Consider the following 55853-nt stretch of genomic DNA (forward strand, 5'->3'; position numbering starts at 1 on the left):
CCAGCAGGTTGGTGAAGTCGGCCGACGACAGCGACAGGCCTTCGCCGGAGAGCTGGTACTTGCCGTCCTTGTAGAACTCGGATGCCGCGCAGTCCAGGCCCAGCGCGATCTGCGTGCCCGGCTCGTAGCCGGCCTGCTCGATGGCTTGCAGGATCAGCTTGATCGCTTCTTCATGGTTGGCCACGGACGGGGCGAAGCCGCCTTCGTCGCCAACGGCGGTGGTCAGGCCCTTGTCGTGCAGGATCTTCTTGAGGGTGTGGAACACTTCGGCGCCGTAGCGGATCGCTTCGCGGAAGGACGGAGCGCCCACCGGGATGATCATGAATTCCTGCAGGTCGAGGTTGTTGTCGGCATGCGCGCCGCCATTGATGACGTTCATCATCGGCACCGGCATCTGCATGGCGCCGGAGCCGCCGAAATAGCGGTACAGCGGCAGGCCGGATTCTTCGGCGGCGGCCTTGGCGACGGCCATGGACACGGCCAGGGTGGCGTTGGCGCCGAGGCGGGACTTGTTCTCGGTGCCGTCGAGATCGATCAGGATGCGGTCGATTTCGGCCTGCTTGTTTGCGTCCATGTCGACGATGGCTTCGGCGATTTCGGTGTTGACGTTTTGGCAGGCGTTCAGCACGCCTTTGCCCATGTAGCGGCTTCTGTCGCCATCGCGCAGTTCGATGGCTTCACGCGAGCCGGTGGAGGCGCCGGAGGGGACGGCGGCACGGCCCATTGCGCCGGATTCCAGCAGCACGTCGCATTCGACGGTGGGGTTGCCGCGGGAATCGATTACTTCACGGGCGATGATGTCTACGATGGCGGTCATGGTGTTGTCCTGTTGGTCGATTGGTTAATTGATTCGTGCAGGCGGGCGATGCGGTCAATCTATTCTTTTACTACTCCCCGTCATTCCCGCCTGCGCGGGAATGACGGGGTGGGGATGGCAGCGAATCGGACGCCAGTGCCCGCACATGAGCGCCGTTTTCAACTCAAACTCGCCCGATCCTTCCCGATCTGCACAATCTTCATCGAATTCGTTCCCCCGACCTGACCCATGGGCTCACCCCAGGTCAGCACAATCAGATCGCCTTTCTTCACCACGCCCTTGTCGACAAGCAGGTTCTCTGCATCACGCAATACCGCCTCGCGGTCACCCTTCTGTGCCAGCTCGAAGGACGTCACGTTGCGGTACAACGAGGCCTTGCGGCGCGTGCCCTCCCTCGGCGTTAGCGCATAGATCGGAATATCGATGTTGTGCCGGCTCATCCATAGCGCGGTCGATCCGGAGTCGGTCAGGGCGACGATGGCTTTTACGCGCAGGTGGTAGGCGGTAAAGAGCGCGCCATAAGCAATGGACTGGTCAATGCGCGTGAAGTGCACGTTCAGGAAGTCGGTGTCCAGCTTCACGACATCGGCCTTTTCCGCTTCCACGCAGATTGCCGCCATGGCTTCGACCGTCTCCACCGGGTATTTGCCGGCGGCCGTCTCCGCCGAGGTCATCACCGCATCGGTGCCATCCAGCACCGCATTGGCGACGTCGCTGACTTCGGCGCGCGTCGGCACCGCATTGACGATCATCGACTCCATCATCTGCGTGGCCGTAATGGCCAGCTTGTTCGATGCGCGCGCCATCTTGATCATGCGCTTCTGCAGCGCCGGCACGGCGGGATTGCCCACTTCCACCGCCAGGTCGCCACGCGCCACCATGATGCCATCGGAGGCGTCGAGAATTTCCTGCAGCAACGGGATCGCCTCGGCGCGCTCAATTTTGGCAATCATCAGCGGTTTGCGGCCGTGCGGTTCGCCGGCAATGCTGGCGAGCTGGCGCGCCATGATCATGTCGGACGCATTCTTCGGAAAGGACACGGCGATGTAATCGGCGCCGAGTCCGACTGCGGTCTTGATGTCTTCCATGTCCTTGGCCGTCAGCGCAGGCGCGGAAAGGCCGCCGCCCTGGCGGTTGATGCCCTTGTTGTTGGACAGGTCGCCGCCGATCTTGACCGTCGTATGGATCTCGTTGCCCCGGACCGCATCCACCTTCAGCACGATGAGACCGTCATTCAGCAGCAGCACATCGCCGGCTTTCAGGTCGCGCGGCAGGTCCTTGTAGTCGAGGCCGACGCGTTCCTCGTTGCCGAGTTCGCAGTCGGCATCGAGGATGAATTTCGCCCCGGCCTCGAGAAACACCTTGCCGTGCTCAAACTTGCCGACCCGGATTTTCGGGCCTTGCAGATCGGCCATGATCGCCACCTCGGTCCCGCACATCGCCGCCGCTTCCCGAACGAGGTAGGCGCGGTCGATATGGTCCTGCGCCTTCCCGTGCGAGAAATTCAGCCGTACCACGTTCACGCCGGCACGCACCATGCGCGTCAGGGTGTCCAGGTCGCTCGAAGCGGGGCCGATGGTGGATACGATTTTTGTGGAGCGCGGCATGGAGGTCTCTTTCTCTGTTATTTGGCGTTCATGAGGGCGACGGTGGTATCGAGCATGCGGCTGGAGAAGCCCCATTCGTTGTCGTACCAGGAGGACACCTTTACCAGGCGGCCGGATACCTTGGTCAGCGTCGCATCGAAGTTGCTCGAGGCTTCGTTATGATTGAAATCCATGGAAACCAGCGGCTCGGTGTTGCAGGTGAGGATGCCTTTCATCGGGCCATTGGCGGCGTCCTTCATGATCTGGTTCACTTCGTCGACGGTGGTATCGCGTGCGGCAACGAAGGACAGGTCGACAATCGACACGTTGATGGTCGGAACACGGATCGCGTAGCCGTCGAGCTTGCCGTTCAGTTCCGGCAGCACAAGGCCTACTGCTGCCGCGGCGCCGGTCTTGGTCGGGATCATGGATTGGGTGGCGGAACGTGCGCGGCGCAGGTCTTCATGCATGACGTCCGTCAACACCTGGTCGTTGGTGTACGAATGCACCGTCGTCATCAGGCCGTTCACCACGCCGATCTTTTCATGCAGCGGCTTGACCAGCGGCGCCAGGCAATTGGTGGTGCAGGATGCATTGGAGATGACGGTGTGGGATGCCTTGAGGACGTTCTCGTTCACGCCGAACACGACGGTGGCATCGACATCCTTGCCGCCCGGCGCGGAGATGATGACTTTTTTCGCGCCGCCTTTCAGGTGCGCCGAAGCCTTTTCCTTGGTCGTGAAGTAGCCCGTGCACTCCAGCACCACATCGACATCGAGATCCTTCCACGGAATCTGCGCCGGATCGCGCTGCGCGAAGACCTTGATCTTGTCGCCGTTGACGATCATGGAATCGTTGTCCACCTCGACAGTGCCGGGGAACTTGCCGTGCACGGTGTCATAGCGGGTGAGGTGGGCGTTCGAATTGGCATTGCCGAGGTCGTTGATGGCAACGATCTGGATGTCGTTCTTCTTTCCGCCCTCGTAATGGGCACGAAGGATGTTGCGGCCGATGCGGCCATAGCCGTTGATTGCGACGCGAATAGTCATGTCTGCTCTCTCTGGTGAATGTGAATGGGAAATGGTTCTTATCCGCTGTTGCGCAGTCCGGCGGCGATCCCGTTGATCGAGAGATGGATGCCCAGCCGGATGCGTTCTTCCTGCTGCCCCTCGCGGAAATGACGCAGCAGTTCGACCTGCACATGGTTCAGCGGGTCGAGATAGGGGAAACGGTTGCGTATCGACCGCTTGAGCAGCGGATTGTTCTCCTGGAGTTCCTTCTGGCCGGTAATGGCCATCAGTGCGTCGATCGTGTCCCGGTGCTCGGCCTTGATGCGCGGGAAGATGGCGTCGCGCAATGCTGCATCGGCTACAAGCGTGGCGTAGCGGCTGGCAATCGCGATGTCGCTCTTGGCCAGCACCATGTCCATGTTGGAGAGCAGGGTGCTGAAGAAGGGCCACTCCTTGTGCATGCGCTGCAGCAAGGCAAGCCCGTTGGAATTCATCCTCAGCCAAGCGTTCACGGCGGAGCCGAACCCGAACCAGCCCGGCAGCATCAGGCGGCACTGCGCCCAGCTGAATACCCAGGGGATCGCGCGCAGGTCTTCGATGGCGCGCGTCTTCTTGCGCGAAGCGGGACGGCTGCCGATGTTCAGGCCGGCGATTTCGGCGATGACGGTGGATTCCCAGAAATAGGTTTCAAAGCCGTCGGTTTCATAGACCAGGTTGCGGTAGGCGCGAAAGGCTTCCGCCGACAGGCTTTCCATGGCATCGAGGAAGGCGGGATCCGGCGCGGGTTCGCGCTGGGCGAGGAAGCTGGCTTCCACCGTGGCGGCCGCCAGGACTTCGAGATTGCGGCGGCCTACTTCCGGGTTGGCATACTTCGCGGTAATCACTTCGCCCTGCTCGGTCAGGCGCAACTGCCCCTGCACCGCGCCGGCCGGTTGCGCCAGGATGGCTTCGTAGCTCGGACCGCCGCCGCGTCCCACCGACCCACCGCGCCCGTGAAACAGGCGCAGGCGGATACCGTGCTTGCGGTATACCGCGATCAGGTCGATTTCCGCTTTGTACAGTTCCCAGCCGGATGTCAGGAAGCCGCCGTCCTTGTTGCTGTCGGAATAGCCGAGCATCACTTCCTGCGTGTCGTCGCGCGATTGCAGCAGTTGCTTGTAGGCGGGCAGGGCGAGCAGGCTGTCCATGATGGCCGCGCTGTTGCGCAAATCGGCGATGGTTTCGAAGAGCGGGACGATGTTGACGTCCATGCGGCCTTCAAGCGGGCGCAGCATGCCGGCTTCTTTCAGCAGCAGCGCGACTTCAAGGATGTCCGACACGCTGTTGGCCTTGGAAATGATGCAGTTCTGGATGGCCCCGGTGCCGTATTGCTGCTGCGCCTCGCGCGCGGCCGTGAAGATGGCCAGTTCCGAGCGCGTCTCGTCGGAATAGGCAAGGTGAGGCGACGCCAGCGGACGCGGCGAGCCGATTTCCTGCAGCAGCAGCCTGGCGCGCGACTCTTCATCCAGTGCAAGGTAATCGGTGCCGGGGCAGGCGGTCTGCAGGAGTTCGGCGACAACGCGCTCATGCACGTCGGAATTCTGGCGCAGGTCGATCGGGGCGAGACTGAAGCCGAACACACTCACGGCCCGGCGCAGGCCGCGCAGCCTTCCGCGCGTCAGTGGCGCGGAGCCGTTCGCTTCAAGCGAGCGATGGATGATAGTGAGGTCGCCCAGCAATTCGTCGGCGCTGCCGTAGGGCTTTACCTGCGGATCGGCGCGCCCTGGTGCACCGGTCATCACGCGCAGGCTGGCGCCGACCCGGGCGTGGATGCCGGAGATCGCGCGGCGGTAGGGCTCGTCGGCCCGATGCGGAGAATCGTCACGGGACGCTTCGGCAAGGCCATGCAATTCCTGCGAACACGAGACAAGGCGGCTGGCGAGCGACAGTTGCGATTCGAGGGTGTGCAGTTCGGCAAGATAGTAGGACAGCGCGCGCTGGCACTGCATGCGCAGCGCCGCCTGGAGCACGTCGGCCGTGACGAAGGGATTGCCGTCGCGGTCTCCGCCAATCCAGCTGCCGATCTTCATGAAGCCCGGGAGTTCGACAGGCGCTCCACCTCGCGCCGCAAGCAGGTCTTCCAGTCCCGCATACAGGTGCGGTAGTTCGCGCAGCATTGTGTAGTCGAAATAGGAGAGTCCGTTTTCCACCTCGTCCAGCACCGACAGCTTGGAACTGCGCAACATCCGCGTCTGCCACAAGGTCAGGATGGCCCGGCGCAAGGCCTCGTCGTTCTCTCGCGCTTCCTCGGCGGTCAGTTGCATGCGGGTGCGCTCGTCAAGCAGGCGGGCGATGACCATCTGGCAGTTCAGCACGCTCTTGCGCTGGACTTCGGTCGGGTGTGCGGTGAGCACCGGGCTGACCACGGCATGACGGAAGAATTCCGCCAGGTCCGCAGCCGACACGCCGGCGTCGAACACGCTGTCGATGGCATGCGCCAGGCTTCCCTTGCGCGGCGGGGAGCCGGCAATCAAGTGGGCGCGGGTGCGACGGATGTGATGCTGATCTTCGGCAATATTGGCCAGAAGGGAGAAATAGCTGAAGGCGCGGATGACCTGGGTGGTGCGTTCCGGGGACAGGGAAGAGAGCGTGGCCTCCAGTTCATTCCGCGCCACCGTGTCCTGGTTGCGGCAGAATCGGATCGAACACTGGCGGATGTCTTCCTGAAGGAAAACATCCTTGTCTTGATCGGAAAGTTGCATGGCGTTGATTGGCAGGAGGCGTGCAGGTCTGGACTTAAAATGTAGTAAATTTACAGGTAATCGCGATTAAATCATGCGATAAGACCAATTTCAAGCTGTAGAAGTAGCTTATTTACATATCCGGGGCGATATACCGAGCGTTGACCTTGGACTAATATGAGGGGAAAACGTGCGCCTCGCGGCTCGGTGATCTGGGTCGCGGACAGTTCTCAGGGACCCGACATGAACAACAAGAAACGCCTCCTGCTCGTTGCGACCCATGTTGCGGCGGCGCTTGCCGGCTTTGCCGGCGGCATCTATGTCCTGCCCATCCTGACGGCGCCAACGGCTCCGGGCGCTGCGGAGGTGGGGGCGGCAGCCGAGGGCGCGGAATACAAGGGACAATTCCGCCGCGACCTGAAGGACAGTGATGCCTTGCATTGGGGCGAGGGGACCGTGTTCCTCGGACGAAGCCGGATCACGCTGCAAGGGCGCGTCGCGCCCGGGCCGGATTACAAGCTGTATCTTTCGCCGGAATTCATCGAGACGGAGGAGGATTTCCAGCGCCTGAAACCGAAGATGGTGCGAGTAGGAGACGTAAAGACCTTCGACAACTTCATTGTCCAGGTGCCGGCCCATGTTGATCCCGGGCAGTACACGGCAGTCATTGTGTGGTGTGAGTCCTTCAGCCAGTTCATTACCGCCGCCAGATACCGCTGAGGCGGGCGGCGTCCGTGCCCGAACTTCGGTAAGATTGTGGCATCCCAGCATTCATGCCGCTAATCCATGAGCGCCCAGCCGCCAAAACCGCCTATTCTTGTTGTCGAAGACGACGACCACATTTCCCAGATCCTCAAGTTCATGCTCGAACGCCAGGGTTGGCGCGCCTTGCTCGCCGCCGACGGCATGGCCGCCCGCAAGCTGGTGGAGGAAGGGCAGGAAAGGCCTGCGCTGATCCTCCTCGACGTGATGCTGCCCTATATCGATGGATTCGAACTGGTCCGCATCGTACGCGCGACACCCGGTTGGGAAAGTATTCCCATCGTCATGCTGACGGCGAAGAACATGGAGCGGGACATCGTGCGCGCGCTCGACGCCGGCGCTAACGATTACATCGTCAAGCCTTTCCAGCCGAACGAACTGCTCGCGCGGGTGCGGCGTTTCCTGAAGGACAAGGCATGAGGATCGTCATTGCCGGCATCGTCATTGCCGCTGCCGCCACGGCAAATGCGCAATCGACCGTCGGCCTGACACTGGGAACGGAGCATCTCAGCAACAGCACGCCCGACTGGCGCGAGGCAAGCGTCCAGTTGCAGCATCAATACGCGGCACGCCATGGCTCGGGCCTGGCCTTTGCCCGCACCGAACGCTTCGGCCTGCAGGACAGGCAGTTGTCCGCGAACTATGCGCGGCCCTTTGGCGAGAAACTGGTGGTAAGTGTCGACGCCAATGCCAGTTCCACCCATCGTGTCCTGGCGCGGCATGGCATCGGCGCGGCGCTGCAGTTCGAGTTCGCGCCCGCCTGGCTGGTGCATGCCGGCGCAAGGACGACGAAGTACGCGGACGAGCGGGTCAATCAGGGGCTGCTGATGCTGGAGCATTATTTTTCCTCGTTCAGTGCGTCCATCGGATGGCGGCCGGCCCGTGCATTCGACAGCACCGCGCACAGCGGCGAGCTGCGAGGGGCGTATTACTATGGCGACAGGAATTCCGTCGGCCTGATCCTCGCCGGCGGCAAGGAAGCCGCCAGCATCGCCGGAGCAGTCACCCTGACCAGCCTGCGTTCGGCGGCCGTGGTCGGACGGCATTGGCTGAATCGCGATTGGGCGGTCAACTACAGCGCGGGGCACACCCGCCAGGGGGATTTCTACAGCCGCAACGGAATCAGTCTTGGTCTTCAGTACGCTTTCTGATCCCTTCCTGCTCGCCGCCTTCCTGACAGGCCTGGGGGCGCTCGGCCTGACCCTGCTGCTTGGCGCGCAGATCGTCATCCTGCGCATGTCGTTGCGGCGCCGCGAGCGGCTGGAAAGGGCGGTCATCGCCAAATGGCGCCCCCTGCTCATGGCGGCGCTGGCCGACGCGCCGCCGGAGTCGCTACCGGCATTGCCTGGCAGGGAGCGGCTTCCCTTCCTTCGGCTCTGGCTGCACTTGCACCTGTCGGTACGCGGCGAGGCCAGCGAGGCGTTGAACGAGGTCGGTTACCGGCTCGGCTGCGACAGGATCGCGCGGGACCTGCTGAACAACGGAAACCGGGCGGAGCGCCTGCTCGGCGTGCTGGTGACTGGACACTTGCGGGACAAGTCCGCCTGGCATGACATCCTCCAGCTGGCGTCCGCACCGGACAGCGCGACCTCCCTGCAGGCGCTGTGGGCACTGGTGCAGGCGGATGCGGACAAGGCGATGCGGGAAATGATGCCGGTGCTGCTGCGCCGCGAGGACTGGGCCCTTCCGCAGGTGGCCAACATCCTGCAGGACGCGCAGGACATCTGTGCCCGCTACCTCTCCGACGCCCTCCTGCAGCTGGAAGCGAGGCACCTGGTGCGCGCGCTCCATCTTGCAGAAGCCCTGCGTGTCACCATTCCCGCCGCCCAACTGGCGACGCTGCTCCATGGCGACAACACCGAGCTGGTGATTGCCGCCTTGCGGCTGGCGCAGGATCCCGTCCTGCTCGACGATGTACGTGCGCGTCTTGCCCACCCCGAGTGGCGTGTCCGGGTCCACGCGTCGAAGGCGCTCGGCCGCATTGGCGACCACTCCGACATCCCGCGGCTGCAGGGCATGCTCGGCGACCGCCAGTGGTGGGTGCGTTACCGCGCCGCGCAGGCGCTGGTCGGCCTGCCGTTCATGCGGGCAGGCGAAGCCGAGGCGCTGGTTGCCGCTTCGGGCGACCGCTTTGCCGCCGACATGCTCAGGCATGTGCTGTCAGAAAGGGAGGCGGGATGAACCTGCACCAGGCTATCGTCGAGTTCACCACATGGTTCATCCTGGGGTATTTCATCCTGCTGAACGGCGGCTATCTCCTGCTCAACCTGCTGTCGATCGCCAGCCTGCGCCGCCGGGAGCAGGAACGCATTCTCGATGACTTGCCGCAGGCGTACTCCGGACTGGAGCCACCCATCAGCCTGCTCGTTCCCGCCTACAACGAAGAAGCCACGATTGCCGCGTCCGTGCGGTCCATGCTTCAGCTCGCGTACTCGGAACTGGAGATCATCGTCATCAACGACGGATCAAAGGACAGCACGCTGCAGGTGCTCCAGGAAGAATTCGACCTGCAACCCTTTCCCGAGGCCTACCGCATCCAGCTTGAAACGAAACCAGTCAACGGCATTTACCGCTCGACGCGCTACCCGAACCTGCGCGTCATCGACAAGGTGAACGGCGGCAAGGCCGACTCGCTCAATGCCGGCATCAATGCCTCGCGCTATCCGCTGTTCTGCGGCGTCGATGCCGACTCCATCCTGCAGCGCGACAGCCTGCAGCGCGTGGTCAAGCCCTTCCTTAACGATGCAACGGTGGTTGCCACCGGCGGCACGGTGCGCGTGGCGAACGGCTGCGAGGTGAGCGGCGGCTTCCTGACGCGGGTCGGGCTGCCGAACAATATCTGGGCGCTGTTCCAGGTGGTCGAATACCTGCGCGCCTTCCTCTTCGGCCGGCTGGGATGGTCGACGGTGAACGGCATGCTGATCATCTCCGGCGCCTTCGGCCTGTTCCGCAAGGAAGTCGTGATCGAAGCGGGCGGCTACCGGCCGAAGACCATCGGCGAGGACATGGAGCTCGTCGTCCGCATGCATCGCCTGCTGCGCGCGCGTCGCCAGCCGTACCGGATCGAATTCGTGCCCGACCCGGTGTGCTGGACCGAGGCACCGGAAGACGTGGCGACCTTGCGCAACCAGCGCATCCGCTGGCAGCGCGGCCTGTCGGAAAGCCTGTCGGCCAACTGGGGACTCATGTTCAGCCGCAACGGCGGCGCACCCGGCTGGGCCGCCTTTCCGTTCATGCTGCTGTTCGAATGGATGGGGCCGATGGTGGAGCTGGGCGGCTACATTTTCATGGTGGTCGCATTCGCCTTCGGATGGATTTCGTGGCAGGCCTTTGCGGTGTTCCTGTTTGTCGCCATCGGTCTCGGCATCCTGCTGTCTGCCTCCGGCCTGCTGCTGGAGGAAATGTCCTTCCATATCTACCCGGAGCCGCGCCATCTCGGCATGCTGGCCCTGATCGTCCTGCTGGAAAATTTCGGCTACCGCCAGATCAACAGCTGGTGGCGCCTTGTCGGGCTGTATCGCTGGGCGACGGAGGGAGAGGCCAGCTGGGGGGCGATGACGCGCAAGGGAAACTGGCAGCGCAAGGTGTAGACCATGCGTGCCGCACTCATTGGATTCTGGTTCATGGTGACGGGCGTACAGGCGGCATCCCTTCAGTTCTGCCCCGACACACAGGGGGCCGGGGGAACCGGCGCACAGGTCGTGCGGGCGGACGGCGCGCAGATGCGTCTTGTGGTCGGCGAGGCAATGCAATCCGGCTGCCACGGCATCGTGCTGCCCTTGCCGGCCGATGTGATCGCGGCGGTACATCCTGTTGGCGCGGCGCCGTCGCCGGGCGAGCGCATCCTGCTGCAGGGGCCTGAACGGGAAGGGCGCTTCATCATCGGCAGCGTCAGCACAACCGGCGGTCAACCTGCCGTCGAGCGCCCGCAGCCGATGCCCCTGCTGGAAAACCTGCTGCCCGCCTTGACCGTGCGCGTGTTTGGCGTCGAGGAGCGCGTGCAGGCACGCATCGCGGACGGCCGCCTGCGCCTGGATTGCCGGGCGGGCTCGCGTCCGGCGGGTGTCCTCCTTTCCGGCAAGGGGTATCTCCCGATGGCGCGGTCAACGCTGCGCGTGCAGGGCAACGCCAGCGGCCGTTTCAATTTCGCCGTGGCGGATACCGCGCAGGCGGCGAAAGAAAGCGCGGTCGGCCTCGGGTCTCTCGACCCGGGCAAAGAAAGCTTGAACCTCGAATTGCCGCGCGCCGGTTTCGACCGCACCCGCTGGCATTCCTTTTCCATTGCCTGCCCGCGCGAGGCCGCCGAACTCGACCTGGCCGACCTCAGGCTTGTCCCGCAGTCCTCGTCGCCGGCGACGCGCTCGGCATGGATGTGGGATGCGCAGCAGTGGGTCGGGCGTCCCGGCGATGTCGTAGCAAGGGCGCAGGCACGGGGAGTGCGTACACTCTTCGTTTCCATTCCGGTGTCCGGACATGCCGTCCTGGAGCCGCAACGGCTTGTCACCTTCGTGCGCCTGGCAAGGGCTGCCGGGATCGCGGTCTGGAGCGTCGATGGCGATCCCCGCATGGTCCTGCCGGGGGAGCACGCAAAGACGGTCATGCGTGCGCGCGCCTATGCGGCGTACAACGCCGGCGTCGACGCGGACGCGCGCCTTGCCGGCATGCAGTTCGACATCGAACATTACCTGCTGCCGGGATACGAACTCTCCGCAAGCGCGCTGGACAAACACTACCTTTCCCTCGCCCGCGCCTTGCGATCCGCTGCGCAAGGCATGCCGCTCGAGTTTGTCGTGCCGTTCTGGTGGGCCGAGAAAACGGAGTTGATGAAAGGGCTGGCGGCAGCGGCGAGCGGGCTGAACGTCATGGATTACCGCACCGACCCCGAACAGATCCGCCGCTTCGCGGTGCCGTTCCTCGACTGGGGCGCGATGCATGGCAAATCCGTTCGCATTGCGCTAGAAGCCGGCCCCGTCGAGCCGGAGCAGCAGCGCCGTTACGTGCGCGCGACGGAAGGGGAGCTGTGGCTGGTCAATGTTGAACAGACGCCGGTGCTTGTGCTGCTGAAGGAGGCCCGTGCAAATCCGCACGGGCCTGCGTTCAGGCTGGAATCGGCGTCGGTGTTCGACGGCTCGGCGACGTCATTCCATCGTGACCCGGAACGGCTTGTTGCGCTGCTGCCGGAACTGGAAGCCTGGTTTTCCGCCTGGACTTCGTTTGGGGGAATTGCGCTGCACGAGTTGAAGTAGTGGAGCCATGTTTTTACAGAATGCGTGCGTGGGCGGGAATGACGGGGAAAGGGGACTTGAAGCATTGAATCGAAGGTGCCCGCAAGAAAATGAGGGCAGTGTTCTTGCTCCGATAAATCAAGCGAGCAAATTCGCCGCAGGCAGTTCCACCATAAACACCGCCCCCTGACCCGTTTCAGACACAAAGCTCACGCTGCCACCGTGCTGCTCCACGATGCTCTTGCAGATGCTCAGTCCTAACCCTGTACCGCCTTTCTGCCGAGAGTCAGTGGAATCCGCCTGCGCGAACTTCTGGAAGATGCGATCCCTGAACTCCGCGGGAATCCCCGGCCCGCGGTCGATGACCGATACGCGCACCTTGCCCTGATCGGCGTCCACGCGCAGCGTAACGGTCGCACCTGACGGTGAGAACTTGATCGCGTTGGACAGCAGGTTCACCAGGACCTGGATCATGCGGTCGTGGTCGGCGTTCACCACCGCCGCGCCTGCATCGCATTCCACCTCGATACGGACGCCCATCTGGCCAGCGCTGCCGCGCACGGCATCGACGGCCTCGTCGACGAGCGGCCGCAGCCGGTGCGGCCGCATATCGAACTCCATGTTGCCGGACTCGATCTTCTCGATATCCAGCACGTCGTTCACCAGCCGCACAAGACGCTCGCAACTGACATGGGCGATGCCGATCAGCTCGCGCGTGTCAGGCGGAAGCTCACCCGCGAATCCGTCGGCGAGCATGCCAAGCGAGGCGCGAATCGACGTCATCGGCGTGCGCAGCTCGTGCGAGACCGTGGAGATGAACTCATTCTTCATGCGCTCGACTTTCTTGCGCTCCGAGATGTCGTGCAGGAAGGCGCTGAAGAAATAGGTATCGCCGCTGCCGGCAAGGCCGATGGTGACTTCGACCGGGAGTTCTTCGCCCTTGCGGTTGACGACGACGCGCTCCAGCCTGCGGTCGAGCGCCCCGATGTCCCCGGTTTCATTGAATGCCCGCATCGCATTCGCAAGACTCGCGCGGAACCGCTCCGGCACCACCAGCTCGACCAGCGGCCTGCCAATGGCTTCATCGGCGTCCCAGCCGAACATGCGCGTGGCGGCGGCATTCCAGTCCGCGATGCGGCCGTTCAGGTCTACGGCGATAAACGCGTCCTGCGCGGTGTCAATGATGGTCTGGATGCGTCGTTCATTGGCCTTGCCCTGGGCGAGCGCCTGCTCGAGTTCGCGCGTGCGCTGCTCGACGCGCCGTTCCAGCGTCAGGTTCAATTCCTTCAGGTCGCTTTCCTTTTGCAGGAGGCTGGACAGCAGGGCATTGAGGGAGCCGGTCAGCGTTTGCACTTCTTCGTAGGCCGCGCGGGATACGGGGATTTCCGCCGACTCCCGGCGCTGGACGCGTTGTGCCTCGTCGGCCAGGTCCTGCAGCGGGCGGCTGATACGCCGGGCGGCGATCAGTCCGAGCACGGAGAACAGCAGCGCCAGTCCCATGCCGCTTCCCAGTACGGTTCGCTGGATGCGGCGCACAGGTTCGTAGGCATCTTCCACGTTCTGCCGCACGAGCACGGTCCAGCCCAGGCCGGGATAGGATGCGTAGCCCTTGCCCTTGCTGTATCCAACCAGGTACTTGCGGCCATCCTCCCAGTCTTCCACTGCGAAGCCGTTGCCACCCTCGCGCGCCGCGCGGACGCTCTGATAGGCGAGCCTTTTTCCTTGCATCCCGGGCGGCCCCAGCAGGACGGTGCCGTCCGTGCCGACGATCAGGGCTTCCACCTTGCGGCGGGTGGCGATGGGGTCCATGACGGATTGCTCGACTTCGCGCGCCCATTGCCACGACAGATGCACGCCCAGCACGCCCTGGATCCTGCCGCTCTTGTCGGCGTAGGGGAAGGCGACGTCAACGAAACGTTTTGGCTCGTTCGCCGGGTTGGGCAGCAGCTTGGCCAGCAGCACGGCTTCGTGCACATCGCCGACATTGATGCCATTCAGCGCATTGCGGAACCAGGGCCGCTGCGACACGTCCGCGCCTTCCAGCATCCTGCGCGTGGCGACCATGACCTTGCCGTCCGGATCGACCAGCCCGATCCAGGCGTAATAGTGGTAGGTCTCCTGGCGTGCGTCGAGCACCATGCGCTTGTCATCGAGGCTGGCGCCAGAGGACGTCAGGTCCTGGCGCTGCGCCATCAGCTGCACTTCGCGATAGCGCTCGTACATGCCGCGGTCCAGCTTGTCGGACGTCTGCAGGGCGAGCTCGGCCAGCCCGCCTCCGATGTTGGATTTGACCTGGGTGGTCGCGGTCAGTCCGATCACTTCGACGAGGATCACCGTGAGCAGGATCGATAGCGCCGAAAAGGCGACGGCGAGGTAGCTGCCGATGCCGCGGCTGGGAAAGTAGGCCTTGATGTTCATTCGCATGAAGAGATTGCAGCGGAACGGATTTCCCTGTTCGGGGGTTGCCCGAGGGTAGCACACCTCGCCGTCCGGTACCGCGCGCGAAATTGTCTTGCGGCAATATCCTGTTCCGGCCGTTCCCGCAAGCAGGAATAACCGGCTTCCCGTTCTCAGGAATAGAGCAGGCAGCGCCCCCGCAATCCCGCGTCAAATCGATATTTTCTGTATGGCACGTAAGTTGCTGTCCTACGGAAAGAAACGTTGACATGGGTCAATTCTGATGAAGAAGACAACGAATGCCAAACGTCCGCCGCCGGACGAAGTGCTCGCCTTCATGCTTGGCAGCGACGAGTATGGAATCGACATGCAGCGCGTGCAGGAAATCCGCGGTTTCACCGCATTCGCCCAGGAAGCGCATGAGCTTGATCTGGACGGCGGTGTCGCCAACCTGCGCGGCATCAGGGTGCCCATCGTCGATATGCGCAAGCGCTTCTCGCTTGGCAGCCCGGTGTTCGACGAATCGACCAGCGTCATTGTGCTCAACATCGACGGGCGCACCATGGGCGTCGTGGTTGACGGCATATCGGACGTCCATCGCATCGACCCGAAACGCGTCACGCCGCCGCCGCGCGCGCGGGGCGGACTGAAAAATGACTACCTGATCGGGCTCGGTACCTTCGGCCCGCATTCGGTAACACTGCTCGCGATCGACGAGGTCCTCGCCACCGCGGCATAAAGACGCAACCGGATGCCATCCATGCTCACACGCACATCAAGCGAAGTAAGAAAGGCAGTGGATGAGGCCACGGAGAGCGCACGCCTGCGCTTCGAGAAACTCGTCAACAGCATTGACGGCATCGTCTGGGAGGCGGATCCGGAAAGCTTCCGTTTTACCTTCGTCAGCGAGCAGGCAGGCCGCATCCTGGGCTACGCACTGGAAGAATGGCAGGTCGATGGCTTCTGGGAAGCGCATCTGCATCCCGAGGACCGAGCGCTGGCCATCGAGCATTGCGTGTCCTGGACGACCCATGCCGCCAACCGTTGCTTCGAATACCGGATGCTGGCGAAGGATGGTCGCGTGGTCTGGCTCAAGGACCTGATCAGCGTCGAGATGCATGACGGCCGCCCGGTCAGCCTGCAAGGCATCATGGTTGACATCAGCGAGCGCAAGCGTTTGGGCAATGCGCTGCAGACGGTCATGGATAACATCCCTTGCGGAATCTCCCTGATCGATGCCGATCTGAATATCGTGCTCGCCAATGCACTCGGACGTTCGATACTCGACGTTCCTCCGGCGTTGTTCGAGGGCGAAAAGACGCCGCTGGAAAAGATATTCCGCTTCAACGCGCAACGCGGCGAGTACGGCCCCGGCGATCCCGAAGAGCAGGTGCGCGAACGCCTGAACCTCGTCAGGCGCGGCGAGCCGCATGTCCTGCAGCGTACGCGCCCCGACGGCACGGTCATCGAGATCCGCGGCCAGCCGTTGCCGGGGGGAGGCTTCGTGACCGTTTACATGGATGTCACGAACGAGAAATCCGCGCGGACCGCGCTGGCGCGCGAATCGGCTTCCATCAAGGCGGTTCTCGAGCATCTTCCGCAAGGCATCAGCGTCTTTGATGAAACGCTGAAACTGCGCCACTGGAATGCCGGCATGGTGGATGTCCTCGGACTGCCCAAGGACATAGTGCGCGATGGCGCATTCTTCGATGACCTGGTCCGCATTCCCGCGCAGCGCGGCGAGTATGGCGAGGGCGACCCCGAAGCCCATGTTGCCCGTTTCCATGAACTGGCGATGCAATTCCGGCCGCACCAGTTCGAGCGTACGCGGCCCAACGGCAAGACGCATCTCGTTTCCGGAAAACCGATGCTGGTCAACGACGAGCTGACCGGATTCATCACCACCTACACCGACATCAGCGAACGCAAGCGCGCCGAGGATGAATTGCGCCTGTCCGCCAAGGTCTTTGAAAACAGCACCCAGGGCATCTCCATCACGGATCCCTCGGGGCGCATCCTCAAGGTCAACCGCGCTTTCAGTGCAATCACCGGCTACAGCGAGGAGGAAGTCGTCGGAAAGACACACGCTATCCTCCATTCCGGACGGCAAGACCAGCAGTTCTACCGGGCCATGTGGAAGACGCTTGCCGAAGAAGGCGCATGGAGCGGCGAGATGTGGAACCGGCGCAAGTGCGGCGAGTTGTACGTCGAACAGCTGACGATTACCCGGGTGCCCGACAGCACGGGCGTGACGACCAATTTCATCGGCATTTTCAGCGACGTCTCGCAGGCCAAGGCGGCGCAGAACGAGATCGAACGCCTGTCCATGTACGACGCGATGACCGGACTGCCCAACCGCGCCTTCCTGTACGAGCGCCTCGAACATGCGATGAGGATGGCCGAACGCGACGGCAACCGCGTTGCCTTGCTGGCCGTTGACCTCGATCGCCTCGCGCACATCAATGAAGTCCTCGGTCACCATACGGGCGACCGCCTGCTCGTCGCGGTGGCGGAACGGCTGAACGACGCGATGCGCAGCGCCGATACGGTGACACGCCACATCGGGGATGAATTCGTCATCATCATGGAAGCGCTGTCTGACCCGCAAGACGCCGCGATCCTGGCTGAGCGGGTGCTTGGCGAGCTGTCACGTCCCTTCGTGGTCGAAGGACACGAGATCAACATCAGCGCCTGCATCGGCATCGGCGTCTATCCCGAAGACGGGTCTACGACCCAGGTCCTGATCAAGCACGCCGACGTCGCTTTGCACCATGCCAAGGAAACAGGAGAAAGCAACTTCCAGTTCTTCCGCGAGGAAATGAATTCCGCGTCGGTGGAACGGCTGCTAATCGAGAGCAACCTGCGCCTGGCATTGCAACGGAACGAATTCCATCTCGTGTACCAGCCGCAGGTCGACCTGTCGACAGGCATGATCACCGGCATGGAAGTCCTGCTGCGCTGGCTGCATCCGCAGATGGGCATGGTGTCGCCGGCGCGCTTCATTCCCGTCGCCGAAGAAACCGGCCACATCATCGAAATCGGATTGTGGGTGTTGCGCGAAGCCTGCCGTCAGACGCAATGCTGGCACGAGCAGGGCTTCGCCGGACTGCAGGTTGCCGTCAATGTATCGGCGCGCCAGTTCCGCCAGGACGACTTTGCCGATCAGGTGCGCCAGGTTCTGGAAGAGACCGGACTGGCGCCGGATTGCCTGGAACTGGAACTGACCGAGAGCATGATCATGCAGCGGCCGGAACGTGTGGTCGCCGTCATGAGCGAGTTGCGCGCGCTCGGCGTGAAGTTTTCCATTGATGACTTCGGCACCGGCTATTCCAGTCTGTCCCAGCTGAAGCGCTTTCCGATCGACAAGCTCAAGATCGACCAGTCCTTCACGCGCGACATCGGCACCGATGCCAACGGCACGGCAATCACTTGCGCCATCATCGCCCTGGGCAACAGCCTGCGCCTGCGCGTGGTAGCGGAGGGTGTCGAGACGCACGACCAGCAGCGCTTCCTGGTGGACAACGGCTGTCACAGCATGCAGGGGTATCTTTTCAGCCGCCCGGTTGCCGCCAATGATTTTCACGGATTGCTGCTGCTGCAGCGCCTGCAGGCGGCCGTCTGATCCCTCTCGCACTGGAAATCAGTGCGCCCACATCCTTAATTGTCCCTGCATGTTGATGGTTCCATGGACCGACAGCCTGCCAAGGCTCTCGGTCACCGGCGCGGCCGGATCGGTTTGCACGCTCAGCGATTCGAAGCCGAAATCGGTGTACTTCACATGCGCGGGCAGGCCGACGGCGAGGTAGTCGCTGCCGTCCGGCTTCTTCTCCACGTCGAGCGAAAGACCGAAGACGTCGAGGGCGCCGCGCAGGTTGCGTACGACGATATGCGTGGTGCGGCCGTCAACATTGAAGCCCATCGAGATCCTGCTGTCGGTGGAGGGATTGGCTACCGTCTGGTCGTTGAGCGACAGGTGCATCGCGAAGTTGACACCGTCGGCGCCGCTCACGTCCGACAGCGCGTCGTCGTCTAGCACCTGCTGGGCGAGGGCCTGCCCGGAGAAGGCCAGGAACGACAGGATGACGAATAGAATTCTGCGCATATCAAGGCTTGAATCGGATGTCGAGATACTGGATCTGCATCGAACCTATCCGGCTCGAACCGAGGTCCACGTTGCCAGTCGCGTCGCTGCGGAAGGACAGGTTGTCGATCTGCAGTCCGCCAAGCGCCGCCCCGTTCGCATCCGGCCAGTCGATGCCGATCCGCATGCGGGAATTGCCGGCGTCATCGGTGACGGCATTGAAGATCCCCGGTTGCGACGTCACGTCGGCAATGCGCCAGGGCGCGTTGAGGAAATTTCCGTTGCTGTCGACCGCGCCGACGCGCAGGCCCCGAAAGTGCATCTGCTCGGTCACGCTGGCCGGCTCCGCCTGGGTGATGTCATCGCGGCCGCGCGGACGCAGCAGCAGGTTGCCGACGTCGACGCGCAGGCCGAGCCCGAAAGCAATGCCTTCGTTGATGCGCGGCGTCGTCCACTGGAGTCCGCCGCCGTAAAAGGCCACGTCCTTGAGCACGATGCTGCCTCCCTCGAAGGCAATGCCGTCGGCATTCACGCCCCAGTCATAGGCTGCCTGCCATTTTTTCGCGCCATTGGCATTGTCGGGAAAGGCGAGGGTAATGATGTCGGCCATGCCGGAGGCGCCTTTGATGATGTCGAGCCGGTATGGATCGCCGAATGGATTGGCAGGATCGTCGGAGCGCGTTGCGTGGAAGCTGCCGATCCACGCGCTTGCCGTGGACGGCGCAGGCGCGTGGTAGGTAAGTCGCGCGTCGCCGGACATCGAGAAGCCCGACAGGTCGAAGCTCACCCCATCCCGTCCCTGCACCGACGACAATGCATCGTCGGAGAGCGGCTGCAATCCCTGCGCATGTGCAGTCGTGCACGCGAGCGCCAGTGCGAAGCAGGCGAGGATGGGGGTCGTTCGCTGCATCATGTCAGCGCACCGGGGGCAGGTTGGGCGGCGGCGTGCCGGTCGTCGTCAATGCCGTCAGGCGGTCGCGCCAGTTCAACCATACGCCGGCCTGGGCCAGGTCGGGTGCTTGCGCCATTCCCGCGGGAGGCTGGAACTGGACCGCGGACTTGAGCGCGGAAATCCAGAAATCGCGGCTTGCGCCGTTGGTGTCGCCCGCGCGTACACCACCCATCTGCGCAAAATTGAGGCAGGGTGCGGTGCAGGAGCCGTCCCAGCGCTTGCCGCCGCCGGGATCGGTACGGGAGTCGAGCGTGCCGGCGGCACCGCCGTCAACCAGCATCGATCCACTCAGCGTGTTAAGGGTCAGGCCGATGTCGCCTGCAATGCTTTCAAAGCCAAAGCGCATGCCGACCACTTCACGGGTCGCCGCATTGCCGGCGTTGCGATAGACGAATTCGAAATAGGGGTTGGTGATCTGGACGAGGCGCTGCGCCTCGGTGCCGTCGCTGCGCCCGAACTGGAGCGCCGGAATATCGAGGTCGACGCCGCTGCCGTTGCGCGGCGCGTAGTTGTATTCGCCGAGGCGGATATTGCGGAAGTTGGCGTTCAGCGTGACGTCCGCGCCAAGCGCGATGCGCGTGAAATCGTAGCCGCCGTAGCTGCTGTTGTTCAGTACCAGGAAACCCTGTCCGTGGTGGCTGGACAATTCCTGCTCGGACAGTGCGCGCAACTGTGCGGACGCCATTCCGGCATGCAATGTGAGTGCAGCGCCCAGCGCCGCAAGGCAAACACGGATCATGCTTGTTCTCGAACGAAGGAACAGGAAGGAAAATCCCCCGGCATACGCCGGGGGATACCGCTAGGAAGGGAGTCCAGTAACCTGCTGGATTAGTGAGCCCACATCCAGACTTGCGTGCCGCGCAGGTCGATGTCGGTCAGCGCGATGCGGCCGAAGGATGCGGAGTTGCCACCCATGCGGATCGAATCAACCGTCACGTCGACCAGTGCTGCGGTCGGGACAGTGATGGTTGCCGGAACGGCCATCTGGACAACGTCGCCGCCGTTGTAGAAGCTGGTCGGGAAGGTCACGCCGGAGGCAGTCAGGATGCCTTCGAACGAAGCCTGGTTGATGATGTCCAGAGTGCCGGCGATCAGGCCGCGAACGCCGATGTTGTTGAAGCTGATCGAACCACCAGCGGTATCCGTATCGGTGTAGGTGAACGAACCGATGTTGATGTTCAGGCTGGCAGCGATGGACACACCGTCCTGGCCGGCAACCTGGCTCAGGCCTTCGTCAGCGATCGGGGTCATTGCGGAAGCAGCCATGGACAGGCCGGACAGAACAGCGGCGATTGCGGTCTTCTTGAACAGTTTCATATATAGTCTCCAATAGATAACGTGGTGTAAAAAAGAGTTTTTCTTCCCCTGCCGCGAACGCCGGTTCCATGTTTCTTGTGAAAACACCGCCTACTGTTCGGTGTGCGATTTCACCGCACGCCGGACGCTGGAACCGCGTCGTACAGCTCTTAATATTTCAGCAATACTAAGAGCCTTCATATTAGGTCAGCGTCCATTGACAACGGGGACCACCGCTGTGACTGGACGAGCCAAATCATTGGCCTCGAAAGCCAGCACACGGGAATGCATTGCCGGGTCGAAAGAATGTGAGGGGCGCGGAAGGAGAGTGAGGGTGTGACTTTCTTCTCGCATGCGGGCGCTACCGTTCAATTATCCAGACTCTTTTCCCCATCATTCCCGCGCAGGCGGGAATCCATAGTGAGTTCATCATTCGACCGGCCTATGGGTTCCCGCCTTCGCGCGAACGACGGGCTACTTAATGTGGCAAATCGACCGTAGCCACTCGCCTTCACACGCATATTGAATAGCCTCTGCAGAGCGAAAACCTCATTCCATGCTGCCCCGCACAACCTCCATTCGAGCACGCTTTTTAGAGTGTGCACTCTATTGTTCCGATGACAATCTTATGTAACCTCTTGATTCCCTTGGGACCATGCGGATGTCTCCAACACAGATGTGGCGCATGTCCTGAAGCTTTCACTTTTGCGGGTAACTTGATTGGCTGCTATTCCTTATCAGGTGCTGGAACGCCCGGCGGTCCTGCGTTCCCACCCCACCAAATTCCGGCCGCCTGCGACGAGCGATGCTTGCCTTGCGCGCGAGCGGGTAATGGAGCGCATCCGCCACGCTTCCGGGGCAAAGCTGGTGCTCGTGCAGGCGCCTGCGGGCTTCGGGATCACGACCCTGCTGCGGCGGATCCATGACGAGTGCCGGCAGGAGGGCGGCGCGTCCGCCTGGCTGACACTGGATGCCGGCGACAACGATCTCGAGCGCTTCATGTCTTGCCTGGCGCAGGCCTTCGCTCAAATGAACCGTGGATCGACAACGGTGCGCGGCCTCTTCGATTCGCGCCTGCGTCAGGACGGCGCCTTCGAGCTGGCGGACGCGCTGGCATCGACGCCATTGCCCTTCACCCTGATCTTCGATGAATTCGAGCATCTCCAGAACCCGGCCGTGCTTGCCGTCGTCCAGCAATTGATCGACATGCTTGGCCCGCAGCAAAGGCTGGTGATCGGTTCGCGCGCGCAGACCGCGCTGTCCGTCGGCCGCTTGCGCGCACGCCAGCACTTGCTGGAAATCGATGCCGCGCAGTTGCGCTTTAGCCTGGAGGAAACGGCACTCTTCCTGCGCGACAAACGCGGGCTGCGACTGGACGACAACGAGGTCGAGAAGCTGCATGACATCACTGCTGGCTGGGCAGCGGCCCTCTGGCTGGCCTCGCTCGCGCTCGAAGGCAGCGATGACCCGCGCCGGACCATCCAGACCTTCTCGGGATCGCACACCTCGATTGCTTCCTATCTCGCGGAGGATGTGCTGTCGAAGAAGCCGCGACACCTGCAGGACTTCATCCTGCAGACCAGCGTGCTGCAGAAATTCTGCGCCGACAGCTGCAACGCGGTCACGGGCTGCGATGACGGCAAGGCGATGCTGCAGGAAATCGAACGTTCCAACATGTTCATGACGCCGCTCGACGAGCAGCGCACCTGGTTCAGTTATCACCCGCTGTTTGCCGATTTCCTGCGCGCCCATCTCGAACGTGAGTATCCGGGTCTCGCTACCGTGCTGCACCGCCGCGCCGCCGACTGGTATATCGGGCAGAACCGGCCGACGCATGCGATCGACCATGCCATCGCTTCGGGGGATACCGCCTATGTGCTGGAACTTCTCAACCAGCATGCGCAAGCGCTTTTCCTCCAGGGACGGGTGCGGCTGCTGGCGCGCTGGTTTGACACGCTCGACCGGCGCAACCTTGCTGCCTATCCGCGCCTGATTTCCGTCTATTGCTGGTCGCTGCTGCACATCAACAGGAGCGAGGAAGCGTTGAATCTCCTGGAGACGGTGACGGCCGACGATGGATCATCGCCGATCTCCCGTTCCACGTACCACGTGCTCCGCACATTCAGCCTGATGATGCTGGACCGCGCCGAAGAGACGGCGCCGATGTGGGAAGACCCCGATATCCTGGGCACCGCCGCGCGGGAACCGCTGCTGCGCAGCATGCTGATGATCGGATGTGCCTATTATTATGCGACCACCAGCCGCTATCGCGAGGCTCGCATCCTGCTCGACCAGGCGACCCAGGAACATCCCGCCGTCGGCCCCTTGTTCAGCATCGCCGTCGCCGGTTATGTGCGTGGCATGCTGGACCTGGTCCAGGGCAACCTGCGCGCGGCCTGCGCGCGCCTGCTGGCGCTGATCGGCGACGAATCACAGCGGCAATTGCGGTGCAGCGCCTCGCGCATGGGATTGCTCCTCGGCCTCGTGTCCGACGAAATGCCGGTGCGTGACGGCGCCGACAGCGGCTTCGCCAGCCTGTACCTGGCCGAGGTGCTGTACGAAATGGATTCGCTGGTGGAAGCCAAGCGCCTGCTCAAGCTATTCCTTCCCCTTGTCAAGGATGCCGGCATCCCGGACCAGCTGATTGCAAGTCACGTCATCTATTCCCGCATCCTTCGCCTGGAGGGCTGCGGCAATGATGCGCTGCAGATCCTGCTGGAACTGGAACAGTCAGGCATGCAGCGTCGCTTGCCGCGCGTGGTGGATGCCGCGCGGCTCGAGCTCGCGCGCGCCGCCGTCCTGCAGGGCGACATCGACGAAGCGCGATCGACGTTCGCGCTGGTGGGCGGGTCACCGGCGTGGCAGCGGCGCGACATGCAGATGATCGCGACCGACATCGAAAGCCCGGTGCTGTGCGCCGCTCGTATCCAGATTCATACCGGGCAGGCCGCGGCGGTGCTGCCGGTCCTGAAGGAACACCTGCAGGAAGCCTACGCCCGCGGACGCATGCGTTATGCCCTGCGGGTAAAGGTGCTGTATGCCCTGGCTCTGTCGCATGCGGGCCAGCGCAATCCCGCGCTGCGGACATTACGCGAAACCATGCAGGACGCGATGGAAGAGGGCTTCGTGCGGGTATTCAAGGATGAGGGACCTGCCTTGCTTGCGCTCGCCAGGGAGATGCTGGACGGGATGCAGGAATCATCGGGGCAGGACACCAATGCCCTGCGCGGTTTCGCAGAACGCATCCTGCAGCGCGGGCGCATCCAACCCATACGCATGGCGGGGAACAGCGAACCCATGCCGGATTGCGTGATGAGTCCGGCAGGCACCGAACTGACAGAGCGCGAGCTGGATGTCCTGCTGCTGCTTGCCCAAGGCTACGGCAACCAGGCGATCGCCGAAAAACTGTTCGTCTCCATCACCACCATCAAGACACACCTGCGGAACATTAATATCAAGCTCGGCGCACACAATCGCACGGAAGCGATCTCCATCGCTCGCCGCATGGGCGTCATTGCCTGACATTTCCGCTGCGGCGCGCGCCGCAACCTCCTTCTCCATCCTCTCTCCTCGACGCGCCGCACCGTTCGGCATGGCGCGTTTTTGCTCGCTTGCCGGCAACACATTTGATTGTGCGCAATTGAAGATGCATTTCGGCAATACGAAAAATCTTGTCCCAGGAGCGACAAACTTGATGCTGCGCAATCAAGAATCATCCGATCGGATGACCTCTCCTCCTGCTGTTCGCTCGTACATTTAAAGCCACTCGGCAAGCTGACAAAAAAATAATTCTTCCAACGCGGCGCCGAAGGCTGAAGACCGATCGCGAGGGACATCGCGACGCTTGCACCATCCATTCGAGGAGAAGACATGAAGGGGAACGACACATGTTCGTGATCTTGCTTGGCGCAGTCGCATTCGGCATTGCGCAGGCGGGCGCGGCCGAGCGTTTTGGCGTGAAGGACCGTCCGGAAGGGCAGTTCGAACTGCCGCAGTCGATCGTCGGCGGCGCGCCGATCACCGAGCCGGTGAAGATCGAGCCGTTTTCGCAGCTCAAATTCCAGAACATCGTCCGGCAGGCCTACGACTATAGCTGCGGCTCCGCGGCACTGGTCACGCTGCTGGTCAACTACCTTGGCCTCGATGTCAACGAGCAGCAGGCGATGGAAGGCATGCTCGAACGCGGAGAAAAGGAAAAGATCATCGAGCGCCGCGGCTTTTCCCTGCTCGACATGAAGCGCTTCGTGGCATCGCTCGGGATCGAAAGCGGCGGCTTCCGCGCCGAGGTCAAAGACCTCATGTCGCTCGAGCATCCGGCCATCGTGCCGATCGATTACGCAGGCTTCAAGCATTTCGTCGTCTTTCGCGGCATCCGCGACGGTCTGGTGTACCTCGCCGATCCGTCCGCCGGAAACATCGTCCTTGCAGTCGACGAATTCGCGTCGCTGTGGGACCGCAACACCCTGTTTGTCCTTTACCCCCAGAAGAACCGGCCGGCGCTTGGAAAACTCGCGCTGTCCGACCGGGAACTCGGCGTGTTCGACATGGACCGCGTCCGGGACCAGGCAAGCCTGCAACCGCCAGGCAATACGTACCTGATCGAACGCGCGCTCAACTCGGGCGCCAGTGGCGTGTACCTGCGCAGGAACTGATCGCCGTTCAGCAACGCCGTCAACACAACTAATCAAAAGGGAGTCGTCATGAGAATTCGTCCATTGCTGGGATTCATTGCTGCTGCGCTGATGTTGCCTGCCTACGCGCAGCAGGGTGGGGCGGACAGCGCCGCCGCGCGCGACGCATTGAAAAAACAGGAGGGGGATACCGACCAGTCCACGCTGCTCAAGCAGACGCTGACCGCCGTCGACAAGCAGTATTCGCTGATCAAGCGCGGCACGATCGCCGCCAACTATGAATTGAACTATTCCTATGTCGGCCAGGAGCGCATCAACGCCGACATCAGCACCGGCCAGCTCACGCTGTTCGAGATCAACAACGACAGCGCCCACCAGATCACCAACACCATTTCGGTGGATTACGGCGTGCGCGACAACCTCACTGCCAGCGTCAGCCTGCCGCTGGTGAGCAAGTATTCCGAGAATCCCGCTTTCGACGGCTTTTCGCACTCGCTGGGTGACATCGGCATCGGCGCGCGCTTCCAGCCTGTCGAGGCCAAGCGCGGCCGTCCCAACCTGACCGTCACCAGCAACCTGCGCCTGCCGACGGGCAAGAGCCCCTTCAAGGTGGATGCGAACCAGAACCTGGCAACCGGATCGGGCGTGCCGTCGCTGACTGCCGGCGTCAACGTCAATCACATCGTCGATCCGGTCGCGCTGTTCGGCTCGCTCAACTTTACCTACAGCGGTGCAGCCAAGGACTTGTCGCAGATCCGGGGCACGCGTGTGCTGACGCGCGTCGAGCCCGGACCGAGCATCGGCTTCGGCCTCGGCTTTGCGTATGCGCTGTCCTACGGCATTTCGACGTCGATCTCGATCCAGGAGTCCATCTCGCGCGGAACCAAACTCTATTTCCGCGACGGCGGCAGCGCCAAGACCAAGACGCAAACCTCGGGCATGCTGAACCTGGGCATCGGCTACCGCGTATCGCCGAAGACCACGCTCAACATCACCGCCGGCATTGGCCTGACGAACGATTCGCCCGACTTCACTCTTGGCATCAGCATGCCGCTGTCGTTCTGATCGGGCGGACCCACGATGATGACCTGTCCGAGCAAACACCGGCGGTATCGCACGCGGCTGTTGCCGATTGCCGGCCTGCTGCTGTCGAGCGCGCTGCCGCCGGCCCACGCGGCGCTGACGGATAACCTGCTGACCAGCCCCACTGCGATGTCGCTCGGCAATGCGGTGACAGCCGATCCACCGGGGACCGATTCCATTCACTTCAATCCGGCGGGCCTGACGCGGATTACAGGCGAGGTGCATTCACAGTCGTTCGGCGCGGTGTCGCTGCGCGCGCCGGCTTCATTCAGGCAAGGCCCGGATTTCAGCATCGGCGGCTTCCGCGATGACCCGCTCAACGGAACGTCGACCGGCGAGATGAACCAGCGGGTCTACATCCCCGGTGTCGGTCTTCCCGGCTGGCGTTTGCCGGCTGTGATTCTCCCCGGACTGGGGCTCGCCTACAACAAGGAAGGATCGCCGTTCACTTTCGCCATCGGCAATTACATCAGCCAGGCAATGAGCTCGGACCGCACCAAGGATCCGGACGACCCCGGCCGCTTCTCGGGCAAGGTGATGCACCTGCAGCGCCTCGTCTTCGCGGCGCCGGCCGTCGGCTACAAGGTGTCGGACACGCTCAGTATCGGCGCTTCCGTCCCGCTGGCGCACCAGGCCTTCATCCTCAACACCGACATGCGCATGCCGAACGAATTGCTGGGCATCGTGGGCAAGGTGCAGCAGGGCTGGTGTCCGCAGAACGGCGGCAACATCGTCGATACCTTTACTTTCGGCCTGTGCGGCGGAGGCGAGGAAGGGCGGATCAATCCGTTCAAGAAAGCAGCCAGCATCGACCTGAACATGACGGCGCACGTCGACCCGACCATCAACCTCGGCCTGCTGTGGGAGCCGCTGGACTGGTTCGGGCTCGGCGTGGTGTACCAGGGCGGGTCCAAGACCAAGGTGTCGGGCCAGTACACCTTCCGCGCGGAACCTATGCTGCGCCGCTTCGTGGAAGGTATGCACTCCAGCTTGCTGGGGCCGATCGCGGCGGGCGTCCTCGGTCTGCCGCAGACCATCCCGGAGGAGCAGCGCGGCAACGTCAGCGCGACGATTCCTTTCCCGCATCGCCTGCAGCTGGGTTTCAAGTTCAAGCCGACGCCGCGCATCCAGTTCAACGTCGACGCCAACTACGCGAATTGGAAGAGCTGGGATGCGCTGACCCTGGAGTTCGACCAGAGCATCAAGCTGCTCGAAATGGCGCGCCTGTTCGGCGTGCCGGACTCGACCCGACTTGCACTGCCGCGCGGCTACAAGAACACGCTGCATTTCGGCTACGGCCTGCAGACGAAGGTGAGCGAAAAGCTGACGCTGCGCTTCGGCTATGAACCGCGCAAGAGTTCGATCCCCAAGGACAAGCTCGACCTGGTGGCGCCGCTGCCGGACACCAAGCTCTACAGCATCGGGGCGAACTACAAGATCAACAAGGAGATGGACATCAGCGTCGCCGCCAGCTACATGACCGGCGATTACTTCGTCCCGGCAAACGGCAGCTGCAACATGAACTGCGACAAGTTTTTCAACATTGTCTACAACCCGTATGCGGGACTGGACGTCACCGGCGGAATCCGGGTCCGCTACTTCGGCGTCACCATCACCAAACGCTTTTAGAACAGGAGACACACCATGATCAAATCCGCGATTGCCATCACCCTCATCGTTGCAGCCAGCGCGGCCAGCGCCGCCGGTGCGCAAAAGCCCATCTCGCCGGCGAAGCAGGAGCTGGTGCAGCGTGTGCTGCAGTTGTGGCAGGTCGACATTCTGGCGCAGTCGATGCTGCAGGAGCCGGTCACCGATGCCGTCGGCCAGGCGCGCGCCGTGATCCAGGGACGCGTGCCGACGGAGCGCCGCGATGCCACCATGCGCGAAGTCGCGACGGAAGCGAAAAAATTCCTCGATGAGAACGGCCCGGTCGTGCGCGCCAGCGCCCAGAAACTGATCCCGAGCACGGTGGCCCCGATGCTGGCCGAGAAGTTCACCGAGGACGAGCTGCGCCAGATCATTGCCATGCTCGAGTCCCCGGTCAAGAAGCGCTTCGAGGAACTGGTGCCCGAGATGCAGAAGGCACTCGGTGAAAAGGTCGCCGCCGAGTCGCGTCCTGTCATCGATCCCAAGCTCAATGATTTCCGTCAGCGCATCAGTGCACGCCTGCGCACCGCCATTACGCCCTGAGAGGCGTGCGATGCTGCACGCAGAAAAATCAGGCACGGCGTCACGCGGGGCCGTGCCGACAGAGTGAACAAGACAATAACAAGGGGAACAACATGACCTATTCGTCGGCGATCGATCTGGTACGCGGTATCAAGGCACGCCTGGCAGCGCGCGGCCTCGATGTGGATGCGTTCTTCCGGCAGGCAGGACTGGAGGAGTTGGAGTGCATGGCGGACGACGCGCTCACGCTCTCGGACAAGCTGAGCCACCTGTGGGACATGGCGACGCAAGCCTCCGGTGATCCGTTGCTCGGCGTGAAGGCCGCGCTGCCGCAGCCGCTGGACCGTTCCGGCCTGATGGGACACATCATGCGTGCTTCACCCGATGTGAAGACCGCTATCGAGAACCTGGTGCGCTATACGCCGCTGGTGTCGCCCACTGTGCACAGCACGATCGAGCAGGCGGAAGGCAGCACGCGCGTCAGCCTGCACCTGCCAGGCGGGCAGCGGCGCGTGCCGCAGCAGCATTACGACTTCGTGTGGTGCCTGGTGTTGCGGACGCTGCGCTCCGCAGCCGGCAGGGAGGACCTGAAGCCGGTGGTGGTCAACTATGCCTTTCCGCCGCCCGCCGACGTCCAGCCCTATGTCGACGCCTTCGGCTGCGCGGTCCGATTCGGGATGCCGGGCAACACCATGCAGTTTGACGATGCCGACCTGTCTGTCCCGATCAGCACGGAAAATCCGATGGCGGCCGACTGGGCGCTGCGCATGCTTGCGGATCTCGCGCAGGCACAGCGCAACTGGACGCTGCGCATGCTGGCCAAGCTGGAAAAGGCGCCGCAGGCGGACAACACGTTCAGCACGCGGGTGCAGGGCCTGCTCGCCGGCATGCTGGCGCACGGCGAGCCGCTGCGGGAAGAGGTGGCGAAGCGGCTGATGATGAGCGAACGCACGCTGCAGCGCCGCCTGGCGGAAGAGGGCACCAACTTCACGCAGCTGGTCGACGACACGCGGCGCGAAATGGCTTACCAGTACTTGAAGAAGGGCGACCTGTCACTCAAGAAGCTGAGCTTCCAGCTCGGCTTCTCCGACCCGAGCGCATTCTGCCGTGCATGCCGTCGCTGGTTCGGGCGTTCTCCGAAAGAAGTGCAGCAGCGGTCCGCCGCACCCGAGTTCGCCTTGTCCCACGCCGGTTCGCTCGCGCCGGTGATGCAATTCGGGCGGACGGAGCGCTTCGAACCCTTTGTGCAATTCAAACCGAACTGATTCATCCCAGGGGTTGGTATTTCCACCTCCGCAGTCGAACGCTGCGGGGGTGTTTTTTTTGTTGTTGAAAAATTGGTAATTTTTTGCGCGTTACCCTTGCTTACAGATATTTTTTTCTGACCGTACTAAGGTAGAAGCCGTCATGCGATCCGGCGTACGGCAATGAAATCAGCCATCCTGTTGCTCTCCCTTTTCGCGTTGCCCGCGGTCGCGGCAGCGCCAGCAATCGTCATCTTCAACGAGCGCGTTGCTCTTGCAAAGGCGGCGGAGGAAGACGAGCGTTTCCATCCCTATCCTGCGCAAATGGTCCGCGAGGCGAGCGGACATTTTGCGCGCACGATGCGCAAATGCTGGCCGCTGTCGAAGCAGGACCCGAAGCCATTCGCCCTGGTCGCGGAGATTGATGCGGAAGGCAGGGCGCGGGACGTGATGGTGCAGCCAGCCCACGCGGCGGCGCGCTGCTTCGCCGCCGGCTTCGCGTCCGTCCGCTATCTTCCGCCTCCGGTCTATCCGGAAAGAGAAAGTTTCCCCGTCACGATGCGTATCGGCAAGCACTGATCGATCGAGCCGCTTCCTGATGCGGAATCACGACAATCATTATATAAATAGATATAATAAGATTTTGTATAGTGATGGGTGGCAGCAACGATTCAATGATGCAATCAGATTCAGGAAACTTCGATATTGAAGCCATGCGACTCGCCGCTGCCAGGGCGTGCGGATTGATGAAAGTGCTCTCCAACCCGGACCGGATGCTCCTGCTTTGCCAGTTGAGCCAGGGCGAGCTGTGCGTGAGCGATCTCGAGCAGGAAACCGGTGTACGGCAACCCACGCTCTCGCAGCAATTGACCGTCTTGCGGGAAGAGCAGCTCGTGGAGACGCGGCGCGAGGGCAAGCAGATTTATTACAGCATCACAAGCAAGGAGGCGATTGCCGTGATGCGTGTGCTGCACGACTTGTATTGCATCGACGAAAAGAAGGGGAAGGGGCGGAGAAAATGACTATCGACTGGACACACTTCACGCCCTGGGCGTCGCTCCTCGGCGGGGTAATGATCGGGGCAGCGGCGGCGATGCTCATCCTGCTGAACGGCCGGATCGCGGGGATCAGCGGCATTCTCGGCGGCCTGCTCAGACCGATGCGCGGGGATGTTGGCTGGCGCGTCGCCTTCCTTGGCGGGCTGATCGTCGCGCCGCTTGCCTTCGGATTGTTCGCGGTGCTGCCCCAGGCGCGGCAGGAGGCCGGTACACTGACGCTCATTGTTGCCGGCCTGCTGGTCGGCGTCGGTACGCGCTACGGTTCGGGGTGCACTTCCGGTCACGGCGTGTGCGGATTGTCGCGCTTGTCGCCGCGCTCGCTTGCCGCGACGGCGGCGTTCATGTTCGCGGGTTTCGTGACCGTATTCGCTGTCCGGCACCTCGCCGACCGGCTATTCTGATCGGGAGGGAAGAACCATGCAGCTCATCACAGCCTTCGTCACAGGACTGGTGTTTGGCCTTGGACTGATTGTCTCGGGCATGACCGATCCCTCCAAGATTATCGGCTTTCTCGATCTCGCGGGGCGTTGGGATCCGTCGCTTGCTTTCGTCATGGCCGGCGCGATCATGGTCGGCTTTTTCGCCTTTCGCATCGCCGGGCGTTCGTCGCAGACCTTGGTCGGGACGCCGATGTGCTTGCCTGACGCGCGCCGGATCGACAAACGGCTTGTCCTGGGGGGACTGGTGTTCGGCGCTGGTTGGGGACTTGCGGGCTATTGCCCGGGACCGGCCATGGCGTCGCTGCTCTCGGGCGGAAGCAAGCCGCTGATCTTTTTTGCAGCAATGCTCGCGGGGATGGCGGTATTTGAACTGCTGGAGCGCCGCGATGAAAGCGCGCGGCGCAAACCCGCTTAGAGTGCCACGTACCAGGCGGCGAGCGCGAGGAAAACGGACGTCGGCGCGCACATGCCGATGAGGCACATCTTGCGGCGGAAGGAATCGCGCAATTCTGCTTTCACGCGGGCGGTGCGCTCGGGGAATACGGTGAAGATGCGTGTCTCGACGCGCGGAAGGACGGCCGGTTCGCTGTAGCTGGCTGCCTGGTCTGCAAGCAGCGTGTTCCCGGCATCCGCCGAACTGACATTGCGGAGCACTGCTCCATGGGTGGTCCTGAAATCCGCACTAAGGGTCATGCCTGAACTCCGTTCCTGAATAGCAACGGAGCGGAGTATAGGACCTCAGCGGCGCGTTGAAATCAAATGCCGGCAACGGCGTTGGATTTCCTTGACTCGCGTCAGAATAGTCCCTGGAAGAAACAGAATTCAGGGCTGCGCGGCGACGATCCGGTAGCGCAGCGTCAGCGTGTCCTGCACCTGCAAGGCGCCGCCAAGCACGGCGAACGGCGCGATGCCGAAGTCGCTTTGTGCAATGGTCAGCTCGCCACTGACCGTCATTTTTCCCGCTGCCTGCTCGATGTGCGCCGGCGAAGAAAATTCCTGCGTGCGGCCATGCAGGGTGATCGACACGTGCAAAGGATCCTTGTCCCTCCGGACGATGTGGACCAGTGCGAAAGGAAAACGCTCCGCCTCCAGCACCTTGTCCAGCATGTTGCGGCGTGTGCCTTCCACAGCGTCCGCCGACGGCGGCTTTCCCATGCCGGATTCTTCGCGCAGTCCGGCTTCGTCCACCGTCAATTGCGCGAGAGGGATAAACAGGTCCGCACGTCCCGTGCCAGGAAGCACATAGCCTTGCACGTTCCTGCTGGCGACGACATGGTCATGGCCCAGGCCGGCAAGTGGACCGCCACGGCGGACCTCGATGGCGACATGCGAGTGCCGCGTATCGACTTGCAAGACTTCTTGTCCGCGGGCCTGCGCATCGCGGTACACATCGAGGGGAAATTCCGGAGGTGCCTGCAAGGCGGCAGGTACGGCGGGAGCGGGAGCGCGCGCCACGCAGGCCGCCAGCATCGCACAAGGAAGGATCGCGAGGATCCGACGCACTGCCGCTGGCCGCATGGCGCGCATGGCGGGAAGGGTCAGTCCTTCTCGCGTGCGAGGGACAGGAACTCGGTGCGCAGGCCGAGGTTGGTGCGCATTTCGCCGAGCAGGGCGGAGGTGACGGTTTCTTCGCCCGGCGTGCGGATGCCACGGCTTTCCATGCACATGTGGCGGCAGCGGATGACCACGCCCACGGACAGCGGCTGCAGGTGTTCCATGAGCGAGTCGGCGATCTGCACGGTGAGGCGTTCCTGTACTTGCAGACGCTTCGAGAAGCAGTCGACCAGCCGGGTCAATTTCGACAATCCCACGATGCGGCCGTTCGGCGTATAGCCGACCGTTGCCGTGCCGAAGAAGGGCGCCAGGTGATGTTCGCAGTGGCTGTACACGGGGATGCCGCGCACCACGATCAGTTCGTTGTACTTCTCCGCGCCATCCTCGAACACCTTCAGGATCTCGGCCGGGTTCTGGTCATAGCCGGATGTCCAGTGTTTCCACGCCTTGTCCACGCGCTCGGGTGTGTCGTGCAGCCCCTGGCGGCCCGGGTCTTCGCCCAGGTGGCGAAGCAGGCGCCGCCAGTCTTCCGTTGAAAAATCCTTGTCGCTCATGTTGCATTCCTCCTGATGGTGCCGAGCACCTCCGGGCTCTCTGGCCCGGGTCGATTAATGGTGATGGTGGTGCGACCAGTTCACGCCGCCGGATGCGAGATAGGACTCGACGGCGTCTTTCTGGCCGATGGCGTGCAGCTTGACCTCGCCACAGGAGCAGATGCCCTGGTACGGCTGGATGTGCGAGCAGGCGGACACCTTCTGCAAGTAGACGGTGACCGGTTTCGTGCATTTGGCGCACTTGAAGGTCAGCGTGCGGGCGGGTTTGTTGGCCATTGTTTCCTCGTCAATTTTTCGATGCGACATTATCGCCCGAAACCGTGTCCTCCGCTGCTTCAGCCCTATGACCTGCAAGGTAATCGCGTATCGCGCATAATGGGTTTACATTGAAAAAATGCCATCAGCGGCAGCCACAAAAGGAGACAAGCAATGCCCACCGACACCACCGAAAAAACCGTCCATCGCATCTGCCCCCTGTGCGAGGCCTGCTGCGGCCTCGAACTCAAGGTTGCCGGCAACAAGGTCATCAGCATCCGCGGTCATGACGAAGACGTTTTCAGCCGCGGCTACATCTGCCCCAAGGGCGTGTCGTTGAAAGATTTGCACGAAGACCCGGACCGCTTGCGCAAGCCACTGGTCAAGCGTGAAGGCCAGTTTGTGGAAACCAGCTGGGAAGAGGCCTTCGCCGAAATCGAGCGCCGCCTTCCGCCCATCATGGCGCAATACGGTCCGGACGCACTGGGCGCGCTGGCCGGCAATCCCTCGGTGCACAAGATCGGCCTGATCATGTATTTCGCACGGCTGGCACGCGCATTGGGAACACGCAACATCTTCTCGGCATCGACGCTGGACCAGATGCCCAAACAACTATCCGTCGGCCTCCTGTTCGGACACTGGCTGTCGTTCCCGGTACCGGATATCGAACGCAGCGACTTCCTGCTGATCATCGGCGCCAATCCCATCGTGTCCAACGGCAGCCTGTGGACGGTGCCGGACTATCGCGGCAAGGCGAAAGCGATGCGCGCGCGCGGAGGACGCATCGTCGTTGTTGACCCGCGCCGCACCGAAACGGCGGAAGCCGCCGACGCGCATCACTTCATCCGTCCGGGCAGCGATGTCTACTTCCTGCTCGGCATGGTGCACACCCTTTTCGACGAGAAGCTCGTGCGACTCGGCCGCCTGGCGGAACACGTGACCGGTCTGGAGGAGGTGGAGCAGGCGGTGAAGGATTTTGCGCCGGAGAGAATGGCCGCGCGCTGCGGTATCGACGCCGGCACCATCCGCGCGCTGGCGCGGGAGCTGGCCCGCGCCGAACGCGGCGCCGCGTACGGACGCATGGGCACCACCGTGCAGGAGTACGGCACCTTGTGCAGCTGGCTGATCGACGTGCTCAACGTCCTCACCGGCCATCTCGACCGGGAGGGCGGCGCCATGTTTGCGAAGGCGCCTGCTTTCGCCGCCAACACGGCCGGCAAACCGGGTATCGGCAAGGGCGTCGGCACCGGCCGCAGGAAGAGCCGCGTTTCCGGCGCGCCGGAAGTGATGGGCGAATTTCCGATGGTCTGCCTGGCCGAGGAAATCGACACACCCGGTGAAGGACAGATACGCGCGCTGCTGACCGTTGCAGGGAATCCGGTGCTGTCGGCACCCAACGGCAGCCGACTCTCGGCCGCGCTCGACAAGCTCGACTTCATGGTCAGCGTCGACATTTACCTCAACGAGACCACGCGCCACGCCGACGTGATCCTGCCCGGATTGTCGCCGCTGGAAGACATCCACTACGACACGGCGTTCCCGCAATTCGCGTACCGCAACTATGCGCGCTTCAGCGACCCGGTCCTGTCGCGTCCGGAAGGACAGCCGCCGGAGTGGGAAATCCTGCTGCGCCTGGCTGCCATCATCCAGGGCAAGGGCGCCGGCGTGGATGTGGAAAAAATCGACGACGAGCTGTTTGCCGAAGACGTGCGCCGCGCAGTCGGCGAGCATGCCGATGCCGTCATTTCCGCGCTCGCGCATCTCAAGGGGCCGGAGCGCCAGGTCGATTTCGCCCTGCGCGTGGGCCCGTACGGAGACATGTTCGGACGCAAACCGGACGGCATCAATCTCGCCAAGGTCAAGGCGGCGACGGGCGGCATCGATCTTGGCCCATTGCAGCCGCGTATTCCCGAAATCCTGCGGACGCCTTCGGGCAAGATCGAACTGGCGCCGGCCATGCTGCTCGCCGACCTGCAGCGTCCGGCCGCCGAACTCGCGCAGCCGGTTCCCGACCTCGTCGTCATCGGCCGCCGCCATGTCCGCTCGTGCAACAGCTGGATGCACAACCTGCCGACGCTAGCCAAGGGGCCGTTCCGCTGCACGGCGCTCGTCAATCCTGCCGATGCGCAGCGCTTCGGCTTGCAGGACGGCGGCAAGGCACGCATCACCGGCAAGGGCAGGGTGATCGAAGCGCAGGTCGAAGTGAGCGAGGAAATGATGCCGGGCGTCGTCAGCCTGCCGCATGGCTGGGGCCACGACATGCCGGGAACACGCATGTCGCTTGCCGCCGAGCGTCCGGGAGCCAACCTGAACGCGGTGCTCGACGAATGCATGCGCGATCCTCTTTCCGGGAATGCGGTCCTGAACGGCATTCCAGTGGAGATGCAGCCTGCCTGATGTCTGCCCTAGAACTGGCCACGCAATCCTATGAGGCGCAGGGCTTTGCGGTCCTGCGCCAGTGGCTTGCGCCGGAAGTCATCGTGGCTCTGGCGCAGGAAGTCGACCGCATCCACGCGCAGTGGATGCACGAAAACCGTTCGCGATATGAGGAAGAGCGCCTGGTCAACATGCACTCGCTGACCGCCGGGCGCTACTTCCGCGGCGAAACGGAACGCATCCGCTTTTTCGACCTGGTTGTGTCCGATGGCGTCACCGCGCTCGTCGACGGCATGTTCGGCGCGGGCATCTACTTCCACAATACCCAGCTGTTCTTCAATCCCTGGCAGAACCGTCGCTCGCCGTACTGGCATCGGGACATGCAATACAGTCCCGTGGACGATATTGCGCAGGCCAACGAGCAGGCACGGATGCTGTGCCTGCATGTGCGCATTCCCCTGGTGCCGGAGCAAGGCATCGAAGTCATTCCGGGTACGCATCGCCGCTGGGATACCGCCGAGGAACGCGACGTACGCCTGGAACGACATGGCCGGAAGAACAGTGAGGATCTTCCCGACGGCATCCTGATTGCCCTCGAACCGGGCGACGTGATGGTGTTCGACGCGCAGATGATCCATCGCGGAAACTACGCACGGAACCCGGAAAGAAGGGCGCTCGACCTGTGCGTCGGCAGGCCGCATCCGTTTACGTTGCGCTACCTCGATGAGAGCGTGCTGCCCACTGAGGGCGAGCTCGCGAACATCCGCAACAAGGCGTGGTTTGAGCGCGCACGAGAGCTCGTCGCGTCGTCCTGATGAAAAAAGAGGCAGGGTGGACCTGCCTCTTTGCTTGCTGACGGCCGACTACTTTTTCGCAGCCTCGGCCTTTTCTTCGACCGCTTCCTTCTTGGCGTGAGCCACTTTTTTGTCAGCCTTCTTTGCTTCCTTGGCTGCTTTTTTTTCCGCCTTGGCATCGGCCTTGGCCGTTTCTTCCTTGGCTTCGGCGTTCGCCTTCGTTACCTTTTCTTCTGCCTTTGCGTCCGCCTTGGCAGCCTTGGCTTCTGCCTTCGGGGAGGCGGCGGGAGTGGTTGCGGTTTGTGCAAATGCCGAGGTGGCAAACAGTCCGGCGATCAGGGTTGCAATCAAAGTCTTCATTGATTTCCTCATTACTCGTTGTGATGGATGTTGGTACTGCAAGGATGAAAACGCAGCCTTCATCAGCGCAGTTGACGATGAAGTTGTAAGCGTTTGTTATCGATGTTGAAACAAATCAACCGTGAGCCCTCCGGTCTGATTGAGAAATCTCAACCATCGGAACGGTTTCTCAGCGCGCAAGCGTTGCAGCACTGCAAAATCACGCAACAGTTTCTAAGCGAGGAGAGACAATGCGTAAAAACACAGCAATCGTTTATCGTGCAGGCTACACACCCAACCATCTGCTCGACACCCTCATGGTGAGGCTGGAGGTAAAGAGTGATGCCGCACTTGCCCGTGCACTCTGCGTCCCGGCATCGACCATCAGCAAGGTGAGGCATCGCCAGATGGCGGTCAATTCGTCGCTGCTCCTGGCAGCGCACGACGCGACCGAAATGAGCATCCGCGAATTGCGCAACCTGCTCGGCGACACCGAAACGAAGTACTGGCTTGGCGATCTCGATTTCGGTCGTGCACAAGAACGTATCCCCGCCTTCGCCGACCGTCCGCGCGTGCTGCATACGGCCGCACCGATGCAAGCGCACGCTTGATCTGCGTGAATTAATTTCAACCGCCTACCTTCGCAGCGTTTCCCCTCTTCAATTACACTTGCTGTAATCAATGAGGAGGAAACGCTCGCATGCCTATCATCACCAACATTGAAGACTTGCGTGTCCTGGCACAGAAGCGCGTGCCGCGCATGTTCTACGATTACGCGGATTCCGGCTCCTGGACCGAGTCGACCTACCGCGCCAACAGCAGCGATTTCGAACGGATCAAGTTTCGCCAGCGCGTCGCGGTGAACATGGACAACCGCACACTGAAGACCACCATGGCGGGCCAGGAAGTCTTCATGCCGGTCGCGATTGCGCCTACCGGCCTCACGGGCATGCAGCATGCCGACGGCGAAATCCTCGCGGCGAAGGCTGCGGAAAAATTCGGCATTCCCTTCACGCTCTCCACCATGAGCATCTGCTCCATCGAGGATATCGCCGCGCATACCAGCGCTCCCTTCTGGTTCCAGCTTTATGTGATGCGCGACCGTGATTTCATTCGCCGGCTCATCGATCGTGCAAAAGCCGCGAAGTGTTCGGCGCTCGTTCTCACGCTCGACCTGCAGGTGCTGGGCCAGCGTCACAAGGACATCAAGAACGGCCTCTCGGCGCCGCCCAAGCTCACCATTGCGAACATCATCAACATGATGACCAAGCCGCGCTGGTGCCTCGGCATGCTGGGCACGTCGCGGCGCACTTTCGGCAATATCGTCGGCCACGCGAGCAGCGTGTCGGACATGTCCTCGCTTTCGTCGTGGACCGCGCAACAGTTCGACCCGACCTTGTCATGGGATGACGTCGAATGGATCAAGAAGCACTGGGGAGGCAAGCTGATCATCAAGGGCATCCTCGATGTCGAGGATGCGAAGCTGGCCGCGCAGAGCGGCGCCGACGCGCTTATCGTTTCGAACCACGGCGGCCGCCAGCTCGACGGCGCACCGTCGTCCATTGCCGCGCTGCCGGCGATTGTGGATGCGGTCGGCGACAAGATAGAAGTGCACATCGATGGCGGCATCCGTTCCGGCCAGGACGTCATCAAGTCGCTCGCGCTCGGCGCGAAGGGCGCTTACATCGGCCGCGCTTTCCTCTATGGCCTTGGTGCCATGGGCGAAGCCGGCGTGACGAAGTGCCTCGAAATCATCCACAAGGAGCTGGATCTCACGATGGCCTTCTGCGGTGTGACGGATGTGAAGAAGGTCAATAAAAGCATCCTGCTGCCGGGTACCTACTGAGGATTCGTTTGCGATTTATCAGAAGTTTCTCGAGCGGCCAAGGCCCTGATGCACCCGCGCAGTGCATCAGGGCCTTCTGTCTCCCAGGGGCAATCGTTTGGCTTCGTGGATCACTCCACGGCGCTGTTTCCCTCGTTCATGTCAATTTAATATCGTTTCACGATTCGTTGACATTAACCGTGGAAGATCATGCGCCAACACACTATCCCCCTTCTATCCGTCCTTCTGATTTCCGTGTCGGCACATGCCGGCTACAGCGAGGGTCTCGCCGCCTACAACAAAAACGATCATGCCGCGGCGCTGGCCGAGTGGCGCCCGCTTGCCGACCAGGGCGACTCGCGCGCGCAATATCACATCGGCTGGATGTATGAACGGGGCGAGGGTGTGAAGCAGGACTACGCACAGGCAGTGGCCTGGTATCGCAAGGCGGCCGAGCAGGGATTCCCGCTCGCGCAGATCAATCTTGGCAACCTGTACACGCTGGGCCATGGCGTGCCGCAGAACCACAAGCAGGCGGTGCTGTGGTACCGCAAGGCGGCGGACCAGGGTTACACCAGCGCGCCGGTCAATGCGGGCATGCGCTTCGAAAACGGCGATATCGCCGAGTCCGAATACGATTTGCCGAAGTACCGCAAGCCAGTCGAGTCGGATCGCGTCGTGGTGCAGTTCAATCTTGCCAGCATCCTCTACAACAACGGCCAGGGCGTGTCGCAGGATTATGACCAGGCGGTCGCCTGGTACCGCCGCGCTGCGGAACAGGGCCATGCGCTCGCGCAGATCAACCTCGGCAACATGTACAACAATGGCCAGGGCGTGCAGCAGAACCACAAGATGGCCATGTACTGGTACCGCCGTGCCGCCGAGCAGGGCAACTCCTATGCACTGAATAACATGGGCAATATGTACCGCAAGGGTCTTGGCGTGAAGCAGGATTATGCGCAGGCGCTGCAGTGGTACCGCAAGGCCGCTGAACTTGGCGATGCAGGTGCGCAGGTCAATCTTGGCTTGATGTACTACACGGGCGAGGGCGTGCGCCAGGATTTCAACGATGCCTTCCAGTGGTACAGCCGTGCTGCCCAGCAGGGCGATGCGGGTGCACAGTACAACCTCGGCCTCATGTTCTTCCATGGCGAGGGCGTGGCACAGGATTATCTCGAAGCCTCGGAGTGGTATCGCCGTGCCGCCGAACAGGGCCACGCGCTAGCCCAGCACAACCTCGGCAACATGTACATGAAGGGCCTCGGCGTCGAGCAGGACTTCACGATGGCCGTGCAATGGCACCGCAAGTCAGGCTTCCAGGGCGATGCGCATGCGCAAAACAAGCTGGGCGACCTGCTGTTCGCCAGCGGCCACGGCGCGCCGCAGGATTACGAGGAGGCGGCGCAGTGGTACTTGAAGGCGGCCGAGCAGGGATACGCCCCAGCGCAATTCAACATCGCCAACATGTACCGGCGTGGCATTGGCGTGAAGCAGGATTTCGCGCAGGCGGCGCAGTGGTATCGCAAGGCGGCGGAGCAGGGCGATGTCAACTCGCAGTACCTGCTGGGTATCATCTACGCCAACGGCGAAGGCGTGAAACAGGACATGACGCAGGCCATCGACTGGTATCGCCGCGCGGCGGAGCAGGGGCACGCGGGCGCGCAGTACAACCTCGGCATCATGTACGCGAAAGGCCGCGGCACACTGAGCATGCTGAGTCGCTGAGAATCCTTAACTTTTAGTCGGTCAATCTGTTCGCGCAAATGCCGTATCGCCGGTATTTGTGCGAACGCGCTCTTCCGTCGTTATTCACATCTCTGCGCAACGTCCCGAACGTCCTCCCATGAACATGGGAAGGGCTTGGGTGCCTCCTGTCCGCTTGGTCTCTTAACGCTCATTTTTTTGGTGCATGCATCTCGAGATGCAACGCGCGTAAAGCAAATCGCGTTTGTTCAGACACTTTTTCCTTTACCGAAGGAAATGTGTGTGCAAGGATATTTTCGTACATCACGTACTTCTGCCAGTCGAACGCCGTACCAGTATGCCGCCCAGCCAACGCGGTCAGAAAGGTAATCATGACGGTCAAGTCGGAAGACATTGTGCACGCCCTCGAACCTGGCGCTGCAATGAGGTTAGCTTATGGGGAGGCAGCGAAGGCTTTCCCGATCATCGGCATTCCTCCCATCCATTCGGCGCATGAACCACTTGTAGACGCCGCCTCTTTCGATGAATTGACCGGCCTGCCGAACAGGAAGTCACTCTGGCCCCTGCTTGAAGACGCAATCAATCGCATCCCCGCCGACAAACAAGTACTCGCCCTCCTTGTCGTTGACGTCGACCACTTCAGTTTCATCAACACAAGCATAGGCTACGACCGCGCCGACAAGCTGCTGCAACTGCTTGCGCAACGGCTGGACTGCAGCGTCAGGGATCATGGCGTTGTTGCGCGACACGGGGTTGATGAATTTGCCGTCGTACTGTCCGGTATCCCGCACGCGCGGGAAGTGTCTGCCGCGGCGGAGCGGATAGCCCGCGCCGTTGCAGGACCATTCACGATCGACGGTGTTAACGTGCGAATCACCTGCAGCATCGGCATTTCGCTATATCCGCAGGATGGCGGTGACACTGCCACGCTTGTGCGCAACGCCAACCTCGCACTCCACCGCGCCAAGGACATCGGCCGCAACAACCTGCAATTCTTTGCACGGGAACTGAACGAGCGTGTCGTCGAACGCGCACGACTGGACATTGCGTTGCGCTCCGCAGTCGAGAACCATGAAATGCACATGCATTACCAGCCGATTGCCGACTTGCAAACGGGGAAACTTGCAGGACTGGAGGCCCTGGCACGATGGAAAAGCCGCGAACTCGGGGACGTTTCCCCGGACCGCTTCATCGCCGTCGCCGAGGAATGCGGCCTGATCGAGCAGCTCGGGGAGTGGGCGATCCGGTGCGCCTGCCAGGATATTCGCTACTGGCTCGATCATGGGTACGGGGTCCCGCGGGTAGCGGTCAACGTATCGCCCAGGCAGTTTCGCGATCCTTCGCTTGCCACCATCGTCAGCAATGCGATGAGCGAATTCGGAATCAGTGCCGACATGCTCTGTCTTGAAGTCACGGAGAACGTCCTCATGCAGGACACGCCGGCATGCGAAGCCACGCTGGCGCGCCTGGCGGCAATCGGCATTGACCTGGTGCTGGATGATTTCGGCACTGGCTATTCATCGCTCGGTTACTTGAAACGGTATGCGTTCAGGAAGGTGAAGATCGACCGTTCGTTTATCGAAAACATTGTCACGGACAGCGACGATGCGGCGATTGCCCGGACGGTCATCTCGATGGCGCACTCGCTTGGCATACGCGTCGTGGCGGAAGGGGTGGAGACCGAGGAGCAGTGCGAATTTTTGATGAAGAACATGTGTGACGAAATCCAGGGCTTCCTGTATGCACCGCCACTGGCGCCTGATGCGTTGCGCGAATTCCTGCGGGAAGGGCGTGCCCTCCCTGGACGTCTCCTGCGCCAGGCCCGACCGTCGCGCACGCTGCTCCTGGTCGATGACGAGACAAATATCGTCGCCGCACTCAAGCGCCTGCTTCGTCCTGCCAACTGCACCATCCTGACCGCCAATAGCGGCAGGGAGGGACTGGAAATCATGTCACGTCATCCCGTCGATGTGATCGTGTCCGACCAGCGCATGCCCGAGATGACGGGTGTGGAATTCCTGCGGCGGGCAAAAGAACTGTCTCCGGATACGATCCGTATCGTGCTGTCGGGGTATACCGAGCTGCAGTCGGTTACCGACGCCGTGAACGAAGGCGCCATCTACAAATTCCTCACGAAGCCATGGGACGACTGCCAGCTGCGCGCGCACATCGACGAGGCCTTCCGCCGGAAGGAAATGGCGGACGAGAACCGCAGGCTCGACCTGGAAGTACGCACCGCGAATTTCGACCTCGCCGTCGCCAACCGCCGCCTGGAAGAAATCACGCAGCAGCAGCAACAGCAGATCCGGCGCGACGAAGTCAGCCTCCATGTCGTGCGGGAAGCACTGCATCACGTTGCCCTGCCAGTCATCGGGCTGGATGAAGACGATTACATCGCCTTCGTGAATGTTGCCGCGCAAGGGCTACTGTGCGGCAGCGGAACACTGCTGGGATGTGATGCCAGGGACGTCATGCCTGAACTGCTTGCAGCGGTGGGATCCTTGGGCCAAGGCAATTCCGGGACCCTGGACTTGAAGGGCGCGACATATTGCGTGAACTGCCATCGCATGGGCCAAGGCTCGGAAGCACGAGGCATCCTCGTGACATTAACCAGGGAACCGTCATGATCAATCGATGCAAGCAGGTGCCGTTGGACGGCGCGCAGTCAGGCATGGTGCTGGCAGAGGCCGTTCTGGACAGTCAACGCAGCGTATTGCTGCCGGAGGCGACAGTGCTGAGCGATTCCATGCTGCGTTCGCTCGAGCGTCGCGGGGTCAAGCATGTCCTTGTCGTGGACAACGAAATTCCGCGCGAGGAATGGGACGCGGCATGTCGGCGCATGGAAGACCGTCTGGCCCGCCTGTTCCGGCGGTGCACAGGAAAAGGGGCATCCGACACATTGAGGCAATACATCACGGAATACAGGACCGGGAGCGGAACATGACCCGGCTCTCGCCCGACGATATCGCAAAAGGCATCCGCCACCTGCCATCGCTCCCCATCGTGGTGCTCGACGTGCTCAAGAGCTTCGAGCAGCCGGAAGCCAGCGTCGGGGAACTGGCCGACAAGGTGGCCAGGGACCAGGCGCTCGCGGCGAAGACGCTGCGCATCGCCAATTCCTCGTTCTACGGACTGTCGCGCAAGGTGACGACCATCCAGCAGGCAATCACGATCCTTGGCTTCGACAGCGTCCGTGCGCTGATCGCCGCGGCTGCGGTGACCGACGTCTTCTCAAGCGGCAGGCAAGGCGGATTCGATTTCAAGGCTTTCTGGCGGCACGCCATCGGCACCGGGCTATGGGCAAAGATGCTGGCGCGGCAGTTGAAGCTCAACCAGGATTACGCCTTTGTCTGCGGCCTCCTGCACGACATCGGCCGGCTGGTGCTGGTGACGCGGTTTCCGGAGCAGTACGCCGCGGCGATGCGGTACCGCACGCAGAAAGATTGCTATGTCATCGAGGCCGAGCGCGCGGTGCTCGAGATGGACCACGCGGCAGTCGGCAGGGCATTGGCGGATTACTGGAAGTTCCCCGTGATCATGCAGAAGGCGATCGCGGACCACCATGAACCGCAGGGCGAAGACCTCCGCGACGTTCCTGCTGTCGTGCACATTGCTGAGGCCACGGTGCATGCGCTCGACATGGCGCAGGATGACGACGATCTCGTCCCGGTGGTTTCCGAAGACGCCTGGAAAAGCCTGGGGCTGGAAGCGTGTGAATTCCGCGGGATGTGCCGCGATGCTGAAGCCGAATTTGAAGAAGCTTGCCAGATTCTTGTCGTGTGAGGGCAACTTGCCATGAACGATCTGACTGATTCGCTAGCGGGAATGCCGGAGTGCGCCAATTGCGAGTGGCGACGGAAAGCGGACGCCTTGCCGATCTCCGAGTTCTTCGACGGCTCACCCGTGCCTGCTTTCGCCATCGACGCCAATCACGTCGTTACCCAATGGAACAAGGCGTGTGAAAAGATCACCGGCATGTCCGCGGCGTCAATGGTCGGCACCAGCAACCACTCTCTGGCATTTTACGAGCACAGTCGTCCACTGCTGGCGGACCTCATCGCGTCCGGGAAGGCGGACGACGCCGTCGAGCGTTATTACGCGGGAAAGGTCAAGCGTTCCACGCTGATCCCGGGCACGTATGAGGTCGAGGACTTCTTTCCCCAGCTTGGAGAAAGCGGACGCTGGCTGTATTTTTCGGCGGCCCCCTTGCGCGACGAAAGCGGACGCATCGCCGGCGCCATCGAGGTGCTGCAGGACGTGACCAAGCGAAAATTTGCAGAGACCGACTTGTATAACGTGCAGGCGAAACTGGAGGAACTGGTCGAGCGGCGCACGTCGCAGCTTGCGCAGGCCAACGAGCGGCTGGAAGAAGACATCCGCAGGCGGGAGTCGATCGAGGCCGAGCTTTTGCGCAGAAATACCGAGCTGACCGAACTCAATGAAAAGCTGAGCCAGGCGCAGGCGCAACTCCTCCAGTCCGAGAAGATGGCGTCCATCGGCCAGCTTGCTGCGGGCGTCGCACACGAGATCAACAACCCGATCGGTTATATCTTCTCGAATTTCGGCACGCTGGAAAGCTACATGGTCAAGGTCTTCGAGATGCTGAAGGCGTATGGCGAGGCCGAGCGCGCCATTGCATCGCCTGATGTGCTTGCGGCGGTCAAGGCCGAGCGCGACCGCATCGAACTGGACTACCTGAAGGAGGATATTCCCGCGCTGATGAACGAATCCCGGGAGGGCATCGTGCGCGTACGCAAGATCGTGCAGGACCTGAAGGATTTTTCGCGCGTCGACGTGGACCAGAGCTGGCAGTGGGCGAACATCCACCGCGGCATTGACTCGACCCTGAACATCGTCAACAACGAGGTGAAGTACAAAGCCGATGTGGTCAAGGAATACGGCGTGATTCCCGATGTGGAGTGCCTGCCCTCGCAAATCAACCAGGTCATCATGAACCTTGTCGTGAACGCCGCCCAGGCCATGACCGACAAGCGCGGCACGATCACGATCAGGACAGGAATCCTGGACGACAACGTCTGGATTGCGGTGGCTGACACCGGCTCCGGCATACCCAGCGCGATCCTGCCACGCATTTTCGACCCCTTTTACACGACCAAGCCGGTCGGGACCGGCACCGGACTTGGATTGTCACTGTCTTACGGCATCGTCCAGAAACATGGCGGCAGGATTGATGTCGAATCGGAAGTGGGGCGGGGCACGACGTTCCGGATCACGCTGCCTGTCCGTCACAGCACGACGGCGACCAGCAAGGAAGGTACACCATGACACACACGGCTGTTCTTTCCGATGCAGCATTGAACCCCGGGCCGCGCATCCTGTGCGTGGATGACGAGCCGAACATCCTGGCGTCGCTGCGCCGCCTGTTCCGTACCCAGGGCTACCAGGTGATTACCGCGGAAAGCGGGAAGGAGGGGCTCGAGAAGCTGGAGACCGAACCGGTGGACATCGTCATCTCCGACATGCGCATGCCCGAGATGGACGGCGCGCGTTTTCTGGAGCATGTGCGTGAAGCACGGCCGGATACCTTGCGGCTGCTGCTCACCGGCTACGCGGACATCCAGTCCATCCTCGACGCCATCAACCGCGGCGAGATCTATCGATACATCACCAAGCCCTGGGACGACAATGACATCCTGCTGATCGTGCGGCACGCCTTCGAGCGCAAGGCGCTGGAGCAGGAAAAGCAGCGCCTGGAAGCGCTGACCCGCCGTCAGAACCAGGAGTTGAAGGCGCTCAATGCCAGCCTTGAGGCGACCGTCCAGGAACGCACCGCCGAGCTGAAACGCGCCCACGATACGCTGCTGGCAACCAACGAAAAGCTGAAAGCCAGCTTCCTTACTTCGATCAAGGTGTTCTCGGGCATGACCGAGATGCGCAGCAAGAATCTTGCCGGCCATTCTCGTCGCGTGGCAGACACGGCGCGCCGCCTTGCCGTCAAGATGCGCCTGGAGCCGCATGAGGTGCAGGAAGTGTTCGTGGCTGGCTTGCTGCACAACATAGGCAAGATCGGATTCCCCGACGAGATGCTGTCCATGCCGGTCAGCATGATGAAAGGCGACATGCTCGGGATGTATCGCAAGCACCCGCAACTCGGCGAACAACTGCTGACTGCGCTCGAGGATTTGAGGGGCACCGCCAGGATACTGCGTGCGCAGATGGAACGCTTCGACGGTGAAGGCCTCCCCGATCACGTGGCAGGACTGGCGATTCCGATCGGCGCGCGCATCCTCGCGCTGGCCAGCGATTTCGACAATCTGCAGATCGGAACCCTGACACAGCGCCGCCTGCGGCCTGACGAAGCGGTGACCCTGATCCTGCAGAACAGCGGCAAGCGTTACGATCCGCAGGTCGTCAAGGCGTTCGCCGAGATCATTAACGGCGGCCAGGAAGACGTGGCGAAGGAAATCCAGCTTACCGCGGGCGAGCTGCAGTCGGGTATGGTGTTGTCGCGGGACCTGTTCACCAACGACGGCCTGCTTCTCCTGCCGGCCGACCACGTCCTTGATCACCGGCTCATCCAGCAGATCATGGGCTATGACGTCGCCGACGAAGGGCGGCTGAAGATTTACGTGCGTACGGACAGGAGGGCGGCATGAGGCGCTTATTGTTGATCGACGACGAAAGCCACGTCTTGCAGGCGTTGCATCGTGCCCTGCGTCAAAGCTTCGCCGGCGAGGAGCTGGTGATTGAAGTCTTCACGGACCCGGAGCAGGCCCTCCTGCGCAGTGGCGAAGCGGAGTTCGATGTCGTGGTCTCCGACTACCGCATGCCGAGCATGAACGGCATCGATTTCCTGAAGATGATCAAGCACATGCAGCCGGACGCGATCAGGCTGGTGCTCAGTGCGTCGACGGAGTTCGAGACCGTCATGCAGGCCATCAATCAGGCAGAAGTGTTCCGGTATATCCCGAAGCCCTGGCATAGCGACGAGCTGTCGGCGACGCTGGCCGCTGCCTTCGTGCGTCACGACGAGCTGATGGAAGATCGCCGGCTCGCGGCCCTTCTTCGTCCGGAGGAAGGGGAATTGACCCCTCAGGAACTGGAGGCGAGGCGGCTGGAAGCCGAAGAGCCGGGGATCACCAGGGTCAATTGGGGGGAAGACGGATCGGTGCAGCTCGATTGAACCCGAGATCCGGAATGGGGAGGGGGCGTGCCTTGATCTTGCGCAACGTGTAAATTTCCATACGGATCATAGACATAGGAACGCTGCGTCCTGTTTATCCACAGGGTTGACCACAGCAAATGTGGAGAACTCCCGCCCTGGAAAACGTCCGCGGACGCGGGTGCTGTCGGCGCAACGCTGTCACCGGATAAGGAAGATGTCCTTGATGCCCGTCCTTTGTTGCAGGTAGATCTTCAATAATCTTGATCCCGGATTGCTTTTTCCTAATTTCAACTTTCGGTTGCGTCGCCATGCGGTAGCATTTTGACTGGCGATCGTGCGCACTGCGCGGCCGCCGCACGACTCCACTTTCCCGCCTGCCAGTACCCTTCTGGGGAAATGCCCATGAAATACCGACGCATTGCAGCACTGTTCCTGGCATTGGCTACACAGTGCACGTTTGCACAGACCACGCCCGATGAACAGCAACGCCGTCTCGCGGAGCAGAAACTCAAGCTCGTCGAGATGCTGATCAACTCACCCAAGGCTCAGGCCAGCGGCGCAAGCGGCGACAGCGAAACCGTCGCCCTCGTCGAGCGCGGCAAGACCTTGCTTGCGCAGGCGCGCGAAGCACTCGCCGCGCAACGGCACGCGGATGCCGCGAGAGCCCTCGACGAAGCGCTGCAGAGCGTCTCCAAGGCCAATAGCCGCAATGCCGGCGGCCTGTCCGACAGCGTGCAGAAGCAGCGCCTGCAGGAAATGTCCGAGCAGGTAGCGACCTATCGCACCTCGCTTGCCGCGCTGGTGAAGGAAAAGGCCGCGTCGTCGGCCAAGCAGACGCTGGACCGCGTGGACACCCTCACCGAAGAAAGCCGCAAGCTCGCCGCTGCCGGCCACCTCGGCGAAGCGAACAAGAAGATGGCCGAAGCCTACAAGCTCGAAGTCGAAGAGGTCTCGCGTTTGCGCGCAGGACAGGAAGTGGTGCTGTCGTTGAAGTTCGACACGCCTGCGGACGAATACGCTTACGAGCAGAAGCGCTACCAGTCGAATGAAATCCTGGTCGGCATGATGATTGGCGAAGGCCGCGCGGAAGGCGACCGGCGCCGCCTCGTCGACGGTTTCCTGAAGGAGGCCGCAACGCTCAAGGAAGAGGCGGTAGCGCTCGCCGGCGCCAACCGCCACAAGGACGCCGTCACCGTCATGGAAAAGGCCACCGTCCAGCTCAATCGCGCGCTGCAGTCCATGGGCGTGCCGGTGTTCTAGGGGATAACGATGAAATCACTTACTCGCCTTTGGCTGGCGCTCGCGCTGATGCTCGCGGCGCACGCCGCCCATGCCGTCGACGCCACGGCGGTCAACGTCGCCGGCGAGCAGCGCATGCTCTCGCAACGGATCGTCAAGGCATGGTGCCAGTTCAACCTCAACGTCCAGAAAGACCTGTCGCGCGCGCAGCTCGCAGAATCGATGCGTCGCTTCGACAGCAATCTTTCCACGCTGCAGGCATCGGCCGATTCTCCCGAGATTACGACTGCGCTTGCCGGACTACGGGCTGCATGGACGCCGCTGCGTGCCACGGTGCAGGGCGAGTCCCGTGTACCGGACGCGGCGCAACTTGACGCGCGGGCGGAGGACGTCCTCATGGCGGCCGAACGCCTCACGCGTGTCATGCAGGACAAGTCATCCGCGCCCGTCAGCCGCTGGACCAACCTCGCCGGCCGGCAGCGCATGCTTTCGCAGCGCCTGGTCAAGATTTACATGCTGCGCCAGATGGGGGTGGAGAGTGCCGCCTTGCGCGAGGAGAGCGAGCATGTCCAGAACGAATTCGCTGGTGCACTGGCCGCCATGCGGGTAAATGCACCCACGCCGGCGCTCAAGGCCGAGCTCGACAAGCTGGCGCTGCAGTGGGAATGGCTGCAAGCCGTGCTCGCCACCGAAGGCGCCGACTCCTTCCGTCTCATCATGGCCGAGGGCGGTGAAGCCGTTCTGCAGCTTGCCGACCAGGTCACGCGGCTCTACGAACAGTCCGCACGCTAAACCGATTACCAGGAGATTCCATGTCCATCGACCGTCGCCGCTTCCTGCTGGCCGCTTCCGCGCTCGGCGTTTCCTCGGCGCTTCCCGGTACGCTCCTGGCCGCGCCTGCCCGCAATGAGAAGCGGGTGGACCTGACCGCATCCGCCTTCGCCGCTGCGCTCGACCCGACAACGCCTACGCCCACCGGCGTGTGGAGTTTCAACGAGCAATTTCCTGGCCCCGCGCTGCGTTTCCGCCGCGAAGACAAGGTGCACTTCGCCTTCCAGAACGACCTGCCGCAGGACAGCGCCGTCCATTGGCACGGCATCCGCGTGCCCAATGCGATGGACGGTGTGCCGCATGTGACGCAGGATCCCGTCGCCCCCGGAGACGCGTTCGACTATCGCTTCGAGTTCAAGGATTCCGGCACCTTCTGGTACCACCCGCATCAATCCAGTTTCGAGCAGGTACCGCGCGGACTGTACGGTGCGCTGATCGTCGAGGAAGACAAGCCGCCGGTCGTCGACCGCGATGAAGTGTGGGTGCTTTCCGATATCAAGCTCGACGACCAGCGGCAGCAGGTGGAAGACTTCGGACGCATTCTCGATATCGCGAACGAAGGGCGCCTCGGCAACCAGGTGCTGGTCAACGGGCAATTTGCGGGAAGCGGCAGGAAGGTCGCGGTGCGCGCCGGTGAACGCCTGCGCCTGCGCCTCGTCAATGCCGCTTCCGCGCGCTTTTTCCGTCTCGCCTTCGAAGGGCACCAGGCGCGCGTCATCGCCTACGATGGACAGGGCACCACCCCGCACACCCTGCCGGCCGATGGATTGCCGCTCGGTCCCGGGATGCGCGTGGACCTGATCATTGACTGCATGGGCAAGCCTGGCCAGAACTTCGCGATCCGCGACCTGGGGCGTCCACCCCTTGCGCCGGCCTACGACCTCGGCACGCTGGCCTATGGCGACGAACGTCCCGTGCGGAACAAGCCGCTGTCGTCACCCATCGCGTTGGCGCCGAATCGCATCGCCGAACCCAACCTGGGCAAGGCTTCCCAGCACGTGATCATGTTCCAGGGCGGCATGCGCGGACAGCCGGTGATCGGCATGGTCGACGGCAAACCCTCGCGCATCCAGGACATCATGGCAAAGCAGGGTCTGGCCTGGACCATGAATTACCACGCCCAGCACGAGCACGCACTGATGCACGAACCCTTCCTGCACCTGAAGAAGGGCGAAAGCGTGATCCTGCGCATGATCAACGACACCGCATTCGACCACCCGATGCACTTGCACGGGCATTTCTTCCGCGTGCTGGCAGTCAACGGCAAGGCGAATCCGCGCCGCGAATGGCGTGACACTGCCATCATGGGACCGCGCCAGACCGTTGACGTGGCCTTCGTCGCCGACAACCCGGGCGAGTGGATGTACCACTGCCATATCCTTGATCATGCCGCTGGCGGGATGATGGGGACGATTGCGGTGGAGTAGGGTAGAAGGAAGGACGCGTGACTCCGACGCCCTGAGTGCCAAAGAAAAACCCGCATTCCATCCAGGTCTGCGGGTTTTTTTCTGCACTGTCGCCGCTTATCGGCGCAAAGCTAGCTCTGTGGCTTATTTGACGTGATTGCCAATGCTTTGTCGAGTTCACGCTCAAGGTACTCGATGGCTTCGAGACTTTCTTTCGCGATTTCGCGTACGTGAAGCGGCTCGTCGTCCTGCTTTGCGAGCGTGCGGAGGTCGGCTTTGATCTGGTTGATGTTCATTGCGTTATTTTAGCGAAAACCCTGCAAGGTGCCTTCATGGGCTCCAGAAAACAAAAAGCCCAGTCCGGGGACTGGGCTTTTTGCTTGAATCTTGGGGTGGCCGATGGGACTCGAACCCACGACGACAGGAATCACAATCCTGATTTAAATCTATTTCTTGCCGTTGATTAACGCGCTGAAATTCCATGTAACCCAATAAAAACAATCGGTTACGCTTTTTTAGTCCTAACGTTGAGTTGATGAAAGTTGATTGTTATACTCAGAGCCGGGTTACATGGCGGTTACATGGGTTGCGTGAGGCGTACAATCAATGTCAAAAGTGAAATTTACGGCAGGGCGGGTTGAGGGCTTCCGAAGTGAGGCAGGCAAGAGCCAGTCCTTCCTTTGGGACACCGATGCCCCCGGTTTGGGGCTTCGGGCAACTTCCAGCAATGCCAAGTCCTACATCTTCCAAGCAAAGCTAAATGGGCAGGCAATCCGAATTACTATTGGCGACCCCAAGACATGGAGCATTGACGATGCCAGAGCCGAGGCCCGCCGCCTCAAAGTCATCATTGACGGTGGAAAAGACCCACGCCAAGTGAAGGCTGATGCTTTGGCTGCAGAACAATTCGTTCGTGAAGCCAAAGCCGCCGAAGCTGCTGCCCGAGATTTTCAAGCGAAACGCGAAACCGTAACCTTGGGGATGGCGTGGCTGGTCTACATCGAAGCGCGCCGTAAGAAGTGGGGCACATGGACCCTCAGGGACCATGAAAACGTAGTGCGCCGGGGCGGTGAGCCGAAAAAGCGAGGGAAGGGGCTAACCGAGCCGGGGCCTCTTGCGTCGCTTCTGGATGTAAAGCTGTCCGACCTTTCCGGCAAGCGCATCGGGGAATGGCTGGCCGCCGAAGCGGGAAAGCGCCCCACTCAAGCCGCCCTTGCTTTCCGTTTGTTATCTGTTTTCGTCAACTGGTGCGAGTCTCAAGGGGACTACGCCGGATTGGTTCCGGCTGGAGCGTGTAAAGCATCACAGGTACGGGATGAAATGCCGAGCAAGAACGCAAAGCAGGACGACAGCCTGCAACGGGAACAATTGGCCCTATGGTTTAGAGCCGTGGGCGAAATGGGAAACCCAGTGCAATCGGCCTACCTGCAAACTTTGCTTCTAACTGGTGCTCGCCGTCGCGAGCTAGCCGCCCTGCGATGGGAGGATGTGGACTTTCAATGGTTGAAGATGACAATCCGCGACAAGGTGGAAGGGGAGCGCACCATTCCCCTGACGCCTTACGTAGCGCATCTCCTGCTGGCGCTAAAAGCGAAAAACGATGCGCAGCCGACCGTGCGATGGTTGCGGACCTTGGAGAAGCGCAATGAAACATGGAAGCCTTCTGAATGGGTATTTTCAAGCAAGTTAGCCGCAAACGGGCAATTAGTGGACCCGACGCCAGGCCATAAGCGGGCACTAAAAGCGGCCGGGCTGCCTGACGTTACCTTGCATGGGCTACGCCGGTCCTTTGGCACGCTGGCCGAGTGGACCGAAGCGCCAGCCGGTGTCGTTGCTCAAATCATGGGACATAAGCCCAGTGCCATCGCCGAGAAGCATTACCGAAACCGCCCGATTGACCTGCTGCGCATGTGGCACGTGAAAATTGAGGGGTGGATTTTGGAACAGGCAGGAATCGAATTTAAGCCCGAGGAAAAAGGCTTGAAGGTTGTCGCAGCCTGATTGGCTCAGACGAACAGAACGGCTAGCCGAGCTACAAGCAAATTCTTTAACGCACTGGCTGCTCACCTTTTGCAGCAATGTTTACTTTCGAGGGGAGCATGATTACAACTTTCCCGTCCGAACTTCAACAAGGCCTCGATGAACTTCGGAGCTTGCATTTCCATATTCCACACCTTATCCGTGCCGCGGAAATGCTGTTACCTGAGCAAGACGGTTTTGAAGAACTGAGGTCGGTGCTGGCCGCTGCACATCGCTTTAGTCTGCAAGCAAGTGCCGTTGCTCAGACAATCGAGAATGAGGTCCCGGACGAGTTGAAGAGCGTCACACTAAGTTTTCAAATGAAGGAATAGCCTCTTTAAAGCACCAGGCCATGTCCACTGGGAGAAACGGGCGGGCGCTTTTTTCCACCTGGTCTACGTATCTATATTGAAGGGCTTACGTCGAAGGGAGTGAAATGCAGGAGAAATCGGCATCATTAATTGGATTCTCGGAATTCGTACGTCTCTGCAATGCCAGCACGGAAAGTGATTTCTGTCCTTGGGCGAAATTGAAGGAGGATGGTGTTTATATTGTTAAACCGGATGAAAGTGCGTCACTTACTCCTGGAGAACTTGCTGCTCTTACCGAGCATCCGCTAAAAGACCTAACGAAACCGGTCCTCTCCTTTCCATGCACACTGGAACAGCTAATTGCAGCGATGGACGCTATTGGAATGGCTGGCTGCATATGCGAGGAGGAATTAGAGCGCTTCCAAGCAGAGGGGGCATCATTGGAACACGCTACCGTAATGTCGGCGGCTCAATTTGAAAAATCGACGAAAAATAACTGGGATGAACACAACTTGCGCCGGCTTCTGGACGAGTCAAGGGAATCGGGTATGACCCACAAAAAACTAGCCGAAAAATATGGTGTATCAAGACAGCAAATCGGAACGCAATTGAAAAAAGCTAAAGATTTTTTTGGAGCAAGAAAGGCGACTCCGTTTGAGGCACTGAACCACCGAAGTCGCAAGAAATAAGGTTGCATCGCCTGCTTGCCTAAATCAGCCTAAAACCCGCATGAAATAAAGGTTTGCTGGTTGCGGCAACCAGTTGCGATGGTTGCTATGCGTAATTTTCGCATCGTCATTTTTCAATGAAAGGAAACGACGATGCAAACGCTTCATCAGTACCGCCAAGCTCTCAATACTGCGGAGGCCGCGAAAGCACTCAACCGGGCGCCGCAAACATTGCGTAAATGGGCCTGTCTCGAAAATGGCCCCATCCGCCCCATCCGCATTAATGGCCGTCTCGCCTGGCCGTTGGATGAAATTGCCCGCCTGCTGAACGGGGGCAAATAATGAAAAAGTCCGACCGCCGCCAAGCTAAATCGGACCTTTTCGAGAATGCAGACACCAAGGAAAATTCTACTACGCCCGTCAAATTCTCGGGAACCGAAAACCCTCGCTACCTCCGTGCCATTCATGCCCTGCGCGTTCGTCCTGTGCCGCGCGAACAGTTGGACCGCGTTGCCGGATGCAGTAACGGCCCCGCTCTGATTGCCGAGCTGCGAGCCTTGGGACTCGGCAAAGCAGGTTTGCCCTGCACTATGGTGCCCGACCGCGACCGTGACGGGTGCGCAATCCGCCGTGGCGTCTATTCCTTGTCCGTCACTGGCCGCCGTGCCGTCAATGCCTGGCTGCGCAAGCGCAAAGGTGGGGCGTAATGATGACCGACCGTGAACGCGCCGCCGCTGCCTTATTTCATCTTGACCCTGGTTGTACGCGAGAAGAATGGGTAAAGGCAGGGATGGCCGCGAAAGCTGCCGGGCTGTCATTCGATGATTTCCACAAATGGAGTGCATCGGCTGGCAACTATGCGGGGGAGCATGACTGTATGGCGGTGTGGAAGTCGTTTAAAAAGAGCGGACCGGTCACAGCACGTTCTCTTTATGCAATGGCCTCCGCACGAGACTGGCAAGACCCGACAAAGCGCCGGCAGCCCGCGAATGGGAACGGGGCAAGCGGCTCTCCTTCCGCGACAAGGAAGGCACCGACAAGGGTCGTCAGACACGCTAAGAGCGCAGAGGCTACCGAAGTGTGGGAACGCTGCACACCGGCACCACCGACGCATGGTTATATCCTCCGCAAGCAGGGGAGTGCCGAGGGCGTACGCGTGTATCCGCATGACGCGCCACTACTGGTTATCCAGGGTCAGAACGTGGCCGGGTTCCTAGTGGTGCCATGCCGTGACTTGGACGGCAATCTGCATACCTTGCAATTCATACCGGAGAAGGGCGGCAAGCTGAACCTGGCCGGCGCTAGCTTTGGGAATGGCTGCTTCGTGGTGGGTGAGATTGCGGAATCAGGCCCCTTGTTCATTGTGGAGGGCGTCGGGCAA

Annotated in this window: 55 protein-coding genes (1 of these 55 running past the window's edge); 39 read left to right on the forward strand and 16 right to left on the reverse strand. The window is 61.6% G+C overall.

Going from position 1 to position 55853, the window contains the following annotated elements; genetic code table 11:
- The 4 genes from eno to ppc form a co-directional block, all read right to left on the reverse strand.
- Window positions 1–817 (reverse strand): phosphopyruvate hydratase (eno, locus tag ACNOHI_RS18585; RefSeq protein ID WP_420476189.1); only part of this gene is annotated, 817 nt, incomplete at its 3' end.
- Between the two features lie 158 nt (window positions 818–975).
- Complete coding sequence (gene pyk / locus ACNOHI_RS18590; protein WP_420476190.1) at window positions 976–2424, reverse strand: pyruvate kinase; 1449 nt, start codon at window positions 2422–2424, stop codon at window positions 976–978.
- A 17-nt stretch (window positions 2425–2441) separates the two neighbouring features.
- Window positions 2442–3452 carry a type I glyceraldehyde-3-phosphate dehydrogenase gene (gap, locus tag ACNOHI_RS18595; protein ID WP_420476191.1) on the reverse strand — a complete coding sequence of 337 codons (1011 nt, stop codon included), beginning with the start codon at window positions 3450–3452 and terminating at the stop codon, window positions 2442–2444.
- Between the two features lie 38 nt (window positions 3453–3490).
- Entirely contained in the window at window positions 3491–6154 is a 2664-nt protein-coding gene (ppc, locus tag ACNOHI_RS18600) for a phosphoenolpyruvate carboxylase (RefSeq protein WP_420476192.1), read from the reverse strand.
- A gap of 222 nt (window positions 6155–6376) precedes the next feature.
- Here ppc and ACNOHI_RS18605 point away from each other — a divergent pair, with 222 nt between their 5' ends.
- The 6 genes from ACNOHI_RS18605 (at window position 6377) to ACNOHI_RS18630 (ending at window position 12141) form a co-directional block, all read left to right on the forward strand.
- The gene (locus ACNOHI_RS18605; protein WP_420476193.1) at window positions 6377–6853 is read left to right on the forward strand and encodes a DM13 domain-containing protein; all 477 of its coding nucleotides are present in this window, start codon (window positions 6377–6379) and stop codon (window positions 6851–6853) included.
- Window positions 6854–6919: 66 nt separating this feature from the next.
- Window positions 6920–7315, forward strand: coding sequence for a response regulator transcription factor (locus ACNOHI_RS18610; RefSeq protein ID WP_420476194.1), 396 nt, complete (start codon window positions 6920–6922; stop codon window positions 7313–7315).
- Window positions 7312–8046, forward strand: a complete 735-nt coding sequence (locus tag ACNOHI_RS18615) for a YaiO family outer membrane beta-barrel protein (protein ID WP_420476195.1) — start codon at window positions 7312–7314, stop codon at window positions 8044–8046. Before ACNOHI_RS18610 ends, ACNOHI_RS18615 begins: the two co-directional genes overlap by 4 nt.
- The gene (locus ACNOHI_RS18620) at window positions 8024–9076 is read left to right on the forward strand and encodes a HEAT repeat domain-containing protein (protein WP_420476196.1); all 1053 of its coding nucleotides are present in this window, start codon (window positions 8024–8026) and stop codon (window positions 9074–9076) included. The genes ACNOHI_RS18615 and ACNOHI_RS18620 overlap by 23 nt, the downstream gene beginning before the upstream one ends.
- Window positions 9073–10485, forward strand: a complete 1413-nt coding sequence (locus tag ACNOHI_RS18625; protein WP_420476197.1) for a glycosyltransferase family 2 protein — start codon at window positions 9073–9075, stop codon at window positions 10483–10485. Before ACNOHI_RS18620 ends, ACNOHI_RS18625 begins: the two co-directional genes overlap by 4 nt.
- 3 nt (window positions 10486–10488) lie before the next feature.
- Window positions 10489–12141: a hypothetical protein gene (locus ACNOHI_RS18630; protein ID WP_420476198.1), complete on the forward strand. Its 1653-nt coding sequence runs from the start codon at window positions 10489–10491 to the stop codon at window positions 12139–12141.
- A gap of 117 nt (window positions 12142–12258) precedes the next feature.
- Here the strand turns inward: ACNOHI_RS18630 and ACNOHI_RS18635 are convergent, their stop codons facing one another.
- A complete protein-coding gene (locus ACNOHI_RS18635) occupies window positions 12259–14544 on the reverse strand; it encodes an ATP-binding protein (protein ID WP_420476199.1) in 2286 nt (761 codons plus the stop codon).
- A 256-nt stretch (window positions 14545–14800) separates the two neighbouring features.
- Here ACNOHI_RS18635 and ACNOHI_RS18640 point away from each other — a divergent pair, with 256 nt between their 5' ends.
- Window positions 14801–15256, forward strand: a complete 456-nt coding sequence (locus ACNOHI_RS18640; protein WP_420476200.1) for a chemotaxis protein CheW — start codon at window positions 14801–14803, stop codon at window positions 15254–15256.
- 21 nt (window positions 15257–15277) lie between these two features.
- Window positions 15278–18139 (forward strand): EAL domain-containing protein, encoded by a 2862-nt coding sequence (locus ACNOHI_RS18645; RefSeq protein WP_420476201.1) that lies wholly within the window; start codon window positions 15278–15280, stop codon window positions 18137–18139.
- Between the two features lie 18 nt (window positions 18140–18157).
- Here ACNOHI_RS18645 and ACNOHI_RS18650 read toward each other — a convergent pair whose 3' ends face one another.
- From ACNOHI_RS18650 to ACNOHI_RS18665, 4 genes are all read right to left on the reverse strand, one after another.
- Complete coding sequence (locus ACNOHI_RS18650) at window positions 18158–18619, reverse strand: hypothetical protein (RefSeq protein WP_420476202.1); 462 nt, start codon at window positions 18617–18619, stop codon at window positions 18158–18160.
- A 1-nt stretch (window position 18620) separates the two neighbouring features.
- Window positions 18621–19511: a DUF6160 family protein gene (locus ACNOHI_RS18655; protein ID WP_420476203.1), complete on the reverse strand. Its 891-nt coding sequence runs from the start codon at window positions 19509–19511 to the stop codon at window positions 18621–18623.
- A 1-nt stretch (window position 19512) separates the two neighbouring features.
- Window positions 19513–20289, reverse strand: a complete 777-nt coding sequence (locus tag ACNOHI_RS18660; protein WP_420476204.1) for a hypothetical protein — start codon at window positions 20287–20289, stop codon at window positions 19513–19515.
- Between the two features lie 89 nt (window positions 20290–20378).
- Window positions 20379–20867, reverse strand: coding sequence for a DUF6160 family protein (locus tag ACNOHI_RS18665; RefSeq protein ID WP_420476205.1), 489 nt, complete (start codon window positions 20865–20867; stop codon window positions 20379–20381).
- A gap of 699 nt (window positions 20868–21566) precedes the next feature.
- Here ACNOHI_RS18665 and ACNOHI_RS18670 point away from each other — a divergent pair.
- From ACNOHI_RS18670 to ACNOHI_RS18720, 11 genes are all read left to right on the forward strand, one after another.
- Window positions 21567–24368 (forward strand): LuxR C-terminal-related transcriptional regulator, encoded by a 2802-nt coding sequence (locus ACNOHI_RS18670; RefSeq protein ID WP_420476206.1) that lies wholly within the window; start codon window positions 21567–21569, stop codon window positions 24366–24368.
- Entirely contained in the window at window positions 24361–24606 is a 246-nt protein-coding gene (locus ACNOHI_RS18675; RefSeq protein ID WP_420476207.1) for a hypothetical protein, read from the forward strand. The genes ACNOHI_RS18670 and ACNOHI_RS18675 overlap by 8 nt, the downstream gene beginning before the upstream one ends.
- Window positions 24607–24733: 127 nt before the next feature.
- Window positions 24734–25498, forward strand: a complete 765-nt coding sequence (locus ACNOHI_RS18680) for a C39 family peptidase (RefSeq protein ID WP_420476208.1) — start codon at window positions 24734–24736, stop codon at window positions 25496–25498.
- A gap of 48 nt (window positions 25499–25546) precedes the next feature.
- Window positions 25547–26542, forward strand: a complete 996-nt coding sequence (locus tag ACNOHI_RS18685; protein WP_420476209.1) for a transporter — start codon at window positions 25547–25549, stop codon at window positions 26540–26542.
- Between the two features lie 15 nt (window positions 26543–26557).
- Window positions 26558–28189, forward strand: a complete 1632-nt coding sequence (locus ACNOHI_RS18690) for an OmpP1/FadL family transporter (RefSeq protein WP_420476210.1) — start codon at window positions 26558–26560, stop codon at window positions 28187–28189.
- A gap of 15 nt (window positions 28190–28204) precedes the next feature.
- The gene (locus tag ACNOHI_RS18695; RefSeq protein WP_420476211.1) at window positions 28205–28750 is read left to right on the forward strand and encodes a DUF2059 domain-containing protein; all 546 of its coding nucleotides are present in this window, start codon (window positions 28205–28207) and stop codon (window positions 28748–28750) included.
- Between the two features lie 92 nt (window positions 28751–28842).
- Window positions 28843–29994 carry an AraC family transcriptional regulator gene (locus ACNOHI_RS18700; RefSeq protein ID WP_420476212.1) on the forward strand — a complete coding sequence of 384 codons (1152 nt, stop codon included), beginning with the start codon at window positions 28843–28845 and terminating at the stop codon, window positions 29992–29994.
- Window positions 29995–30156: 162 nt separating this feature from the next.
- Window positions 30157–30552: a hypothetical protein gene (locus ACNOHI_RS18705; RefSeq protein ID WP_420476213.1), complete on the forward strand. Its 396-nt coding sequence runs from the start codon at window positions 30157–30159 to the stop codon at window positions 30550–30552.
- A gap of 98 nt (window positions 30553–30650) precedes the next feature.
- Entirely contained in the window at window positions 30651–30995 is a 345-nt protein-coding gene (locus ACNOHI_RS18710) for an ArsR/SmtB family transcription factor (RefSeq protein ID WP_420476468.1), read from the forward strand.
- Window positions 30992–31432: a YeeE/YedE family protein gene (locus tag ACNOHI_RS18715; RefSeq protein WP_420476214.1), complete on the forward strand. Its 441-nt coding sequence runs from the start codon at window positions 30992–30994 to the stop codon at window positions 31430–31432. Before ACNOHI_RS18710 ends, ACNOHI_RS18715 begins: the two co-directional genes overlap by 4 nt.
- A 16-nt stretch (window positions 31433–31448) precedes the next feature.
- Window positions 31449–31886, forward strand: a complete 438-nt coding sequence (locus ACNOHI_RS18720; protein ID WP_420476215.1) for a YeeE/YedE family protein — start codon at window positions 31449–31451, stop codon at window positions 31884–31886.
- On the opposite strand, the gene ACNOHI_RS18725 is transcribed toward ACNOHI_RS18720, so the two are convergent.
- The 4 genes from ACNOHI_RS18725 to ACNOHI_RS18740 all read right to left on the reverse strand — a co-directional run bounded on the left by ACNOHI_RS18725 (window position 31883) and on the right by ACNOHI_RS18740 (window position 33855).
- On the reverse strand, window positions 31883–32164 hold the full coding sequence (locus ACNOHI_RS18725) for a hypothetical protein (protein ID WP_420476216.1): 282 nt from the start codon (window positions 32162–32164) through the stop codon (window positions 31883–31885). The two genes, ACNOHI_RS18720 and ACNOHI_RS18725, sit on opposite strands and share 4 nt — an antisense overlap.
- A gap of 129 nt (window positions 32165–32293) precedes the next feature.
- The gene (locus ACNOHI_RS18730; RefSeq protein WP_420476217.1) at window positions 32294–32974 is read right to left on the reverse strand and encodes a YceI family protein; all 681 of its coding nucleotides are present in this window, start codon (window positions 32972–32974) and stop codon (window positions 32294–32296) included.
- A gap of 35 nt (window positions 32975–33009) precedes the next feature.
- Complete coding sequence (gene folE / locus ACNOHI_RS18735; RefSeq protein WP_420476218.1) at window positions 33010–33579, reverse strand: GTP cyclohydrolase I FolE; 570 nt, start codon at window positions 33577–33579, stop codon at window positions 33010–33012.
- 54 nt (window positions 33580–33633) lie between these two features.
- Window positions 33634–33855 (reverse strand): hypothetical protein, encoded by a 222-nt coding sequence (locus ACNOHI_RS18740; RefSeq protein ID WP_420476219.1) that lies wholly within the window; start codon window positions 33853–33855, stop codon window positions 33634–33636.
- A gap of 153 nt (window positions 33856–34008) precedes the next feature.
- Here ACNOHI_RS18740 and ACNOHI_RS18745 point away from each other — a divergent pair, with 153 nt between their 5' ends.
- Together ACNOHI_RS18745 and ACNOHI_RS18750 are read left to right on the forward strand one after the other, a co-directional pair.
- A complete protein-coding gene (locus ACNOHI_RS18745) occupies window positions 34009–36231 on the forward strand; it encodes a molybdopterin oxidoreductase family protein (protein WP_420476220.1) in 2223 nt (740 codons plus the stop codon).
- Window positions 36231–37025: a phytanoyl-CoA dioxygenase family protein gene (locus ACNOHI_RS18750; RefSeq protein WP_420476221.1), complete on the forward strand. Its 795-nt coding sequence runs from the start codon at window positions 36231–36233 to the stop codon at window positions 37023–37025. The genes ACNOHI_RS18745 and ACNOHI_RS18750 overlap by 1 nt, the downstream gene beginning before the upstream one ends.
- 48 nt (window positions 37026–37073) lie before the next feature.
- Here ACNOHI_RS18750 and ACNOHI_RS18755 read toward each other — a convergent pair whose 3' ends face one another.
- The gene (locus ACNOHI_RS18755) at window positions 37074–37427 is read right to left on the reverse strand and encodes a hypothetical protein (protein WP_420476222.1); all 354 of its coding nucleotides are present in this window, start codon (window positions 37425–37427) and stop codon (window positions 37074–37076) included.
- A gap of 167 nt (window positions 37428–37594) precedes the next feature.
- On the opposite strand from ACNOHI_RS18755, the gene ACNOHI_RS18760 reads away from it, so the two are divergent.
- From ACNOHI_RS18760 to ACNOHI_RS18770, 3 genes are all read left to right on the forward strand, one after another.
- The gene (locus tag ACNOHI_RS18760) at window positions 37595–37954 is read left to right on the forward strand and encodes a hypothetical protein (protein WP_420476223.1); all 360 of its coding nucleotides are present in this window, start codon (window positions 37595–37597) and stop codon (window positions 37952–37954) included.
- Between the two features lie 89 nt (window positions 37955–38043).
- Window positions 38044–39189 (forward strand): alpha-hydroxy acid oxidase, encoded by a 1146-nt coding sequence (locus ACNOHI_RS18765; RefSeq protein ID WP_420476225.1) that lies wholly within the window; start codon window positions 38044–38046, stop codon window positions 39187–39189.
- Between the two features lie 189 nt (window positions 39190–39378).
- Complete coding sequence (locus tag ACNOHI_RS18770) at window positions 39379–40893, forward strand: tetratricopeptide repeat protein (RefSeq protein ID WP_420476226.1); 1515 nt, start codon at window positions 39379–39381, stop codon at window positions 40891–40893.
- A gap of 169 nt (window positions 40894–41062) precedes the next feature.
- On the opposite strand, the gene ACNOHI_RS18775 is transcribed toward ACNOHI_RS18770, so the two are convergent.
- A complete protein-coding gene (locus ACNOHI_RS18775; protein ID WP_420476227.1) occupies window positions 41063–41266 on the reverse strand; it encodes a hypothetical protein in 204 nt (67 codons plus the stop codon).
- A gap of 28 nt (window positions 41267–41294) precedes the next feature.
- On the opposite strand from ACNOHI_RS18775, the gene ACNOHI_RS18780 reads away from it, so the two are divergent.
- The 9 genes from ACNOHI_RS18780 (at window position 41295) to ACNOHI_RS18820 (ending at window position 51495) form a co-directional block, all read left to right on the forward strand.
- Complete coding sequence (locus ACNOHI_RS18780) at window positions 41295–43499, forward strand: EAL domain-containing protein (RefSeq protein WP_420476228.1); 2205 nt, start codon at window positions 41295–41297, stop codon at window positions 43497–43499.
- Window positions 43496–43816 carry a hypothetical protein gene (locus ACNOHI_RS18785; protein ID WP_420476229.1) on the forward strand — a complete coding sequence of 107 codons (321 nt, stop codon included), beginning with the start codon at window positions 43496–43498 and terminating at the stop codon, window positions 43814–43816. Before ACNOHI_RS18780 ends, ACNOHI_RS18785 begins: the two co-directional genes overlap by 4 nt.
- Window positions 43813–44655 (forward strand): HDOD domain-containing protein, encoded by an 843-nt coding sequence (locus ACNOHI_RS18790; RefSeq protein ID WP_420476230.1) that lies wholly within the window; start codon window positions 43813–43815, stop codon window positions 44653–44655. Before ACNOHI_RS18785 ends, ACNOHI_RS18790 begins: the two co-directional genes overlap by 4 nt.
- Window positions 44656–44667: 12 nt before the next feature.
- Complete coding sequence (locus ACNOHI_RS18795; RefSeq protein WP_420476231.1) at window positions 44668–46158, forward strand: ATP-binding protein; 1491 nt, start codon at window positions 44668–44670, stop codon at window positions 46156–46158.
- Window positions 46155–47489 carry an HD domain-containing phosphohydrolase gene (locus tag ACNOHI_RS18800; RefSeq protein WP_420476232.1) on the forward strand — a complete coding sequence of 445 codons (1335 nt, stop codon included), beginning with the start codon at window positions 46155–46157 and terminating at the stop codon, window positions 47487–47489. Before ACNOHI_RS18795 ends, ACNOHI_RS18800 begins: the two co-directional genes overlap by 4 nt.
- Window positions 47486–48016: a response regulator gene (locus tag ACNOHI_RS18805; protein WP_420476233.1), complete on the forward strand. Its 531-nt coding sequence runs from the start codon at window positions 47486–47488 to the stop codon at window positions 48014–48016. Before ACNOHI_RS18800 ends, ACNOHI_RS18805 begins: the two co-directional genes overlap by 4 nt.
- A gap of 384 nt (window positions 48017–48400) precedes the next feature.
- Entirely contained in the window at window positions 48401–49258 is an 858-nt protein-coding gene (locus tag ACNOHI_RS18810; protein ID WP_420476234.1) for a hypothetical protein, read from the forward strand.
- Window positions 49259–49267: 9 nt separating this feature from the next.
- Window positions 49268–50029: a type IV pili methyl-accepting chemotaxis transducer N-terminal domain-containing protein gene (locus ACNOHI_RS18815; protein ID WP_420476235.1), complete on the forward strand. Its 762-nt coding sequence runs from the start codon at window positions 49268–49270 to the stop codon at window positions 50027–50029.
- A 20-nt stretch (window positions 50030–50049) separates the two neighbouring features.
- The gene (locus tag ACNOHI_RS18820; RefSeq protein WP_420476236.1) at window positions 50050–51495 is read left to right on the forward strand and encodes a multicopper oxidase family protein; all 1446 of its coding nucleotides are present in this window, start codon (window positions 50050–50052) and stop codon (window positions 51493–51495) included.
- A gap of 110 nt (window positions 51496–51605) precedes the next feature.
- On the opposite strand, the gene ACNOHI_RS18825 is transcribed toward ACNOHI_RS18820, so the two are convergent.
- Entirely contained in the window at window positions 51606–51770 is a 165-nt protein-coding gene (locus ACNOHI_RS18825; RefSeq protein ID WP_420476237.1) for a hypothetical protein, read from the reverse strand.
- Between the two features lie 310 nt (window positions 51771–52080).
- On the opposite strand from ACNOHI_RS18825, the gene ACNOHI_RS18830 reads away from it, so the two are divergent.
- The 6 genes from ACNOHI_RS18830 to ACNOHI_RS18855 form a co-directional block, all read left to right on the forward strand.
- Window positions 52081–53475, forward strand: a complete 1395-nt coding sequence (locus ACNOHI_RS18830) for a tyrosine-type recombinase/integrase (RefSeq protein ID WP_420476238.1) — start codon at window positions 52081–52083, stop codon at window positions 53473–53475.
- Window positions 53476–53573: 98 nt separating this feature from the next.
- Entirely contained in the window at window positions 53574–53825 is a 252-nt protein-coding gene (locus ACNOHI_RS18835; RefSeq protein WP_420476239.1) for a hypothetical protein, read from the forward strand.
- A 104-nt stretch (window positions 53826–53929) separates the two neighbouring features.
- Window positions 53930–54493, forward strand: coding sequence for a hypothetical protein (locus tag ACNOHI_RS18840; protein ID WP_420476240.1), 564 nt, complete (start codon window positions 53930–53932; stop codon window positions 54491–54493).
- A gap of 132 nt (window positions 54494–54625) precedes the next feature.
- A complete protein-coding gene (locus ACNOHI_RS18845; protein WP_420476241.1) occupies window positions 54626–54814 on the forward strand; it encodes a DNA-binding protein in 189 nt (62 codons plus the stop codon).
- A complete protein-coding gene (locus ACNOHI_RS18850) occupies window positions 54814–55179 on the forward strand; it encodes a hypothetical protein (protein ID WP_420476242.1) in 366 nt (121 codons plus the stop codon). The genes ACNOHI_RS18845 and ACNOHI_RS18850 overlap by 1 nt, the downstream gene beginning before the upstream one ends.
- Window positions 55179–55853 carry the 5' end (the start) of an AAA family ATPase gene (locus ACNOHI_RS18855; RefSeq protein ID WP_420476243.1) on the forward strand. It continues 1311 nt past the right edge of the window, so the window shows 675 of its 1986 coding nt (coding positions 1–675); it begins with the start codon at window positions 55179–55181; its stop codon lies beyond the right edge, outside the window. Before ACNOHI_RS18850 ends, ACNOHI_RS18855 begins: the two co-directional genes overlap by 1 nt.

This window comes from Noviherbaspirillum sp. ST9 (assembly GCF_048799745.1).
Taxonomy (GTDB): Bacteria; Pseudomonadota; Gammaproteobacteria; order Burkholderiales; family Burkholderiaceae_D; genus Noviherbaspirillum.

Excerpts from the sequence above, each read along its gene's own strand:
- pyk (WP_420476190.1), bottom strand. The coding sequence starts at position 2,424 with ATGCCGCGCTCCACAAAAATCGTATCCACCATCGGCCCCGCTTCGAGC.
- gap (WP_420476191.1), bottom strand. The coding sequence starts at position 3,452 with ATGACTATTCGCGTCGCAATCAACGGCTATGGCCGCATCGGCCGCAAC.
- ppc (WP_420476192.1), bottom strand. The coding sequence starts at position 6,154 with ATGCAACTTTCCGATCAAGACAAGGATGTTTTCCTTCAGGAAGACATC.
- ACNOHI_RS18605 (WP_420476193.1), top strand. The coding sequence starts at position 6,377 with ATGAACAACAAGAAACGCCTCCTGCTCGTTGCGACCCATGTTGCGGCG.
- ACNOHI_RS18610 (WP_420476194.1), top strand. The coding sequence starts at position 6,920 with ATGAGCGCCCAGCCGCCAAAACCGCCTATTCTTGTTGTCGAAGACGAC.
- ACNOHI_RS18615 (WP_420476195.1), top strand. The coding sequence starts at position 7,312 with ATGAGGATCGTCATTGCCGGCATCGTCATTGCCGCTGCCGCCACGGCA.
- ACNOHI_RS18625 (WP_420476197.1), top strand. The coding sequence starts at position 9,073 with ATGAACCTGCACCAGGCTATCGTCGAGTTCACCACATGGTTCATCCTG.
- ACNOHI_RS18630 (WP_420476198.1), top strand. The coding sequence starts at position 10,489 with ATGCGTGCCGCACTCATTGGATTCTGGTTCATGGTGACGGGCGTACAG.
- ACNOHI_RS18635 (WP_420476199.1), bottom strand. The coding sequence starts at position 14,544 with ATGCGAATGAACATCAAGGCCTACTTTCCCAGCCGCGGCATCGGCAGC.
- ACNOHI_RS18640 (WP_420476200.1), top strand. The coding sequence starts at position 14,801 with ATGAAGAAGACAACGAATGCCAAACGTCCGCCGCCGGACGAAGTGCTC.
- ACNOHI_RS18645 (WP_420476201.1), top strand. The coding sequence starts at position 15,278 with ATGCTCACACGCACATCAAGCGAAGTAAGAAAGGCAGTGGATGAGGCC.
- ACNOHI_RS18650 (WP_420476202.1), bottom strand. The coding sequence starts at position 18,619 with ATGCGCAGAATTCTATTCGTCATCCTGTCGTTCCTGGCCTTCTCCGGG.
- ACNOHI_RS18655 (WP_420476203.1), bottom strand. The coding sequence starts at position 19,511 with ATGATGCAGCGAACGACCCCCATCCTCGCCTGCTTCGCACTGGCGCTC.
- ACNOHI_RS18660 (WP_420476204.1), bottom strand. The coding sequence starts at position 20,289 with ATGATCCGTGTTTGCCTTGCGGCGCTGGGCGCTGCACTCACATTGCAT.
- ACNOHI_RS18665 (WP_420476205.1), bottom strand. The coding sequence starts at position 20,867 with ATGAAACTGTTCAAGAAGACCGCAATCGCCGCTGTTCTGTCCGGCCTG.
- ACNOHI_RS18680 (WP_420476208.1), top strand. The coding sequence starts at position 24,734 with ATGTTCGTGATCTTGCTTGGCGCAGTCGCATTCGGCATTGCGCAGGCG.
- ACNOHI_RS18685 (WP_420476209.1), top strand. The coding sequence starts at position 25,547 with ATGAGAATTCGTCCATTGCTGGGATTCATTGCTGCTGCGCTGATGTTG.
- ACNOHI_RS18690 (WP_420476210.1), top strand. The coding sequence starts at position 26,558 with ATGATGACCTGTCCGAGCAAACACCGGCGGTATCGCACGCGGCTGTTG.
- ACNOHI_RS18695 (WP_420476211.1), top strand. The coding sequence starts at position 28,205 with ATGATCAAATCCGCGATTGCCATCACCCTCATCGTTGCAGCCAGCGCG.
- ACNOHI_RS18700 (WP_420476212.1), top strand. The coding sequence starts at position 28,843 with ATGACCTATTCGTCGGCGATCGATCTGGTACGCGGTATCAAGGCACGC.
- ACNOHI_RS18705 (WP_420476213.1), top strand. The coding sequence starts at position 30,157 with ATGAAATCAGCCATCCTGTTGCTCTCCCTTTTCGCGTTGCCCGCGGTC.
- ACNOHI_RS18710 (WP_420476468.1), top strand. The coding sequence starts at position 30,651 with ATGCAATCAGATTCAGGAAACTTCGATATTGAAGCCATGCGACTCGCC.
- ACNOHI_RS18715 (WP_420476214.1), top strand. The coding sequence starts at position 30,992 with ATGACTATCGACTGGACACACTTCACGCCCTGGGCGTCGCTCCTCGGC.
- ACNOHI_RS18720 (WP_420476215.1), top strand. The coding sequence starts at position 31,449 with ATGCAGCTCATCACAGCCTTCGTCACAGGACTGGTGTTTGGCCTTGGA.
- ACNOHI_RS18725 (WP_420476216.1), bottom strand. The coding sequence starts at position 32,164 with ATGACCCTTAGTGCGGATTTCAGGACCACCCATGGAGCAGTGCTCCGC.
- folE (WP_420476218.1), bottom strand. The coding sequence starts at position 33,579 with ATGAGCGACAAGGATTTTTCAACGGAAGACTGGCGGCGCCTGCTTCGC.
- ACNOHI_RS18740 (WP_420476219.1), bottom strand. The coding sequence starts at position 33,855 with ATGGCCAACAAACCCGCCCGCACGCTGACCTTCAAGTGCGCCAAATGC.
- ACNOHI_RS18745 (WP_420476220.1), top strand. The coding sequence starts at position 34,009 with ATGCCCACCGACACCACCGAAAAAACCGTCCATCGCATCTGCCCCCTG.
- ACNOHI_RS18750 (WP_420476221.1), top strand. The coding sequence starts at position 36,231 with ATGTCTGCCCTAGAACTGGCCACGCAATCCTATGAGGCGCAGGGCTTT.
- ACNOHI_RS18755 (WP_420476222.1), bottom strand. The coding sequence starts at position 37,427 with ATGAAGGCTGCGTTTTCATCCTTGCAGTACCAACATCCATCACAACGA.
- ACNOHI_RS18760 (WP_420476223.1), top strand. The coding sequence starts at position 37,595 with ATGCGTAAAAACACAGCAATCGTTTATCGTGCAGGCTACACACCCAAC.
- ACNOHI_RS18765 (WP_420476225.1), top strand. The coding sequence starts at position 38,044 with ATGCCTATCATCACCAACATTGAAGACTTGCGTGTCCTGGCACAGAAG.
- ACNOHI_RS18770 (WP_420476226.1), top strand. The coding sequence starts at position 39,379 with ATGCGCCAACACACTATCCCCCTTCTATCCGTCCTTCTGATTTCCGTG.
- ACNOHI_RS18775 (WP_420476227.1), bottom strand. The coding sequence starts at position 41,266 with ATGTCTTCCGACTTGACCGTCATGATTACCTTTCTGACCGCGTTGGCT.
- ACNOHI_RS18780 (WP_420476228.1), top strand. The coding sequence starts at position 41,295 with ATGAGGTTAGCTTATGGGGAGGCAGCGAAGGCTTTCCCGATCATCGGC.
- ACNOHI_RS18785 (WP_420476229.1), top strand. The coding sequence starts at position 43,496 with ATGATCAATCGATGCAAGCAGGTGCCGTTGGACGGCGCGCAGTCAGGC.
- ACNOHI_RS18790 (WP_420476230.1), top strand. The coding sequence starts at position 43,813 with ATGACCCGGCTCTCGCCCGACGATATCGCAAAAGGCATCCGCCACCTG.
- ACNOHI_RS18795 (WP_420476231.1), top strand. The coding sequence starts at position 44,668 with ATGAACGATCTGACTGATTCGCTAGCGGGAATGCCGGAGTGCGCCAAT.
- ACNOHI_RS18800 (WP_420476232.1), top strand. The coding sequence starts at position 46,155 with ATGACACACACGGCTGTTCTTTCCGATGCAGCATTGAACCCCGGGCCG.
- ACNOHI_RS18805 (WP_420476233.1), top strand. The coding sequence starts at position 47,486 with ATGAGGCGCTTATTGTTGATCGACGACGAAAGCCACGTCTTGCAGGCG.
- ACNOHI_RS18810 (WP_420476234.1), top strand. The coding sequence starts at position 48,401 with ATGAAATACCGACGCATTGCAGCACTGTTCCTGGCATTGGCTACACAG.
- ACNOHI_RS18815 (WP_420476235.1), top strand. The coding sequence starts at position 49,268 with ATGAAATCACTTACTCGCCTTTGGCTGGCGCTCGCGCTGATGCTCGCG.
- ACNOHI_RS18820 (WP_420476236.1), top strand. The coding sequence starts at position 50,050 with ATGTCCATCGACCGTCGCCGCTTCCTGCTGGCCGCTTCCGCGCTCGGC.
- ACNOHI_RS18825 (WP_420476237.1), bottom strand. The coding sequence starts at position 51,770 with ATGAACATCAACCAGATCAAAGCCGACCTCCGCACGCTCGCAAAGCAG.
- ACNOHI_RS18830 (WP_420476238.1), top strand. The coding sequence starts at position 52,081 with ATGTCAAAAGTGAAATTTACGGCAGGGCGGGTTGAGGGCTTCCGAAGT.
- ACNOHI_RS18835 (WP_420476239.1), top strand. The coding sequence starts at position 53,574 with ATGATTACAACTTTCCCGTCCGAACTTCAACAAGGCCTCGATGAACTT.
- ACNOHI_RS18840 (WP_420476240.1), top strand. The coding sequence starts at position 53,930 with ATGCAGGAGAAATCGGCATCATTAATTGGATTCTCGGAATTCGTACGT.
- ACNOHI_RS18845 (WP_420476241.1), top strand. The coding sequence starts at position 54,626 with ATGCAAACGCTTCATCAGTACCGCCAAGCTCTCAATACTGCGGAGGCC.
- ACNOHI_RS18850 (WP_420476242.1), top strand. The coding sequence starts at position 54,814 with ATGAAAAAGTCCGACCGCCGCCAAGCTAAATCGGACCTTTTCGAGAAT.